53 protein-coding genes and 1 tRNA gene (1 of these 54 running past the window's edge) are annotated in these 57,671 nt (G+C 36.6%); 19 read left to right on the forward strand and 35 right to left on the reverse strand.

Translation table 11 applies throughout. The annotated features are described in order from the left end of the window. The first annotated feature begins 287 nt into the window (after nt 1–287). Nucleotides 288–1,505: a site-specific integrase gene (locus J1905_RS00005; protein ID WP_214225039.1), complete on the forward strand. Its 1,218-nt coding sequence runs from the start codon at nt 288–290 to the stop codon at nt 1,503–1,505. A 198-nt stretch (nt 1,506–1,703) separates the two neighbouring features. Here J1905_RS00005 and J1905_RS00010 read toward each other — a convergent pair whose 3' ends face one another. Genes J1905_RS00010 through J1905_RS00020 form a run of 4 tightly spaced genes read right to left on the reverse strand, consistent with a single transcriptional unit; the run spans nt 1,704 to nt 2,962 of the window. Then, nucleotides 1,704–2,159: a hypothetical protein gene (locus J1905_RS00010; protein ID WP_214225040.1), complete on the reverse strand. Its 456-nt coding sequence runs from the start codon at nt 2,157–2,159 to the stop codon at nt 1,704–1,706. A 27-nt stretch (nt 2,160–2,186) separates the two neighbouring features. Further along, nucleotides 2,187–2,297: a helix-turn-helix domain-containing protein gene (locus J1905_RS23880; RefSeq protein ID WP_410522654.1), complete on the reverse strand. Its 111-nt coding sequence runs from the start codon at nt 2,295–2,297 to the stop codon at nt 2,187–2,189. After that, a complete protein-coding gene (locus J1905_RS00015) occupies nt 2,278–2,724 on the reverse strand; it encodes a ferredoxin (RefSeq protein WP_214225041.1) in 447 nt (148 codons plus the stop codon). The genes J1905_RS23880 and J1905_RS00015 overlap by 20 nt, the downstream gene beginning before the upstream one ends. Continuing rightward, complete coding sequence (locus J1905_RS00020; RefSeq protein WP_214225042.1) at nt 2,702–2,962, reverse strand: helix-turn-helix domain-containing protein; 261 nt, start codon at nt 2,960–2,962, stop codon at nt 2,702–2,704. The genes J1905_RS00015 and J1905_RS00020 overlap by 23 nt, the downstream gene beginning before the upstream one ends. A gap of 347 nt (nt 2,963–3,309) precedes the next feature. Here J1905_RS00020 and J1905_RS00025 point away from each other — a divergent pair, with 347 nt between their 5' ends. Then, nucleotides 3,310–3,909, forward strand: a complete 600-nt coding sequence (locus tag J1905_RS00025) for a hypothetical protein (RefSeq protein WP_214225043.1) — start codon at nt 3,310–3,312, stop codon at nt 3,907–3,909. Between the two features lie 27 nt (nt 3,910–3,936). Then, nucleotides 3,937–4,203, forward strand: a complete 267-nt coding sequence (locus J1905_RS00030; protein ID WP_073235979.1) for a hypothetical protein — start codon at nt 3,937–3,939, stop codon at nt 4,201–4,203. A gap of 143 nt (nt 4,204–4,346) precedes the next feature. On the opposite strand, the gene J1905_RS00035 is transcribed toward J1905_RS00030, so the two are convergent. From J1905_RS00035 to hsdR, 9 genes are all read right to left on the reverse strand, one after another. Then, nucleotides 4,347–5,339, reverse strand: coding sequence for a DUF5712 family protein (locus J1905_RS00035; protein ID WP_214225044.1), 993 nt, complete (start codon nt 5,337–5,339; stop codon nt 4,347–4,349). A gap of 1 nt (nt 5,340) precedes the next feature. Continuing rightward, nucleotides 5,341–5,889 carry a BfmA/BtgA family mobilization protein gene (locus tag J1905_RS00040; protein ID WP_214225045.1) on the reverse strand — a complete coding sequence of 183 codons (549 nt, stop codon included), beginning with the start codon at nt 5,887–5,889 and terminating at the stop codon, nt 5,341–5,343. 228 nt (nt 5,890–6,117) lie between these two features. Continuing rightward, nucleotides 6,118–6,423, reverse strand: coding sequence for a hypothetical protein (locus J1905_RS00045; RefSeq protein ID WP_214225046.1), 306 nt, complete (start codon nt 6,421–6,423; stop codon nt 6,118–6,120). Then, nucleotides 6,420–6,686, reverse strand: coding sequence for a helix-turn-helix domain-containing protein (locus J1905_RS00050; protein WP_214225047.1), 267 nt, complete (start codon nt 6,684–6,686; stop codon nt 6,420–6,422). Before J1905_RS00050 ends, J1905_RS00045 begins: the two co-directional genes overlap by 4 nt. A gap of 98 nt (nt 6,687–6,784) precedes the next feature. Then, nucleotides 6,785–7,543, reverse strand: coding sequence for a hypothetical protein (locus J1905_RS00055; RefSeq protein WP_214225048.1), 759 nt, complete (start codon nt 7,541–7,543; stop codon nt 6,785–6,787). A 301-nt stretch (nt 7,544–7,844) separates the two neighbouring features. Next, complete coding sequence (locus tag J1905_RS00060) at nt 7,845–9,743, reverse strand: restriction endonuclease subunit S (RefSeq protein ID WP_214225049.1); 1,899 nt, start codon at nt 9,741–9,743, stop codon at nt 7,845–7,847. Beyond that, nucleotides 9,743–11,167, reverse strand: a complete 1,425-nt coding sequence (locus J1905_RS00065) for a class I SAM-dependent DNA methyltransferase (protein ID WP_214225050.1) — start codon at nt 11,165–11,167, stop codon at nt 9,743–9,745. Before J1905_RS00065 ends, J1905_RS00060 begins: the two co-directional genes overlap by 1 nt. After that, complete coding sequence (locus J1905_RS00070) at nt 11,168–12,781, reverse strand: HNH endonuclease domain-containing protein (protein ID WP_214225051.1); 1,614 nt, start codon at nt 12,779–12,781, stop codon at nt 11,168–11,170. It lies immediately after the preceding gene. Nucleotide 12,782: 1 nt separating this feature from the next. Next, entirely contained in the window at nt 12,783–15,176 is a 2,394-nt protein-coding gene (gene hsdR, locus J1905_RS00075; RefSeq protein WP_214225052.1) for an EcoAI/FtnUII family type I restriction enzme subunit R, read from the reverse strand. Nucleotides 15,177–15,244: 68 nt separating this feature from the next. Here hsdR and J1905_RS00080 point away from each other — a divergent pair, with 68 nt between their 5' ends. The 3 genes from J1905_RS00080 to J1905_RS23885 all read left to right on the forward strand — a co-directional run bounded on the left by J1905_RS00080 (nt 15,245) and on the right by J1905_RS23885 (nt 17,117). After that, nucleotides 15,245–15,508: a hypothetical protein gene (locus tag J1905_RS00080; RefSeq protein WP_214225053.1), complete on the forward strand. Its 264-nt coding sequence runs from the start codon at nt 15,245–15,247 to the stop codon at nt 15,506–15,508. Nucleotides 15,509–15,619: 111 nt separating this feature from the next. Continuing rightward, the gene (locus J1905_RS00085; protein WP_214225054.1) at nt 15,620–16,960 is read left to right on the forward strand and encodes a hypothetical protein; all 1,341 of its coding nucleotides are present in this window, start codon (nt 15,620–15,622) and stop codon (nt 16,958–16,960) included. A 25-nt stretch (nt 16,961–16,985) separates the two neighbouring features. Next, complete coding sequence (locus J1905_RS23885) at nt 16,986–17,117, forward strand: YopA family protein (protein ID WP_502928695.1); 132 nt, start codon at nt 16,986–16,988, stop codon at nt 17,115–17,117. A gap of 436 nt (nt 17,118–17,553) precedes the next feature. Here J1905_RS23885 and J1905_RS00090 read toward each other — a convergent pair whose 3' ends face one another. From J1905_RS00090 to J1905_RS00110, 5 genes are all read right to left on the reverse strand, one after another. After that, on the reverse strand, nt 17,554–19,227 hold the full coding sequence (locus tag J1905_RS00090) for a hypothetical protein (protein ID WP_214225055.1): 1,674 nt from the start codon (nt 19,225–19,227) through the stop codon (nt 17,554–17,556). A gap of 533 nt (nt 19,228–19,760) precedes the next feature. After that, entirely contained in the window at nt 19,761–20,027 is a 267-nt protein-coding gene (locus tag J1905_RS00095; RefSeq protein WP_214225056.1) for a hypothetical protein, read from the reverse strand. Nucleotides 20,028–20,069: 42 nt separating this feature from the next. Continuing rightward, on the reverse strand, nt 20,070–20,351 hold the full coding sequence (locus tag J1905_RS00100; RefSeq protein WP_214225057.1) for a DUF1360 domain-containing protein: 282 nt from the start codon (nt 20,349–20,351) through the stop codon (nt 20,070–20,072). Between the two features lie 10 nt (nt 20,352–20,361). Beyond that, entirely contained in the window at nt 20,362–22,671 is a 2,310-nt protein-coding gene (locus J1905_RS00105) for a hypothetical protein (protein ID WP_214225058.1), read from the reverse strand. A gap of 165 nt (nt 22,672–22,836) precedes the next feature. Next, nucleotides 22,837–23,973 carry a hypothetical protein gene (locus tag J1905_RS00110; RefSeq protein ID WP_214225059.1) on the reverse strand — a complete coding sequence of 379 codons (1,137 nt, stop codon included), beginning with the start codon at nt 23,971–23,973 and terminating at the stop codon, nt 22,837–22,839. Nucleotides 23,974–24,283: 310 nt separating this feature from the next. Here J1905_RS00110 and J1905_RS00115 point away from each other — a divergent pair, with 310 nt between their 5' ends. From J1905_RS00115 to J1905_RS00135, 5 genes are all read left to right on the forward strand, one after another. Next, the gene (locus J1905_RS00115; protein WP_214225060.1) at nt 24,284–24,757 is read left to right on the forward strand and encodes a hypothetical protein; all 474 of its coding nucleotides are present in this window, start codon (nt 24,284–24,286) and stop codon (nt 24,755–24,757) included. 12 nt (nt 24,758–24,769) lie between these two features. Then, the gene (locus tag J1905_RS00120; protein WP_214225061.1) at nt 24,770–25,432 is read left to right on the forward strand and encodes a hypothetical protein; all 663 of its coding nucleotides are present in this window, start codon (nt 24,770–24,772) and stop codon (nt 25,430–25,432) included. A gap of 83 nt (nt 25,433–25,515) precedes the next feature. Then, a complete protein-coding gene (locus J1905_RS00125) occupies nt 25,516–26,205 on the forward strand; it encodes a sensor histidine kinase (RefSeq protein WP_214225062.1) in 690 nt (229 codons plus the stop codon). A gap of 24 nt (nt 26,206–26,229) precedes the next feature. Then, nucleotides 26,230–26,883, forward strand: a complete 654-nt coding sequence (locus tag J1905_RS00130; protein ID WP_214225063.1) for a response regulator transcription factor — start codon at nt 26,230–26,232, stop codon at nt 26,881–26,883. A 310-nt stretch (nt 26,884–27,193) separates the two neighbouring features. Then, nucleotides 27,194–29,458, forward strand: coding sequence for a glycoside hydrolase family 20 protein (locus J1905_RS00135; RefSeq protein WP_214225064.1), 2,265 nt, complete (start codon nt 27,194–27,196; stop codon nt 29,456–29,458). Nucleotides 29,459–29,568: 110 nt separating this feature from the next. Here J1905_RS00135 and eptA read toward each other — a convergent pair whose 3' ends face one another. The 3 genes from eptA to J1905_RS00150 form a co-directional block, all read right to left on the reverse strand. Further along, entirely contained in the window at nt 29,569–31,089 is a 1,521-nt protein-coding gene (eptA, locus tag J1905_RS00140; RefSeq protein ID WP_214225065.1) for a phosphoethanolamine--lipid A transferase EptA, read from the reverse strand. Beyond that, the gene (locus J1905_RS00145; RefSeq protein ID WP_250317942.1) at nt 31,076–31,906 is read right to left on the reverse strand and encodes a phosphatase PAP2 family protein; all 831 of its coding nucleotides are present in this window, start codon (nt 31,904–31,906) and stop codon (nt 31,076–31,078) included. The genes eptA and J1905_RS00145 overlap by 14 nt, the downstream gene beginning before the upstream one ends. 142 nt (nt 31,907–32,048) lie before the next feature. Beyond that, the gene (locus tag J1905_RS00150) at nt 32,049–32,936 is read right to left on the reverse strand and encodes a winged helix-turn-helix domain-containing protein (protein ID WP_214225066.1); all 888 of its coding nucleotides are present in this window, start codon (nt 32,934–32,936) and stop codon (nt 32,049–32,051) included. A 96-nt stretch (nt 32,937–33,032) separates the two neighbouring features. Between J1905_RS00150 and J1905_RS00155 the strand changes: the two genes are divergently transcribed. The 3 genes from J1905_RS00155 (at nt 33,033) to J1905_RS00165 (ending at nt 35,773) form a co-directional block, all read left to right on the forward strand. Continuing rightward, a complete protein-coding gene (locus tag J1905_RS00155) occupies nt 33,033–33,452 on the forward strand; it encodes a DoxX family protein (RefSeq protein ID WP_214225067.1) in 420 nt (139 codons plus the stop codon). 11 nt (nt 33,453–33,463) lie between these two features. Beyond that, nucleotides 33,464–35,629 (forward strand): outer membrane beta-barrel protein, encoded by a 2,166-nt coding sequence (locus J1905_RS00160; RefSeq protein WP_214225068.1) that lies wholly within the window; start codon nt 33,464–33,466, stop codon nt 35,627–35,629. A 71-nt stretch (nt 35,630–35,700) separates the two neighbouring features. After that, nucleotides 35,701–35,773: transfer RNA gene (locus J1905_RS00165), tRNA-Thr, on the forward strand. A 75-nt stretch (nt 35,774–35,848) separates the two neighbouring features. Here J1905_RS00165 and J1905_RS00170 read toward each other — a convergent pair. Continuing rightward, nucleotides 35,849–36,541 carry a hypothetical protein gene (locus J1905_RS00170; protein ID WP_214225069.1) on the reverse strand — a complete coding sequence of 231 codons (693 nt, stop codon included), beginning with the start codon at nt 36,539–36,541 and terminating at the stop codon, nt 35,849–35,851. A gap of 35 nt (nt 36,542–36,576) precedes the next feature. Here J1905_RS00170 and J1905_RS00175 point away from each other — a divergent pair, with 35 nt between their 5' ends. After that, nucleotides 36,577–37,449 (forward strand): hypothetical protein, encoded by an 873-nt coding sequence (locus tag J1905_RS00175; RefSeq protein ID WP_214225070.1) that lies wholly within the window; start codon nt 36,577–36,579, stop codon nt 37,447–37,449. Between the two features lie 47 nt (nt 37,450–37,496). On the opposite strand, the gene J1905_RS00180 is transcribed toward J1905_RS00175, so the two are convergent. After that, complete coding sequence (locus tag J1905_RS00180; RefSeq protein WP_214225071.1) at nt 37,497–40,172, reverse strand: c-type cytochrome; 2,676 nt, start codon at nt 40,170–40,172, stop codon at nt 37,497–37,499. Between the two features lie 238 nt (nt 40,173–40,410). Here J1905_RS00180 and J1905_RS00185 point away from each other — a divergent pair, with 238 nt between their 5' ends. Continuing rightward, nucleotides 40,411–41,289 (forward strand): AraC family transcriptional regulator, encoded by an 879-nt coding sequence (locus J1905_RS00185; protein WP_214225072.1) that lies wholly within the window; start codon nt 40,411–40,413, stop codon nt 41,287–41,289. On the opposite strand, the gene J1905_RS00190 is transcribed toward J1905_RS00185, so the two are convergent. Beyond that, complete coding sequence (locus J1905_RS00190) at nt 41,284–42,102, reverse strand: phytanoyl-CoA dioxygenase family protein (protein ID WP_214225073.1); 819 nt, start codon at nt 42,100–42,102, stop codon at nt 41,284–41,286. The two genes, J1905_RS00185 and J1905_RS00190, sit on opposite strands and share 6 nt — an antisense overlap. A 51-nt stretch (nt 42,103–42,153) precedes the next feature. Next, nucleotides 42,154–44,637, reverse strand: coding sequence for an alpha-L-rhamnosidase C-terminal domain-containing protein (locus tag J1905_RS00195; protein WP_214225074.1), 2,484 nt, complete (start codon nt 44,635–44,637; stop codon nt 42,154–42,156). A gap of 374 nt (nt 44,638–45,011) precedes the next feature. On the opposite strand from J1905_RS00195, the gene J1905_RS00200 reads away from it, so the two are divergent. After that, nucleotides 45,012–45,470, forward strand: a complete 459-nt coding sequence (locus J1905_RS00200) for a cupin domain-containing protein (RefSeq protein ID WP_214225075.1) — start codon at nt 45,012–45,014, stop codon at nt 45,468–45,470. An 82-nt stretch (nt 45,471–45,552) separates the two neighbouring features. Here J1905_RS00200 and metQ read toward each other — a convergent pair whose 3' ends face one another. The 8 genes from metQ to J1905_RS00240 form a co-directional block, all read right to left on the reverse strand. Continuing rightward, on the reverse strand, nt 45,553–46,371 hold the full coding sequence (gene metQ, locus J1905_RS00205) for a methionine ABC transporter substrate-binding lipoprotein MetQ (protein WP_214225076.1): 819 nt from the start codon (nt 46,369–46,371) through the stop codon (nt 45,553–45,555). A 17-nt stretch (nt 46,372–46,388) separates the two neighbouring features. Then, complete coding sequence (locus J1905_RS00210) at nt 46,389–47,024, reverse strand: methionine ABC transporter permease MetI (RefSeq protein WP_502928683.1); 636 nt, start codon at nt 47,022–47,024, stop codon at nt 46,389–46,391. A 13-nt stretch (nt 47,025–47,037) separates the two neighbouring features. Continuing rightward, complete coding sequence (gene metN, locus J1905_RS00215) at nt 47,038–48,069, reverse strand: methionine ABC transporter ATP-binding protein MetN (RefSeq protein WP_214225078.1); 1,032 nt, start codon at nt 48,067–48,069, stop codon at nt 47,038–47,040. A 120-nt stretch (nt 48,070–48,189) separates the two neighbouring features. Beyond that, nucleotides 48,190–49,098 carry an NAD(P)/FAD-dependent oxidoreductase gene (locus J1905_RS00220; RefSeq protein ID WP_214225079.1) on the reverse strand — a complete coding sequence of 303 codons (909 nt, stop codon included), beginning with the start codon at nt 49,096–49,098 and terminating at the stop codon, nt 48,190–48,192. Between the two features lie 127 nt (nt 49,099–49,225). Further along, on the reverse strand, nt 49,226–50,245 hold the full coding sequence (locus J1905_RS00225; protein WP_214225080.1) for a lipid A deacylase: 1,020 nt from the start codon (nt 50,243–50,245) through the stop codon (nt 49,226–49,228). A 64-nt stretch (nt 50,246–50,309) separates the two neighbouring features. Continuing rightward, nucleotides 50,310–51,551 carry an MFS transporter gene (locus J1905_RS00230; protein WP_214225081.1) on the reverse strand — a complete coding sequence of 414 codons (1,242 nt, stop codon included), beginning with the start codon at nt 51,549–51,551 and terminating at the stop codon, nt 50,310–50,312. Nucleotides 51,552–51,563: 12 nt separating this feature from the next. Beyond that, a complete protein-coding gene (locus J1905_RS00235) occupies nt 51,564–51,788 on the reverse strand; it encodes a hypothetical protein (RefSeq protein ID WP_214225082.1) in 225 nt (74 codons plus the stop codon). Nucleotides 51,789–51,795: 7 nt separating this feature from the next. Further along, nucleotides 51,796–52,428, reverse strand: a complete 633-nt coding sequence (locus J1905_RS00240; protein WP_250317943.1) for a TetR/AcrR family transcriptional regulator — start codon at nt 52,426–52,428, stop codon at nt 51,796–51,798. Between the two features lie 115 nt (nt 52,429–52,543). Between J1905_RS00240 and J1905_RS00245 the strand changes: the two genes are divergently transcribed. Next, a complete protein-coding gene (locus J1905_RS00245; RefSeq protein ID WP_214225083.1) occupies nt 52,544–54,484 on the forward strand; it encodes a PAS domain-containing sensor histidine kinase in 1,941 nt (646 codons plus the stop codon). A 79-nt stretch (nt 54,485–54,563) separates the two neighbouring features. Continuing rightward, on the forward strand, nt 54,564–55,136 hold the full coding sequence (locus tag J1905_RS00250) for a DUF4142 domain-containing protein (RefSeq protein WP_214225084.1): 573 nt from the start codon (nt 54,564–54,566) through the stop codon (nt 55,134–55,136). A gap of 63 nt (nt 55,137–55,199) precedes the next feature. On the opposite strand, the gene J1905_RS00255 is transcribed toward J1905_RS00250, so the two are convergent. Continuing rightward, complete coding sequence (locus J1905_RS00255) at nt 55,200–57,356, reverse strand: c-type cytochrome domain-containing protein (protein ID WP_214225085.1); 2,157 nt, start codon at nt 57,354–57,356, stop codon at nt 55,200–55,202. A gap of 6 nt (nt 57,357–57,362) precedes the next feature. Next, nucleotides 57,363–57,671, reverse strand: partial view of an NHL repeat-containing protein gene (locus J1905_RS00260; RefSeq protein WP_214225086.1) — the end only. 717 nt of this gene lie beyond the right edge of the window; the window shows 309 of its 1,026 coding nt (coding positions 718–1,026); its start codon lies off the right edge, out of view; its stop codon occupies nt 57,363–57,365.

Consider the following 57,671-nt stretch of genomic DNA (forward strand, 5'->3'; position numbering starts at 1 on the left):
TGTCAAAGGGTCCGCGGGTTCGAATCCCCCACTCTCCGCCACTATGGTATCAAAACCAAGAAAAAGCCTGCAAATCGTAAGATAGCAGGCTTTTTCATTTTAGTAGTAACCCAAAACTCTCATTAATTCCCATAAGATTGGTGAGTGATTCGGTGAGTAAATTTTGAACAGATAAAGACTCACCAGATTTTCAATATCAATTTGATAATGAACCGGTTACTACTCTAAACATCTTGATTTCAACTAACTGCAAAGCTAGATTTGTTTACTTTTTAATGTTTAACATTATGAAAATCAATTTCAGCTTGCTCTTCTATATGAAGAAGCCAAAAAATTATCAAAGAGGCGTTGCCCCTATCTATCTTCGCATTACGGTGAATGGTAACAGATCAGAAGTGACCACCGGACGTAGTTGTGAACCCTCCAGATGGAATGCTCGTGTAGGCAGGGCAAATGGTAGTAAAGAAGAAATCAAGACACTGAATACCTTCTTAGATCATTTACAGATCAAAGTTTATGAAGCCCACGGTCTTTTAATGGAAGCGGATGAAATGATTACTGCCGAAACGCTGCGTAATAAATTCCAGGGTAAAACAGAGAAGTGTATGACCTTAATTGAAGTCTTTAAAGATCATAACCTGAAAATGGAATCATTGATTGGAAGTGAATTTAAGAAAGGAACGGCGGAGCGTTACCGCACTTCATTAAAACACACAATAGATTTCTTAACGTGGAAATACGACCTCATAGATATTGAAATCAAAAAAGTAGACTATACTTTCATTTCTGAGTATGACTATTACCTGCGTTCTGTCCGTAAATGCGCAAACAACTCTGCTGTAAAGTACCTGAAGAACTTTGGCAAGATTATCCGAATTTGCCTTTCCAATGGCTGGTTAAACATTGATCCGTTCTTAAACTACAAACCTAAAATCAAAAAAGTAGATCGGGTTTATCTCAATACTGAAGAGATTTTGTTGATGACCAATAAAAAGATGGCAACTGAAAGGCTTACCCATGTAAGAGATATCTTTTTGTTTTGCTGTTATACTGGACTATCATATATAGATGTTAAAAATCTAAGGGGGATAGACATTGTAAATGGCATAGATGGCGAGAAGTGGATTTCCATAAAAAGAGAGAAAACCAACACCCCTGCACGCATCCCTTTATTACCAATGGCCTCTGCCCTATTAAATCGGTATCAGGAAAACCGGATCTGCTTAAATACCGGAATGTTGTTTCCTGTTTTAAGCAATCAGAAGATGAACAGTTATCTAAAGGAAATAGCTGACTTCTGCGGTATAGACAAACCCATAACCTTTCATATTGCTCGGCATACATTTGCAACAACCGTTACTCTATTGAATGGGATTCCTATAGAAAGTGTTTCAAAAATGCTCGGACATACAAATATCCAGACTACTCAACACTATGCAAAAATCCTGGATATTAAGGTTGGTGCTGATATGGCGCTGCTGAAAAAGAAATATGCAGCGATTTAATCTGTTAGGCTACACAATATTTAAGGCTTCTTAACGTCTTTATATATGAGAGCGTTAATTTATAAAGCGGGAATGGTCGGAGATCATTTCCGCTTTGTTATTTTACCTGCATAGATTGTAGGTTTCTATTTTAAGAATGGATGATATTTCAATTGTTCATCATAATCATTCTGGTTGAGAAATGGCCAAATATCAAAATTACCAAGGTTTTGAAATTCCAAGAAATGCTTTTTCTTGTTGTTTCCTTATGTCTCGGTAGTACTGACCAAGAGAAAGAATAGTCAAGAGAACTTCCCCCAATGAAAATTTGAATAAGGGACTGTTAGTGTCAAAATATGGCCATTCATATTCTTTATCACCCCGAAGGAACAATATACAACGGGCGATTACTTTCAAGCTCTGTTCTGGTAATTTGTCCGCCCCTCTTAATCTATGATTTCTCGTATCATCGTATAATCCCCAGCAGAGTTCAAGCATAGGTTGAATTATTTTATCGTCAAATTTGGCCTCTTTCGATTTATAGTATTGCTCCGGCAGCCAGCCATTCGTAACGTCATCCATAAGATTATCTTCAAAATCATCATTTGAAATAAGCCCAACGGAGAGATGTCGTAAATGAAGGGCGAGCTTTCTTCTTCTTTCTATGTCAAGCATAATAGATTAATTATACAAATGGCTAAGCTAAGGACTGATCAGTAAAAAATCTTTCATGGAGCACCTCAGAATCTCAGCGATCTTGTTTAAATGGTTCAGATATAATTTATCAAGTGTTTTATTTAATGCCTTTAACACGTTTATAAAGCCATGAAGCCAAACGTTTGAATGGCTTCTCCATTGTTTCTTGATATTGAAATACAACTTTATTTCTAACAACCATTTTGTATTTGCCAATAGGTTTGTGATCACACTCATCTTCTAACCCCATTTCATAGAGCCGCTTCAAGATTACCTCATCTTTTCCCCCATATCTGATTCCTGAAATACAGGAAACTGACAGGGCATTTATGGCTCTGTCAAGTTCTTCCGGTGTTTGGGGTTGCTTCTTAAAATAGCAATGTCCATACTCAAGCTTTGAATGCTCAATTAAGTCCGGAGCTTCTGCCTCTGGAGCTCCGCATGCAGTACAAACTTGATTCTCAACGTAAAAGTCTCCATAGGAGTTCTCTGGATATCTGTTCAACTGCCCTAAACTACAATTATTCGTTACCGAGGTCTTCATAATCCTCATTGAAAAACTCACTCAGGCTCACACCGAAGCAATTTAAAATATTGATCAATGTGCCAATAGTTATATTGGCGCTTCCAGCCTCATACTTACCATACTGAGAACGATTCAAGTTATTTTCATAAGAAAACGTATCTGGACTTGTGTAACCTTTGGATTTACGAAGGCTTTTAAGCCTTAAGCCTATTTTCTTTAGCTCTTTTTCACTTGTTAAAAGATTCTTGTTTGCCATGAAATAAAGTAAAGAAAATACTCCATTTTAATACACTCCATAAAAAGAGTATTTTTATTTGGAGTATACACGTTATATCCTTATCTTAGAGTATTAAATAATTATATATGCGATAATAAACAGTTATTAAGACATTAAGGGTCTTGCGGTTGCATTTCTGAAGCCGTAACGCAAGACAGCAGAATACCAAGCCTATTTACTAATATGCTATATTTGCATATTCCTAAAATAGGTGCGGGACTGCTGTACACTCGTGTTACGTAAGGCTTCAGAAACTTTTATGCAACCACGAGATGCAGTTCCGCACCTATTTCTGCATCTCCAGGGCTCAGTTAATTTTCAAAATTATGAGCAACAAAAGAAACCTTCGGTACAATCAGCTTACTGATAAGCAGATCTTAAACCCTCACACCTTCATTGCGGACTTTTGCAGATATGAAATTGACATAGAAGCCTTCCGCACACAAATCCACGACCTGATTCGCTCTGCGTGCAGCACCCTACAACACGGTAAAAGCGAAGAGTATTTTTATAATTACAGATGTTTACTTAAACTTTTAGAAGCCGGACACATCTTCTTTTGTAAGGGTACAAAGTTCTCACTTCACTGTGCTTCTTCCAATGCCTCACCTTGTGCAAAAGACCTCACTCGCTATTACAACGTATTAATAAGTACCCATTTTAAAAGTCTTTCTCAGGAAGAGATTAAAAACACTCATTGCTTTTTTAAAGATTTTTTCAGTTTTCTAAGCCTGAACGAATGGCGGTTAATGTTGAGCCGGATTGTAGAATATGCCTATCGTCAGACGACCATTGATGAAGTCATTGAGGATGGAAGTGCTTTGGTACTTGTTAAAGAATATCTGGAAAAGCTGATAGAGGTCATTTATCTGATTGACATTACGCAAACAGTACTCTATGTAAGCAATACCACCACCGTAAACTAAAGTCTTTTACACCCTTAAACTAATGTTATGAACGAACAGATTAGCAAATACAGGATCAATGAATATTTGTACAACCTAAACGTATGGCAATACCGCAAAGCAATACAACTTCTTCCAAAACTATTGGGTGTTTCCTTAAACACATTTCACAATTACCGGAAAATCCTGATAAATGATGTTCAGGATATTCCTTACGAAAAAGTAGTCATCATGGAACAATTATTTGACTTTGAGCCGGGAACACTGGCGAGCCAAAATCCGGAAGCCCGAAGTTTAAAAGAACTCCTCCATTGAGTGTTAAGCTTCCTACCGCCTGTTAGAGCAGAGGCCTTTTCCGTAAACACCAGAGCAAAATCCCAATTGGGCAATGAGCGTAAGGGATTTTGCAGGCCGAAAATGCGCGTGGGGCAAAACTGCCCTTGTAAAATCCACTACCATTACCGACTAAGCCCTTGGTCTTGGCCGTGATCCTGATTTCGACCTTTCCGTTTTTTTCTTCTTCTTTTTTCGGCTTCCTCCACCGGGTTTATGTCTAATCCGGGACTATACACTGGCTCCATCAGAATCTCAAAGAAATCGGAAGCTGTCCTACCTATGCTTTGAAACATATCGGCTGTAGAATGGAAAAGACCTGCTGCCACCTCTTTTGCAAAATCATTCGCGATGGATTTGGAGTGATAATTTCGTTCTGCACCAAATTCCAATGCACACAACTGCTCTTTTTGTTTTAGATCTCCATTCTTATGGATATTGGCATAAGCCATGGTATCTTTTAGTTGTCTGTCGAAATGAAAGAATTGATCAAAAACAGTTTCACCGGATTGCTTAAAAGCTACACGGTGAAATTGTCCTAGTTTTTTGGAATGTCCTTCGTTCTTTCCTTTAGAATTGTTCATGGGACTCAGTTTAATCTTATTGGTAGCATCCTTACGGCTTACTATAATCTGGATGTGCATCTGCTCACCTTCTTTACGTTCTCCACGCTTTTTAACGCCCTCTAAGACTTCTTTATCTTTATAACCATAGTAACGGTAATTTTCTACCTTACCGAACCACATGAGATCTTTAGCGCTGTCAATTCCCGTACGTTTAAAATTCCGGGCATATTCATCCATTACTTTTTCTGCGTACCTTTTCAATTGATCCTTAACACCTACTGCTCCAAACCGCTCTTTCAGGAAGTTTAGTTCCTTTTGACTTGGGCTGATATTGATCAGAAAGAATTTAGCATCAGTTTTACAGAGCCTGGCAATATTACCATCAATAGCCCTCCTGACTTCAAAAGATTCAATATGCTGGCTGTTGTGATTAAACCAGTACTCAGGTTCTTGCTTATTGTACAGCCTGTTTTCTTTTTCAAGATAACTGACAAGTTCACTACTGCCACCTTTATTATTTGCGGTTTCACTATCGGTAATATTAATATACATATTACAGCCTAGCAATTTGTTTCCGGGTATTATCAATCAGCACCTCTTTATCTTTGCCGGAAGTCATCAACCCGAATGACTCCCTTAGTTTAATATAAGTATCCAGAATACTCAGAAACTTTACTTTTAGTTTTTCCTTCTCATCCATCCTATCACTAATCCCTTTAATAAATTCCTGAATTCTGGCTAGACTTAATCCTTGCTGATTCTGATTTTTTAGTACGTCATTGTTGTATTGCAATACTTGACTGTTGAAACAGCTTACTATTGTCTTTTGAGACTCTACAACTCTGGCTACATCCCGTTTAATGGGAATGAGCAGTTCTGCTTCCTGGGTTCTAATAAACCCGATGTACTCTTTCTGTCCTTTTAATATGGAGTTTTTCAAAAGCTCGTCGTTTAGGTCTGTAGGATCTTTCTTGCTTCGATAGAAATAATCAACCATCTGCGTAAAGACCAAACGCTTAGACCTGCCTAGTTTCAAGGCAACCTTTTCAAACTTGATGGCATCTGATGCCGAATATTTTACTGTTCTTAAACTCTCCTGCATATCAGTATATCTTTATAGCTATATCATTGTATAGCTGTATAATCAGTTATATTGCACCGTCCTTGGGGATCGATTTTCTTTTCCTAAAGTACTTTCAGCACACTAAAGAACCCCTGGAGGGTTCTTTAAACACCGTTTGCAATGCATACGGCAAGCAAGTAGGGCCACTGCCCAACTTCCGCTTGCTCCTTTTCCCGAAGAAGGAAAAGGACATAACCTGCAAGAAGCTTACCCTTCATGATCAAGATCATTTAACAAAGTGATCTGACTGGCCAAAGTTGGATGATAAGATGGCCGGTAATCTATGTAACCATTACTAACCAGGTCTTTCAAGCACCTGTGGTAAGTAGCAAAAGAATGAATCGCTGAGTGCTTCATTAATTCCTTTCTTGAAACCCGGAAAGGATTTTGACAGAGACCTTTAGTATAGCACATGAGTATGGCAGAATAAAGGCTAAAGTGTGATTGATGGAAACGATTGTTTTTACTGGCCAGCTTTAGAAAACTGGTGAGTTGTTTTCCTGTATCCATCATGAGTTCCCGATTTCGCCTAACAACTGAACAATATCCGTGTACGCATAATAGAATATACCACCCACCTTTTCATACCGCAGTATTCCTTTAATGCGCAAGTTTTGAAGTGTGCCGGATGAAATCTTTAGCAGATCTCTGACTTCGGAACTGCGAAGCCATTGTTTGGGTTGCACATCCTCTGATTTGATGGCTTGTTTAATTTCCTGAATAAGTTCGGTCTTGAACTTTAACAGTTCTTCTCTTGTTAGAATCTCGATTTGCATATTACCTCCGTATTAAGTTTACGAAGCAAATGTGGAGTATAAAGTATCCGAAACCATGACCACAGGTTTAGCATGGTCATGTGCAAAGCTTGAACCGGTTATTTTTTTATTCCTTTTACAGGTACAATTTTGAAAAGCTTACGCTCTAATTGAATGGAAGTTCCTTTTACAGGCTCATCGCCTTTTTTTCTCACGTAATAATTACGCAAAGTTTCAACGGGTATTTCATTACCTCCATGAGAGAAATACTTACTGATCATTCTGGGATAAGCAACTTGGTGATCGTATTTTAAAAGATTTCCACCATCGGGCACTTCCAATTTTTCTACTTGTTTGAATAGATCAATTAACGTAGCTAGATAACCTTCCTTAATCCAGATCTTCTGAGAGACTTCATATATCTTAATTTTATCCCATCGGGCTTGAAGCTCTTCAATCTCCTTCTTTTGCTTTCGGATAATTTCTTCCTTTTCTGAAATAACAAGATGAGCTGGTCTGGCATTCCATTCATCTATGCTATTTAGATATTTTTGAAATTTCTGTAATTTTTCAATCCTAAATATATGTCTATCGTGATAACTTGAAAAAGGATCTTCCGCTTTCAGTTTTCTAATTCTATTCTCAACAATCCCCCATACTTTACATAAGAAAGCCTCTTCACTACATCTCCTATTCTCTAGTGCATAAACCAGATGATATTTATAGAACTTTTCAAAATGATCTTCATCTATCTCAACCAATTTGTTCAAAAAATGATTATCCTCATATTTCTGCCATGATCCAATCGCATGACCAATATCATAATGATGAGGTGACAAATCTAATCGCTTTCTGGCTTTAAAGTAATTCACTATCATATCACAATAAAAATACTACTAATTATGCAACAAAAAAGACATCATTTTTTACATTTTAATGATTTTATGTTAAAAATAAAAAATTTACGCCATTAAAAGATATTAGAAAGTCGTTCATTTATAAATTTCAAAAAAAGGCAATGTTGTTATATTTTTTTTTCAATAACATCCATAACATCATACAGTTTTTCATAATCAGTATTCCTTGGTACTCGACCATCCTCATGAACACCAATAAAACCTAATGCTTTCCAGACTTTATCGTATAGTTTATTGTTTTAAATGGCTTGCTATAATACAATTATTTTTCAGGTTTCCCAATATATTTACCCCAGCCATTTGGCACTATATTCTCTTTACGCATCCATATCAAAGCATTGTCCAATCTGTCTGTATATTTTGCTTTTTGACAATCCCAGTCTAAGAAATCTTGTTTCAAATCTTCATCTGTAAAGCTTAGTTTATTTATTAACCGATTGTTCCAAACTGCATATAGAGTGGAAATTATTTCACAGTGATCAAGGGATGCTCTTTCAAACTTTGACAAAAGACTATTAACACGAATTACTTCTTCTTTAAAATTGATATTAAATGTTTGATTCAATTCAGTCGCTGAACTTAGGGGGATGTATGAAACTTTGTGATTATCAGTTGATGATTGTTTGATTTGATAAAACCTAAAACGTTTCAAATCAGTTTCTATGGTTTTAATCAAATATTCATCATGTGGACCAGCAACCTTTTGGATAAAGTTTGAACCTAAATCTATTTTACAATGGTATTCTGTTAAATGAAGTAATTTTTGAAACTTAACCCGCCCAAAATATTCATCATTATTTTTATTGATGATATAACCGGCTAAAATCGTCTTTTCAGGATTATTGCAATATTTAGTTTTAATCTCGGCATTCTCAGCTTTTGATACCAAAGCCTCTTTTAAAACCTGCTGTAATAATTGCTTATTCTCTAGTTGGCTTTGTTTAATACTGGCCTCTAAATCATCACAAGTCTTCAATAGCTTATCAAGATTTTCAACGATTTTGCGTTGAGTCGATAAAGGTGGTAAAGGCAACTTTATATTTTGGGCCTGAGTTACCGATATATTTGCCTGTCCGGCTACTCCTTTGGTATCTATTGAGTTTATAGCACTCATTTCATTTAAATACCAAAAAATAAACCAGTTCATTTCTTTGTACAAGGGCCTTATCAATACCGCAGCTTGATTAAAATTACATTCACCTAAGTCTTTTGGTATAACCGCTATTTTTCCTAGCGGTGGTCCAACAATGTTCATAATCACATCACCAGGAAATGCTCTACATCTTTTAAGCTGTCCATTATGTACTTCTTCTTTAATGTACTGTGGCTTAAATAAAAAATCGATCTTTTGATTTCTCAAATTATACATTTTCAGATATGGTATGCCACTTTCTACAAACGCATCTTTTGATGGAGTACTACCACTAGTTATATATGCTACCTCTCCCAGTCTACACCATATCCAATTCGCTGGTATTTCAAATGGTATTTCTTCTTGTTTTATTGTTGGCAGCTCTTTTTCTTTCTTTGATTTCTTATCCCTTATTAACTGTACTTTTTCATTTTTTATTCTTTCTAGAAATTGTTGCCCTGTTTCTTTGTCCTTGAAAAGCTCAGGCTCACAAAGCTTACCTTGCATGGCTTCAGATAAAAAAGCCTGGCGAAGTTGTTTAATGACATATAGTTGGGACGATAATTCTAAATCTAGATCAACGCTATATGATTGTAGCTCAATAAACTTATTTTTAATCTCTACCTGTTTATCAATATCAAAATATGGAAGTTTGTAATTTCCAAATGATTTTAAGCCAATAGCCTCTTTTGATGTTCCAGCTTTAGTATTTTTGACTATATCATCTTTAAGCTGATTGAATATCAAATGATAAAATTTCAAATCGACCGGAAAGTTTATTGGATTTTTTGGTGTAAGGATAAAACATAAATCACTCGAAATAAATCTACCATCCACATAATGTGTCCTACCAAGAGACCCAGAAGCTGCTGCTGCAAAAATCAATGCCTCACAATCATGAGTATATTCATTGTGGGTCTTCCAGATGGCAGAAGCAGTTATGAAATCAAATTTACCATCGGTACTTTTGGAGCTTTGTAATATTCCTTTTTCAACTACGAATAATTCTTGAATTTTTAGTAAACTCATTATTTAACTACCTCCCTCAAAACCTTTAACAAAGCGTTACTTTTCTCAAAAGAATGATTTAGCATCTCGATCAATTCATCACTGCCATAATTATGACTTTCTTTTACTTTAGTTGGATTCTTAATATCCAAATCATAATTACGCTCTATGATAGTCCTAACATTCACCTTCCAAGCGATTTCATTTTCTTCACGATTGCTCCACCAAGTTTTAATAGGGTCAAATTCTTTAATTTGTATGGCTTTGGTTTTGCTGTAAGATTTTTGTCCTTCAGGTAATCGATGTTCATAATACCAAACTTCTTTAGTTGGTGTACCTTTATCAAAAAACAATAAGTTGGTCGCTACAGTTGCATACGGCTGAAAAACAGAGTTAGGCAAACGAATAATGGTATGTAAATTACATTCTTCTAACAACTTTTTCCGCACTCGCTGCTTTACTCCATCTCCTGTCAAAGAACCATCTGGCAACACAATACCAGCTCTCCCGTTTTGTTTCAGCAAGTGAATCATTAAAATCAAAAACAAATCAGCGCTTTCTTTTGTACGGAAATTCTGTGGAAAATTATTTTCATTATTATTGGCGACAATACCCCCAAAAGGCGGATTTGCCAAAATTACATTTATTCGATCTTTCTCCTTGTATTCGCTTAAAGGTCGGTCTAGACTATCACGATAGGTAATATTGGGTAATTCTATATCATGTAATATCAAATTGGTGGTGGCCAATAAATATGGCAAGGGCTTATATTCCCAACCTATAACGTTTTCCTGTATTTGATTACGTTCTTCTACATTATTAACTTGTTTGGTTAAATGCTCAATGGCACAAGTTAGATAGCCCGCAGTGCCACATGCTGGGTCTAGAATTTTCTCGCCTAGCTTAGGGTCTATTATGTCTGTAATAAACTGGGTAATTGCTCTAGGTGTATAAAACTCACCACTTTTACCTGCGCTTTGCAGTTCTTTTAAAATACTTTCATAAATATCTCCAAAGGCATGACGGTCTTTAGCTTTGTTAAAGTCTATTTCATTAAGTTTATTCAGTACCTTACGTATATTGGTACCACTCTTCATGTAATTATTATTGCCATCAAAGACTTCACGTACCAAAATAGATCGCTTATTTCCTGTGCTGATATCGATATTTCGTAACGCAGTAAATAACTGCCGATCAACAAACTCCTGCAGCTCTTCTCCTGTAATACCCTCGTCATTTGCAGCCCAATTATCCCAATGGTATTGTTCTGGAATCGGGGAAATATAGCCATCGCTCAGTAATTGTAATTCTTTATCCTTATCACAAAATATTTTAAGAAATAGCATCCACCCCAACTGCTCTACTCTTTGTGCATCGCCATTAAGCCCATTATCTTGCCACATTATCTGACGTATGCTACTTATTACTCCTGAAATATTATTCATTTATTGTTGTTGTAATTTCATTAAATTAATTGGTTCAGCTAAAACCTTTACACCTTGAGTTGAATTACCTGTTGTGAATATGCTATGCCAATATTGGTAATTTTGTTTCCCACCAAAAACAGAAACTGCAAGTGAGTTATTTTTCCATAAGGGCAGATTACTTAAATTCACTATTGAATTGGTTATTATTTGCCACAACACATCGCTAAATTCATTTTGAAATAACTTCTTATCGTCTATTGGAATACCTAATGAAATAAAGTGATTTTGAATTATTTGACCAATAAATTTTAACCAGTTATGCAAAATTTCTTCCTTAACCATCCTATATGCCCTGACATGATCTAATGGAAGATTTTCTCCATTCTGAATTCTATTCTCTATTTTAAATGTTCCTAATTCAAGATCAAATTTCCCAATAAACAACTCTTCAGCAATTATGCTCATCAAACGTACTATTTGCTCTGTTTCTAAACTTCTTGGGTTTTTCCCATCCTCCAATTTATACGATATAGGTGTATCTAATAAATCTTGATAAATAAAAAACGGGTAGAATGTTTTCTCAATTGTACTATAAGATAATGGCTTTTCTTTTGCTCTGCCACCCATGTCTACAAATTCAATAAGTTTATTTTCGGCATGTCTTGTTATTGCATCCCTTACTGAATCTAGAATATAACGTTTTAATTCTCTTGATTCACCTTTAAAATAACTTACCAATTGCCTCTCAGAAAAATCAAAATTATCCTTTTCTAATTTTAGCTCTTCCTGATAACGAGTCACTCTATCCCAATACAAGGTATTTCCTAAATGTCGTTGAACTGACTTATCAAATGCGACCTGTCTTAAAGTTGTACCAGCTCTAAAATTTGTGAGTATTAGTTTGTCTCTGTCAGGATTTATAAAGACCCTAACAGGTATATTTAGTGTATTTAATAAGATTTGAGCAGCAGCCTTATGTTGTCCATCAAATATTTTTATTTCTGCTTCATTCTCCTCCTCAATATCAACCCATCCTAAAGAAACGTGTAATTGCGGATTACCGGAGTAAAACTCATCTACAAGCTTATTAATATTTGATCCTATTGCTCTAGGATTTATAATGTTATCGTGATGTAAATATTGAATGGGGAAAACTGCAAAGAAATATTTTAAACCGCTTAATTTATCAATATAGACATCTTGTGAAATTATTTCAGTTCTTCCAAGTGAAGAAAATGAATAACTTACCTTATCTTCTTTTAACTTGAATCTAATTTTATAGACTGCGCCTCCCTGTAACTTTAGTATATCATCTAAATTTGGACTTCGGTCTTCTTTCTTTTTAAGATTCTCCTGTATTTTACTGAACGCATGGAGTATGCGTGCCAAATTCAAATCCGAAGCCTGCTTAGACCTATTAGCACTTGAAAAAGTAAGTGCAAAATTTGAGGGGTCATCCTTTCCATCCAATTTTGACGGTATTACATGATCAATATCTAGGTCTGAAATATGCAATTGTAAATCAATTGGCTCATTTGTTATGAAACATTTACCTTGCTGAATATCCCAAAGCTTTTCAACCAAAGCTATTCTTTCTGACGGATTGAGATTGTTTAAATAGATTGATGACATCCTATGCTATCTGATATAATTTACTTTCTAATTCTTTTACGGCTCTGAGGTAGTTTGTCTTACCTCCAAAACTTTCGATAATTTCAATTGCCGATCCAAAAGAGGCAACGGGATTTACTTTTAACACCTCCATGGTTTCTATGTTCTCTATTCCCTCATCTGCATACTTATCTAAAAGTGCATCCAGCACTTTTTTTGCTTGCTCACCATATTTAGTAAAGTAATTTCTCTTTTTCACGTTTTTAGCTCTCTCTTTCCGAGATAAAGGTATTTGATCAAATGCCACATGACATATAATGTCAAAAAGATCACAATCTCTATTCACAGCATCTACCAAAGCGTCAACTGGTATACCTTGTTCATCAAGTTCCTTTATTAATGCTTGTTTTTTATCTGCAGAATTCCAAACGCTTAAAAAATCTTCTAAACTAGGAAACTTATTTTTAATTAACTCTCTAGAATAATCTTGCAAATTTACAATAATTGGCTTACCATCTTTATTAAAATGCAACTCTCTTGAAATTAACACAGAAACATCAACACCGTTAATAACTATTTTTTCCAACCTATTTTTATCAAAAACGGTATCTGCTTTTCTTAATTCATCCTTTTCAATAGCAGTTAACTGATCAGTTATATCTTCACCTGTAACATCATCAATGATAGCTTTCTCATCTTTTTCTTCTTCATCGATAATGTCGGTTAAATCTTCATCTTGTGGCAAAGGTTTAACACGAATTGGATCACCATCAAAATCCTTGTCGGCAAATTTATCTGTTGCATTTCTGAAGTCAATAATAGTGAAATAAAGTTTACCATGATCTTCATCAATTCTAGTACCTCTTCCTATGATCTGTTTGAATTTGGTCATTGAGCCAATCTCGGTATCCAAAACGATAACCTTACAGGTTTTGGCATCGACACCAGTTGTCATTAATTCAGATGTAGTTGCGATAACCGGATAGATAGATTCGGGGTCAATGAAATTATCTAATTCTCTTTTACCCTCATCGTTGTCGCCAGTTATCCTCATAATGTATTTATGATTCTTAGCGACGAAATCACTATTCTTATTTGCTAAAGCAGACCGCATTCGTTCAGCATGATCTATATCTCTACAAAAAACGATAGTTTTAGCAAAACGATCGTATCCCTTTAGAAATTCAGTTATTTTAGTTGCTACAACATCTGTACGCTCTTGTATAACCATTGTTCTATCGAAATCTTTTCTATTATATATTCTATCTTCAATTTCGTTACCATAAACATCTCGCTTCCCTAATTCAGGCCTATATCCTTCTAAATCAATATTTAAACCAACCCTTACAACTCTATAAGGTGCCAAAAAACCATCATCTATACCTTGTTTCAGACTATAAGTATAAATAGGTTCATTAAAGTATTCACTGTTACTCACCGTATCACTTTCTTTCGGTGTGGCAGTTAGCCCAATTTGAGTTGCCTTATTAAAATATTTTAACACCTCTCGCCAAGCACTGTCTTCTCTAGCACTACCACGATGACATTCATCAATTATAATTAAATCAAAAAACTCATGGGTAAACTGTTTGAAAATATTTTTCTCTTCCTCCGTCCCTGTTATTCCTTGATAGATGGCTAAATAGATTTCATAGCTTTTATCAACTTGGCGTTTTTGGATAACAGTCATTTTATCTTTGAAATGCTTAAAATCCCCCCTTTTCGTTTGGTCTATTAAAGAATTCCGATCTGCCAAGAAAAGAATTCGCTTTTTCGTTTTAGACTTCCACAAACGATAAGCTATTTGAAATGCTGTATAGGTTTTCCCAGTGCCAGTAGCCATCACTAAAAGAATACGGTCTTTACCCGCAGCAATAGCTTCTAGAGTTCTGTTTACAGCATTTTGCTGATAATATCTTGGTCTCCTCCCGGAACCGTCAAAGAAATAATCTTGCTCGATGATTTGTTCGGCTCTTTCTGTAATTATCCCTTTATATTCTTTGTATTTCTGCCACAATTCTTCAGGAGAAGGAAATTCATCTAGTGATAGTTCACTCTCTATCAGAGCAATACTTGTTTTATCATGAAATAAAAAACCATCACCATTTGAGCTAAATACGAAAGGAATATCTAAAATCTGCGCATAATCCAACGCTTGTTGCATCCCAGAACCAACAGAATGTTTGTTATCCTTAGCTTCAATAATTGCAATAGGAATATTAGGTTTGTAATAAAGAATGTAATCAGCACGCTTACGAATACCACGAGTTGTTAATCTACCTTTTACATATATTTTTCCATCAGTGAACGAAACTTCTTCCAAATACTGGGTAAGCTTATTCCATCCTGCATTTTCTAAAGCTGGCGAAATAAACTTTGTGCAAATATCACGTTCTGAGAGCGTTTTCTTGTTCATTACTAAAAGTTACCGCCCTAAAATAGGAAATAATTATCGTTGCAACATACAACTCAATAAATTGAACATTGATTAAATTCGTTGGTTCAATACTTAATCCACTGAAAGCGTTGGCATTAGAGGTGAACTATATTGGTAATAACAGCATTTATATCAGTCGAAAATTAAACGAAAAGAAAAAATGCCCGCTAAGTGGGCATACGTTAGCTTTGTCGCCCCAAAGAACAACTTCACTCAAACTGGCTGATGCTCAAAAAATATTTATTAAAGCCAAAGGACTAAAGCAGAACAATGTTTTATGCCAATATGCCAGTTATTCTGGCCCATTTTAAACAAAAGCTGAAGTTCTTTAATGCATTAAAGACGATTTGGCAACATATTCACGATAATATAATTCGGCACTGATTCTGTAGGATACACTCTTTTAAAGAAATAGTTATTTTATGAAGGAAATTATCGAAGAAGTTAAGCAAATAATTAAATTTATCAGATCGTATGGAACTGATACATATTTTAGTAAACATGCGGATCACGACGAAGTACAAAATTTGGAAGAATTCCTTGGGTATTCAAACGAAGGAATGAAAAGAGCCCAGGATATTATTTTGGTAAAACTGACCAGCCTGTCCGAAGAATCAGTTTTATTAAATCAGAAGCTAAAATCGCTTCGAAACACCAGACCTATCGACAGTGTAGAAGTTGAGAAGGTAAAAATGGAATTGAAGGCAAACGGTTTTTTTGAAAGAATATACCGTAAACTTGCTGATGCTATGGTATGGCAGATTTTTGGAGGTCGACGTGAATTGATCGCAAGACATTATCTTGAAGAAGAAGGCGGTAAGTCTTTTAGTGATAACGGATTTAAAGCAAGTCTTTCAGCAGCCAGAGAAATAAACAAAGACCCTTTGAAGTTCGCTTTGTTAACGGATTTAACCAGTAATATACAGGTTGGTGACCTCCTGGTGTGGGGCATGGGAGGAATAGAAATCCACGAAATAAAAACTGGTAACGTCAACAAAACTGCCTTAGATCTGTTCCATTTTTATGATGTTAATGAACTTGATCCGATAGAACGAATAGATGCTATGCCAGAAGGGCATTTCAAAAAGCAAATGAAGCGAATGTTGAAACAGAAGGAAACGAACATCAAAACTGCAAAAATTCTTCAAAATGACACGGGCGAGTATCAAAAAGATTCCAAAACCAGAATAAACTTAAAGGATTCGCATATACCTCAAAAAACGTATCATAAGGAACTTTTGAAGTTAATACAAGAATCTGAAGTCAAAAAGTGGGCATGTACAAGTATTGAAGGCATAATAAGTGTTGGCGTGTATAGGGAAGAATGGAGAGAAGGTATTGGTGAAACCGGATTAAAGAATATGAACAAAGGATATCCTGTTTACGACCTAAGGGGTACTTTGGATGTGAAGATCTGCGAGAGCATTTTCTCTAAGCCATTTTCAGAGGAATTAATAGCTGATATTGCTTTCGGTAAAATTCAGGTTTTAATTGGCATTGACTACGATGCTTTGATAGATCGGGCAAAAGATATCGGTTTACCATTGCGATGGTCAACCTCCAAAGAATTAGCGGAAGTTAGGCAAGCATCGCCCCTGAATCCCAATGAAATCCTGTCAATCGGAAATAAAGGCCTTGTAATCGACGATGGCAAAAAGAAAGCTTTTGTTGGCGCTGGCTTTATGATCAGATTGGTGTTTGATCATCTGACTCCAACCATTGAACTTGCAAACAGATTGGCTATCTTAGACAGCAATAAATAAGGGGGGGGGGGTAGTCGAGTTCAACATATCCGAAGCGCAGAACTGGTACGACTGTTTTCATCAATTTTTGTATTTTTTGAATGGAAGAAGAGTTGCCCCAATGTTTTATACTGGCACTTTTGAGGATGAAAAACTATGGACTCATTACTTGGGGTAAGCTCTATACACCTATAATTATGTTGTTTGTTGGATATAGGCAGCTACTTGATCAGTTATATCGTTTTACAGATAAAAAGCTAAATTTGTCGCTCATCTAGGATGTTGGGCTTACTATATTAAGGGTCGATATGACTGAAGTTCTAAATCCACCGGAATTGAACAGGATTTGGCAAATGATAAACGCTATTAGAGAGGATATAGAAAATTCAGATGACGAAGGTTTATTTTCAATACTAATTTCAATATATAATGGCAAACGAGATTGTAGCTATTAGGAAAAAATTTGATGCTTTGCTTGGGAAGGGCTTGTCGTTAAATATCCCGCCTTTCAGGTCTGTTTTAACAGAGATACTTTTCATGGCTCTTCAAATTTATTGAGGACAATCTGCCTAGCCTCAAAGAAGAAACTTCAGTAACCTTTGGAAGAGGGGATGTTATTCTTCGGCTTCAGGATTAAATACTAAGTAATTAGGTTTACGGAAGTATGGGTATTTAATTTGCAACAAAGTTTGTTTTTCCTCATCGTCGATTAATAATTGAAAGACCGTATCTTTAAATGTTCCCGTTAAAAATTCCTTGAAACTTTTAATCGTATATATCCGATATTCATTATTGTACATTATAAACGTTGGAGTGTTCACAACAAACAATCCCTCGACAGTTTCAAAATTGATCCTAAGATTTCTATCCTTTTTTACGACTTGAAAATGTTCTTCAACCTGATTTGCATTTGCTTTCAGAAATGCTATCTTTCTTTCCATGGTTTTGTTATAAGCTTTTTTTGACGTTTCAAATGCTGCATAATCATTTCTAAAGTTATTCATGTCATACCTTGAAATTAGATGCTTGCTGTCACAGATATACAGTTTGTTGTTCAGTAAAAATAAAAAGTCAATCTCACCACATTTCTCATTATGGATATTCATATTTTGATTATTCCATTTTTTTAGGCTTTTGACATTTCGGTCATACAACGTTCCCTGTTCATTTAGCTTTGCTTCTGCTACATCTTCCAAAATCTTATCGTTGACTTCAACTTTTGATTGTATGTGGATCTTGAAACTATCATTACCCCATTCCGATGGATATTTGTTCCAGCCAAATGCGTTGCTATAAAGCGACCCTACAGCTTCATTAAATATGTATTCACCAACAATTGCCCTATCTACCCCTTTGACATTCCAGACCAGAATTGGTCGGTACAAGTATTTATTGATATGGTAAGGCTTGAAAATTGCGTCCTTCAAAGACATCTTATTGTCTTTTGTTAAGGTGAGTCCTCCAAATATTTCTTTAGATTTATCATAAGGAATATCAAATAATAGCTCCAGATTCCTAGGGTATGCATACCATTCTTCCATTGCCATTTTGCCGCCTTGTTTTTCGTTCCTTTGATGCATCAAAATGATTGTGCTAATAATTTGTTCATATGTTACCCCATGACACTGCTCTAAAGCAGTTTTAAAGTCTTCAAAATCATCCTTTCCTAATACAGCTTCATCAAGATGGGTATTTATTTCCTTTAAAGTCTCTTCAATGACAAACCCATAATGATGCTTATAGGTAAAGTAAAATAGATCATTATTCGTGAACAGCAGATCGACACAATCCTCAATCATGTGCTGTTGGGCAAGTAGATCAGAAAATTCGTAAAGAAAATCTCCGAGATACATAAGGTCTTCGATGACTAATTCCTTACTCTTTAAGAATTCTGGTGTTGGAAATGGGATATTCCTTACCAGCTGAATATCACACGCCTGCTCTAAACATAATTTCAATATCCTGCGGTATAACGCAAAGTCCTGATCGTTCATTTGTGGAACTGGTGATTTATTAGGGTTTTCCTGATGGGATTTAGAGGCGAATTCATGCAAGCCAAACAATGCCTGATAAAAAGAAACCTCATTTTGCTCATTCAGAATTCTTAAAAATTCTGTACTGTACCAATCAAAAGCATAAAATAATGATTCTTTAATCTCTTGGATGGTGAAGGGCCCTTTTCCAAATTTTTCAATCAATAATTTTGATATTACTGGTCGAAACTTTAATTTGGGTTTATCATGGTAATAGGCAAATAACCTCCCATTTGGCAAATAATATATCGGCATTTCCATCGATTTTAAATTACATAAAGATAGTATTTTGTTTTGCCTACTGATGACATCAGATTTGACACCTGTTGATAGATGGCAAAAGTATTGCGTTAATTTAAATTGCGAGATCTATATCTCAGTAGCATAACTAAAACTATGGCATTTTCAAAATAAATCACTAGTCTCATTAGCCACTAGTCTCATTAGCAATCATTCGCCTTTAAATATATCTCCTTTATGTACGCAATTACATACCTAAATGATAATAATTCGCTCTTTTTTTTAAGCCACATACTATATTTATGTAACATATAGCTTAAAACTTTGATTTTAATTGATTTGTTCCTAAATTTAATTTATAGCATTTGCAGCTACAAAGAAATTAAAAAAGGTGAGTGATTCGGTGAGTCGCCAATCACAAACCTCCATGACACCATATTAAAGCGGGATTTTAACCCGGGGTACAGTTCCCCCACTCTCCGCCAAGGTATCAAAGCCTACAAAAAGCCTGGAATCGTAAGATCTCAGGCTTTTCTGTTTTAATGAGTTTATTCTTTTATCTCCGTTAAATTGCTATACCCCCTTATTACCGAAACGTCCTCCGAGTGTACCAGCAATTGACGCCTTTGTGCAGAAAACGTATACGTTATGTCAAAGAGCCCTTTCACCCGCAATTCGTTATTGCCGGTATACCGAAAATAGACGGGTCTTTGATCTATTGTAGTCAGATTATTTTCGGCTTCTGTTTCATGTACAGAGGCATCAGTAGCAGAAGTAAATTGTAGATCTTGCCTTTTTTGTCCGCAGCAGTTCATGGTTTTAGTTTTTAAGGGTAATTAAATTATTTTGATATATGGCTAATTCCTTTTCATAAATATTTGCTCTAACAATATTGCAGCAGCCGAAAATGAGAAAACTAATAATACTTTTTCTACCCAATTGTTGCCGAAATAAATTCCGATTGGTAGTGCTACCCAAATAGATAAACAGAAGAAACAGTCCATTAATGACCCAAAAAAACTTTTACCTGCAAGTTTTCTTAGTTTATAAATCACATCAAAAGGGCCATCCTCAGCCTGAATTAAATGAGTAACACGCCAAACCGAAAGAACAGAAATTAGAAACAAATAAGCTGTCATTGCCTTGTGCTTATGGTAAACGTTCGATGGCTACACCAGCACTTACAACATAGTTACCGGCATTTGCGCCTGCTCCATAACCATTGGTTGTTCTTTTTGATGCCGATAAGCCAATAGAAACCGTTGCATAACTTTCAGTAGGTTCTAGCCATTTTCCTGTTGGAACAGGTAAGGGTACAAAAGTAATTTGGTGTGCATTCGAATCTCCAAATTTGCTTACATCTGCTGTACCGCGATAGCCCGGACAATTATTAGCCTCATTGTTCGCTGGGTTGTCACCATGCAAAATGCTTAATTCAGGTATTGAGCTTCCCAATCGCTTTACTTCAAAACCTGCAGAGGTACCACATTTTCCGATTGATAGGTCGTAATGATCCTGAAATACAGAATTAGGGTGGGTTTCGCAAGCTTTAAATGTAACGTTTAATGGGGTGTTTAAATAAGCCTCTTTAATACGGTATAAATTACATTCTGCTTTTACAATGTTTACACCATCGGCATCAAACCAAACATTATCAAGGCTAAAGCCCAGGTAATTATTATCTATAAACATAGCAATCATATCTGTAGCGCCTGGTATATGGTTTCCGGCAGCATCGTAACCATCCATACGGAAATAAACTGTTCCTGGCATGCCCCCCTGATAAATTGCAGTATTTAATTGGATTAAGCGGTTTTTATCATAAGGTATCCATGGTACGCCTGCTTCAATTTGAGCTTCTACGTTTAAATAATAAGGGACTTTAATTGCCGGCCCACCATCAACTTTTAGTGGTATAGTGTCGTACGAGCCAATCAATTTAGGCAATAAATCCAAACCGAAACCTTGAAATAAATAACCCAGATAAGATTCAGCCACGTAATTCCAGGTACTGAAAGGATCCGACAAGTTCTTGCTATATCTAATGGTATAAAAGGCAATTATTGGGTCCTTAGGTTTCCTTTGTGTATCATACAAACACCCCTTTACATCCACTGTACCTGCCCAAGCAGCACAATCTATATTCAAACCAGCCAAAACATTATGGCTGCTAATGCGGCCGTCGGCATGTAAATGGTTTTGTAAGGTAGCAGAATTTCTATCCATAGCAGCAAAACTTGCAGTACTATTTTGGTTGCCACCTATAATTACATTACCTAAAGCACCAATCATATTGCCGTTAAAACAATTGAAAGGTTTAGGTACAACCGATGCCGGGATACAAATATCAATGCGTTTAATTCGGCTTACATTAAAGTAGCAAGCACTTTCATACAAAACAGGCGCCCCAACAGTAGATCCAGGGATACTTACAATCAGATCTGGCAACACTTGAGCTGCCAAATTTTCGTCAGCGGCATAGTCAAAAAATTCATCGAATACATCAATAAGTGTATGCCGATAATGGAAAATATAGTTACCATTCATATCAGTAATGGCAAAACCTAAATTTCTTCGCTCTCCACTACCGGTGTAAGGATTTCCAGCTTTTTCGGCAGCAGTGCGGTCGTATTCTTCAAAATTTAAACTGATGTTTTTACCATCAGAAACGCTACATCCAAAACGGGCGTTATCAAAAACACCAACAATGTCGCGACGAGCCAAATTCAGAACATTACTAGCACTGGTGTCTAATTGTATGGTTTTAGTATATTTCAATGTTCCCTGGAACGAAATATTTTCAGTGCCTTTTAAGCTAGTTGCTCTTGTATCGACAGCTTTTTCTTCGTATTCGATGCTGAATAAATCGGCCACACGATTGGGCGTTTGCCTATCATCCGTTAAATTAATCATAATGGGCTTAAACGGTCCCGGATCTGGCGGATTTGGATTTACAATAACCGGAGGAATACGTTCAGGATAATATTTCTCTATCACTTCGCGTATTCTGGGGTTTTTTAAGGCTTTTTGGAAAGCATCAATATTATCAATAACGAAATGACTGCGGTAACACGGATTATAAAGACAAAGACCACTGTAAGTACTTACATGACCATAGGCTAAATAATCCTGATAGCCAGCTGGTGTAAAGCAGGTAAGCACCAGATCATCAAAATCTTGATCAGCTCCCGCATCATTAGATTGAATTTGAAACTGATAATTACCTCCCACTTTAGTTGGAAATTTAATTCGGGCATCAGAATTTTGAAAACCCGTACCCGGATTATGTTGGATATTAAGAGTCCACATGGCACCAGTAACGATCACATCGGCTGCGCCGATGGTACCAGGATAAATACCATTTCCACTTGTAGCCCCTTGTATTACAAACTGTTGGTTAAAGGCTGCATTTTTGGCCGTAACACGTATGGTCCAATTGCCTTGCATAGAGATGTACATAGTTTTGAAATTTTGATAGCCTACTCTTTCATCGGATTTTCGGCTGACTCCGCTATTTGATTGTAGATAAATTGTCTGCGACTTTACTCAGGATGATACAGAACACTCAGACTTATAACCTTCACCTTAGCTTTGGTATGCTAAGTGCTCTTTTGAGCGCACTTCTTAAATATCTTCTTCCTCTGCGCCACAATCTTTAGGGCAACAGCGATATTCTTGCGATTTTTCGAGTAGTTCTATTTGTTTTCGTAACAGTTCATTTTGTAAATGGATGCGTTCTCTTGCCGCAGGCTCGCAGGTGTTGCATTCATCCAAACATCCCTTAACAATGATGCCGGCAGTTGGCAAAGAGAATTCCATCGAAAATTCGAATTTCTTGCGGTAAGCAGCTGATATTTCGCCTTTATCATCTAAAATCCCTGCCGCAATTAAATCTTTGTTTAGTTCTTTTAATGCCTCTTCACGCATAGCAGGTGTTATGGTTGGATTTACAAAAGCAAAATTTGTAAATCCTGAAACACTAATTAGTTTTTCTATGCTTACCAATTCAAATGTTACCATTTGCTTTTTGTTCATCCGATAAAAAAAGTAAGAGATGGCATGGCAGCCATTAGGGTTTGAAAACTCTCGTGAAGAAGATTCGAAATGATCTTCTGATTGGCCTTCGGCATGTACTTTGGTAGCTACCTCACCTATTGAAATAGCATGCGCTTTATGCGTAGCATTTACTGCCTGGCTTGCTGAAGCCCGCATGTGGCTGCTTTGACTGTTTAAATAATCGAGTGTAGAAGAACCGTTATGATTTTTGGTAGAGTTGCTATTAGAATCTAAACCAGGACTGAATGGATTAATATCTATACTACTGCTGGAACCACCACTAAAATCCCAATGGTCTTTACTTTCGCTAATTTGATTTCCTGATTGGTTATTTTCCATATCAGAAAAATAGCTTTGCGATGCCCTCATAAAGTACTGTTCTTCGGATATTTGTTCAGATCGGTAACTTAACTGAGTGTTGGCATCATAAGTAAATTTGCTTCTTCTGTCAGTTGTAACCAAGCGCACTTTTTCGCCAGGTAATAAGGTGGTTGTATAAACCGGATCGCCCAGCACATTACCTATGGTGCATCGGCTTAATTTAAAGCTGATTAATAATTGGGCAATTAAGGCAGTTTGCCTATCCTGCCCCTTTATAGCTAATGGATAATTTAATGTGCGTGTAAAAACAAATACATCGCAATTGCTGTCTTTTAACAATTCCGGGCAGCAGGGAATTTCTGAGGATTCATGTTTATTTTCCATTTTATTTTAAAATCTATTCCTTACTCAATAAGGATTTTTTGTAACCTGATTATTTCATTTTATCAAAATCTATTGGCAGCTACTTGATCTTAAGAGCACCTTTAGATTTATTTATTTTGATAGACTAAAGTTCTAATGAATACCAGCGATGGACAAGGTAGCCTCCACGGTTTTTGCATGCGTATTAACACGCATGTACCATGTGGCTTTTACGCAATTATTTAAAAAAGCCCACTTATCGACACTAAACACCTGAAATACAGTTAATAATATTTAATTTTAGTAAACCACATTAAAAGAATTTTATAAAATGGAAACTCAAAACAGACAACACCCGATTGATGGTACCGAAGGCGATCCAATTGACCTAAAGATTGCCGCCACCTGGACAAAGAATTATCGTATCATGAACCCAAATGAAACGATATCCCATTTTTTTGGCAACCAGATTTTACAGCAAATCCTTAATCAGCCCGATTGCTTAGGCATCCGTATCTATTACGCCAATGAAATAAGGTTAAATTGGATTCAGCGTATTTTTATTGCCATAAGCAATTTTTTGCGTTGGATTGTTGGTGCATATGGCGTAAAGCACCTGATTTTGGTAGGAAGTGATAAAGATGGTATAGATCAACTCCCTGAGCAGGCGCCAACAATAGCTCCATCAGATCCACAAAAAGTAACAATGGCCATGTCTTTTAAAGCATCAGCACGCATTATAGGCGAACAAGCTTCTCCATGTCCGGGAGGTGCGGGTTGTCCGCAGAATGAATTGACCAGATAAACAGAATTTATAATGTCACCGTTCCTCCTTTTACAAAATTTATCGAGCTTATCAGCCCTTTTGCCCATAGCAGCGGCAATACTTAATCATAAGCACTTAAATAAGGTGCAAAAAATTGCCGCTGTTTTCTTTACAATTTCAGGTCTGTTCGATTTTAGTTTGATTTTGGTGAGGCACTTCAATATCACATTAATTACCAATGGAGGAAAGGCCAATAATGCACCTTTAATTCATTTATTTATATTGGTAAGCATTTTGTTTTATGCGTTAATATACTTCCATGCATTTAATAAATTGGCTTTAAAAAAGCTCTCAGTAGCTTTTGCCGGGATAGCCGGAGTTCTAATTTTTATCAATGCATTTTTTATAGAAGGTTTATCAAAATTTCCTTCTATTGGAAATACAATATTAAGCGTAACCTTAATTTTATTCTCCTTGTTGTATTATTGGCAACTACTTGATCAGGTTGAAATTGTTCGTCTCGAAAAACAACCCATGTTTTGGATAAGTGCAGGGGTTTTATCCTATTGTAGTATCAATATTTTTTTATTTATGCTCATGAGGTCTTTAGGATCACTATCTCCAAATTTTTGGACCATTCACTCAATCATTAATATAATTGCTAACTTTCTATTCGCAATTGCCCTATTTTGCAAACCAAAGAAAACGATATAACCGAAGTACTCATTATTGGTACGCTTGTCGTAGTTTTACTACTGGTATTCTTGTTTTTCTTTGTAATTCTTTACCAACGAAAAATGTTAAAGTACCAGGAGGAAAAACGTAAAATGCAAGCCGAAACACAAAACAGTTTCTTGCAAGCAGTTTTTGAAACACAAGAAAGCGAGCGTAAACGTCTGGCAGTTGATTTACACGATAGCGTTGGGCAGGTGCTATCTGCCATTAAATTGAACTTGCACCGCATTGATAAATTATCTGGCAATGCTGAAAATGCATCAACCTTGCTGGCCAGTACCCGTAAATTAACAGACGAATGTATACAGGAAATACGCAACATCATTCATAATGTTTTGCCGGCGGTTCTAATCGATTTTGGACTAGCCGATGGCCTAAAAGACCTGTGTAATTATGTGCAGCAAAACACGGGCATAGAGGTAAACTATAGCCAAAATTTAAATGGAGCACGCTTTAAACCTGAAATTGAAATTACACTTTACCGTATGATTCAAGAATTGTTTGGCAATGCCATAAAACATGCACAAGCTTCAGTAATTGACATTTCGTTAAGCAAAGAAGCTGAATTGATCCATGTAAACTTTAAAGATAACGGGATTGGTTTTAATAAAGAAAGCATTATACATGGTTTCGGTTTGAAAAATTTGCAAAGCCGATCTCAATTAATTAAAGCCGATATTAAAATTCATTCCATAATTGAAAAAGGGACACAAACCACTATTACATTAAACATTAATGAACTTGACAATTAACTTATTCCCCCTTACCTTTAACTTATGGCCTTAATAAATTTAGCTATCGCTGATGATCATAAAATTTTCCGTGAAGGTCTAAAATTCACTTTAGAAGATTACACCGGACTAAATTTAATTATAGAAGCAGCAAACGGCAAAGATTTAATTGCTCAAATTACAAATAATGAACCTGACGTAATTTTAATGGATATTAAAATGCCCGAAATGGATGGCATGCAGGCTACAGCCTATATTCATCAACACTTTCCAGACATTAAAATATTGGTACTTTCTATGCACAATGAGGATAAATATATTTTAGATGTTATGCGTTTGGGCGCTTCCGGCTATCTTTTAAAAAATGCCGAACCCGAAGAAATACTAGAGGCTATTGTAACCGTACACACTAAAGGCTTTTATTTTAACGATAACCTGTCGATAACCATGGCTAAAGAGCTCTTGGGTGTAAATTTCATGCATCGTTTGCATGAAAAAGATGCCAAGCTAAACGAACGTGAGATCGAAGTACTTAAACTCATTTGCGAAGAATGCAGCAATACCGAGATAGCAGATAAATTGTTTTTAAGTGTACGTACAGTTGAGGGTTATCGCACCAGGTTATTCGAAAAAATAGGCTCTAAAAATATTGCGGGATTGGTTATTTACGCAGTAAAGAATGGAATAATAACGGTATAATATAACGACAGATAAAATTGGAGATTTCGGGCCACTAACCGCCTCATTCCGAAATGTCTTGATTAGTTATTCTGTGAAAATTTGACCTCTAATAAATTACCTTTAAAGCATTAGTAATCCCGATTATCCTGTAATTCAGCTATCCCACAGAGTTGGTTAAAATGGCACGAAATCCAATGGTCTGAACTAACGGAATCTCCACATTCAATTAAGCTGCAATCTCTATATATAGAATTTGTAATTATTTAATTGAAGTCTCTTCTCCTTATAATTCGTAAATTTGAAATACACAAACCCGAAACCAAAAATCATGAAGATTACTAAATGGGTCGCAGCCCTTTCTTTTGCTACAGCATTATATTTAACACCGCAAATTACTGTTGCACAGGATTCTTTATTTATCATCCCAAAACCACTGATTCAAGTTGCTAAAACAGGACACTACCTATATACTCCAATAACTGAAGTTTTTGCCAGTGCCGATTTTAAGGACGCAGCAACGCTGCTTCAGGAGCATCCTTACTTGAAATTCAATCAGGTAAAGACTTTAAAAAACATCAAACATCCGCCAAAACAAGGCATCGTCTTGGCTAAGGCTTCTAAAGAAGATACACTTGCCCAAAATGCCTATCGTCTGGAAATCACGAAAGACAGAATCATGATTACTGCACATCAGCCACAGGCCCTGCTTCTTGGTATCTCTACGTTACGTCAAATCGCCTATACGAGGAAAGACACCAAATCGATACCTGCTGTATGGATCGAAGATCATCCGGCGTTTGGCTACCGAGGATTGATGCTAGATGTATCACGTCACTTTTTACCCCTTACTTTTCTAAAAAAATACATCGATCTTTTATCATTATACAAGCTAAACACCTTCCACTGGCACCTTACCGATGGTGCAGGATGGCGCTTAGAAATTAAGAAATACCCTGAGCTTACTCAGTTTGCAGCTTGGAGATCTGATGCAAACTGGAAAAACTGGTGGAGCAATGGCCGGAAATATGCGGAAATGGGCAGTCCAGCTGCATTTGGTGGCTTCTACACTGCCGAGCAAGCGAAAGAACTGATCAGCTACGCCGCTAAAAGAGGCATCACCGTGATTCCTGAAATTGAGATGCCCGCACATAGTGAAGAAGTCCTTGCAGCCTACCCAAATTTATCATGTTATGGCCTGCCTTACAAGAATTCGGAATTCTGCATTGGCAATGAAGACACATTTACCTTTCTTCAAAATGTGCTGGATGAGGTATTGGAGATCTTTCCTTCCAAATACATCCATATTGGGGGTGATGAGGCCGACAAAACAGCCTGGAAACAATGTCCGAAATGCCAAAAGGTAATTAAAGATCATGACCTGAAGGACGAACATGGTTTACAAAGTTACGCGATCAAGAGAATCGAAGCTTTCCTAACCAGTAGAGGTAGAAAAATGATTGGCTGGGACGAGATTTTAGAGGGCGGATTGGCCCCAGATGCAACGGTAATGAGCTGGCGTGGTGAAAAAGGAGGAATTGAAGCGGCCAACTCCGGACATGATGTAATCATGACACCAGGCTCACACCTTTATCTGGATTCCTACCAAACGAACCCCATCGGACAGCCGGAAGCTATTGGTGGCTACCTTCCTTTGAAAAAAGTATATCGCTACCAACCAATTCCTACTGAAATTGAACCTGCAAATCGAAAACATGTACTAGGCGTTCAAGCCAACGTATGGGCAGAATACATGCCTACCTCTAATCAGGTTGATTATATGGTTTTCCCGAGGGCAATTGCTGTTTCAGAAGTTGCATGGACACCAGCATCCATGAAAAATTGGGATGATTTTCAATCCCGCCTGCAAAAGCACTACCAGTTGTTACAGCAATTTAATGTAAATTATTATCCGCCATCAAGCGAGCTGAGTATCATTTCTAAATTTGATATGACCAATAAAATTGCCCAGGTAACAATCAATTCAGAGCAATTCCAACCAGAAATCAGGTATACATTGGATGGAACTACACCAACAGTTAAGTCGTCATTGTATCAAAATGGGATTTCCTTAACGCAAACGGGAACAGTTAAGGCTGTAATTTTCAAAGATCAACTCCCTGCAGGAAAAGTACAGGAGCTGAAAATCGACCTGCATAAAGCAATTAGTAAAAAAGTAACCTATAATAATGAGTACAGTAGCAATTATCCGGCACAAAAAGAGTTGACACTAGTTAACGGCCAAACCGGTGACCTTACTTATGGAGACGGACAGTGGCAAGGTTTCCTTGGTGACCTAGATGTAACAATTGACATGGAAAATCAGCAAGCATTACAACAATTAAAAATGAGGTATATGCAACTAACCGGTCCGGGAGTATATATGCCAGCCAATGTTAAAGTTGCCCTTTCTACTGATGGAATCAATTTCAAAACTATACAACAGGTAGACAACGATGTGCCTTATACAGATGCTTCGTTAAGGTTTAAAACTTTCAGTTTTGATCTTAAGGGAAATGTGGCTCGTTATATTCGGATTACGGCAAAGAATGAGAAAAAAGGTTTTATGTTTAGTGATGAGGTAGTCGTTTATTAGCAACTACCTCATTTGTAATTTATCCTCTTAAACTTCTTTCCCCCTTTACCCGCCAAAATGGTATTAAAACAAAAATCCTGCAAATAGTAAAATAGCAGGATTTTTGCATTTTACTTAAAAATGTTCATTCCCTCATCATAAATTGGGCTCTGTATGCTTAAAAAGTTTAAAACACTATGAAACACATGGTTCTGAGACAATACTTTATTAGGCTTAACTTGTTTTGAACCATCAGATACCCAAACTATAAAAGGAATCTCATACTGTTCTTTAGGAGCAATACTTATAGGTACCCCATGCATATATAGATTTTTTTCTCCCAATGACTCACCATGGTCTGATACAAAAATCATAGTACTCTTAAACTCGTTTAATTGCTTTAAATCTTCAATTACTTTAGATAAAATATAATCAGTGTAAACAATCGTATTGTCATAAGCATTGATTAGTTCTGTTTGAGAACAATTCCCTAATTCAACACTATTACATACAGGTTTAAAAGTCTCAAATTGAGCTGGATATTTCTTACTATATGTAGGACCATGACTTGTACTTGTGTGCAATACTGTAAATATTTTATTCTTCTTACTGGCTAATATTTGGTCTTTTAGTCCAGTTAAAAGAATTTCATCGTAATTACATCCTTCGCCTTTGCAATTAGGCATTAAAGTTTCTTTATTTTGATAATTATTTATATGAACTGGCGGCTCACCCCAGTTTGTGGTCTTCCAAATAACCTCTACGTTATTTCGATATAAATAATTGGGCAAAATTTCATACAACTTATCAGTATTTGTATGTTCTAAAATACATTTTACACCTGCCGTAGTGTAAGTGGCACACGAGGTAGCATCAAAATGAAATAAATTAGCCATTTTAGAAAGCAGTGGATTCGTGTTTTTCTTGTAGCCATATAAAGAAAAGTTTTGGCTTCTTGCAGATTCCCCTATTACTAAGACTACAACCGATTTCTGGTTATCTTTTATTGTAGCATCAGGTAGTAAAATTTCTTTCTCATTACTTTTGAATTTGTCTTTATAAAACAGATAAGTATTTGCAACATATGACCAGGGCATTGGCAACGCACCTATTACTTTTGCATTTTTATCAATCCACAACCAATTGCTTGCATTAGCAAAAACTAAAGTCAGAATAAACAATAAGGTAAGCGATGAAGTGATTCCAAATCTCTTCCATGTTTCATTTATTATTTTGACTTTAATAATGTAAACGCTAGGAAGAACACCAAACACAACTATGTATATTATTAATTTTATTGAAAAAAAATTGCTAGACTCGGCATAATTAGTATTGAGTATATTGCCGATCATGCTTTTATCTATTAAAACCCCGTAAGTATTAATAAAGTAGACTGCAACTGCGCTGATAATAAAGAATAAGACCAATAAAAATTTCCCAACATAACGCGACAAAAAACAAATCAGGTAAAAAATAAAAGCATTTACAACCAAAACTATAATCATCATACTAATGATGAGAAAAACACCATTCAAACTTTTATAATCAACATTCTTGAAGACATAACTGAAAAAAGGAAAGTGGAAGAATAAAAAATTAAGAAAACTCATTAACAAAGCGAAATGAGTAGTTTTCACATTATTTTTTAACATAAACAGTAACGATTTTATATAGTGAAATGACTACAGTGATTAATGATAAATAGAATATGATCAAATTATCATCCAACAACCTACTCACTAACGAAACACAACAAAACAGAAAGAAGAAAATAATAATTGGATAGTATTTTTTGTTGTTTATCCAAGTCCAAATTTTATATTTTTCATTAATAAAAATACCTAAAAGCCCCGAAACATATCCAATAGTTCCACCTATGATGACATCAAGCGGATGGTGCGCTCCTACACCTATCCTTGTAAACACAAGAATTAATCCTACAAGGGTTATAAAAACAATCCATAAAACTTTATAGTTTAACCTTTGGGGCATAAATGCGAACAACAGGACTGTAAGTACTGTAAAAACTGTAATTGAATGTCCCGAAGGTAAACTATTATGTCCAGTTAGTGCTTTTCCAACGATTACAAAACTATTCTTATCAAATACCGCAGCAGGCCTTGGTACTGCAAATATTTCTTTTAGTGAAGTACAAATTATACATGAAACAAGTGAAGCTGATATTAAACACTCCCAAATTTTAGGTGCATAAATAATAAAAACACTTATGAAGGATAAAAAAACTATTGCGTCTCCAAACTGGGTAAGGTTAAAAACTGTTTTCGGAAATTGAGATAATTCTGAATTCAAAAAAAAGAAATAATTCTTTTGAATCTGTATACATTTATCAGTAGATAAAGCATCCTGTCTATAAAGAAGCAAAACAATTAGGAGTAAAAAAAAAGCAGGGAATATAAATAAAGATAGTTTGAGTTTTGAATAGTTTTCAATGACATTTGTATTCATCATATTATTTGCTGACAGATTTACCTTGATAAATTTCTTTAAACTACACTGAAAATAATATGCGGCTATTTGGTTTTTTAACGATTTTACAAGATAAAATATCGTACAACTTACTTATACTTCTCACAAAACGCAACTAATATAACTAAATCATATTAACTTTAATACTTCCTTCTATATTCAAGCTATATCCCTTGCCGTGAATATTTTTAAAACATACGGCGTCATCCTGAGAAAATTTCTTACGAAGTTTGGATACGTACATATCAAGGCTTCTACCTGTAATTACCCCTTCATCTTCCCAGCCCAGCTTCAAAAGCAGATTGCGGTCGATTACTTCATTTGGTTTTTCTAGAAAAATCTTTAGTAGCGATTGCTCTTTAGGGGTCAATACGATTTCTTCTTGCTCATAAGTCAGAATTTGTTTGGCAGGATCATATGCATATTTACCTATTGCAATGGAAGCAGAGGTGCTTTTTTTCAATAATCGCTTCTTATAAATACCAAAACCAGCAGCTGATATGGCTGCAATAAATAAGAAGAAAAGTATTCCTTGATTTAGAGATAATATTTGCCTTCCAGAAGCCACTGCAACATCAGAAACTTGAATATGAATTTCATATTTGTCGGTGGGTAGTGCCCTCCCCATACAGGGAGCTGTTCCTTTAGAAATATCCTCACTGGTAAACCCGTAAAGGAGCTGATCACCACCTTTTCTGTAAACAGCAAGGGTATAATTTCTTTGTAAATCGTTACTAGATGTTAATCTGGTTGCAATAGCTGCAAGAGTATCGGGTATCAAGGCAAAAGGCTTCTCAAAAGAGATCCTATAACTACCCTCCTTCTCTTCCTCAACAGAAAGTATCCTCGAGGTACTATCGCCTGCAGATAGCAGCAATTGATGACCTAACTTTCGAAACGAGATAATTTGTCTTGTACCCGATTCCTGTTTTGCAAAAGCAACACCTGTCTGAAGAAGCAGAAAAGACAACATTAAAGCTCCAACAATCCTGTTTACAAGTGTGATTACCATATTTTACAATTCATTTTACACTTTTTTACAACTGTTTACACGCCCCATCCTACCCTCTGGTTTAGCTTTGACCAAGTTACATTTAATTTGAAATTTATGCTAAAAACACTATTGACCTCACAGGCTCTCTTTGAAAACTGGCTGGTTCTGATACGAGTGATCAGCGGCCTTCTAATTTTTGTCCACGGATTGGGCACCTTCAGCAAAGGACATATGGATGGGAATGTTGCCTGGCTTACAGACATTCATTTCCCAGCTCCCATATTAATGGCCTACATTGGAAAAGGCGCTGAATTAATAGGTGGCATTTTATTAATGCTCGGATTATTTACCAGAATTTCTGCATTGATACTGATCATCGATATGCTGGTAATCACAACTGTACTTGGTAATGGCAAAATATTTACCGATGATCAACATCCCTTTTTATTACTCCTGCTGTTTGTTTATCTGTTTTTCATTGGCTCAGGTAAAATCAGTCTGGATCACCTGCTATTTAATAAAACTAAAAACTAAGATTGAAATTCATGTTTAAGCGCCTCATTTCTCCATCTAGCATTCTTCTATTTTACCTTTTAGTTTATCCTAATCAGGGTTTTACCCAGGCGGTAAACGCCAAAGACCAAAAAACAGATACCACAAGCCGACAATTAAAAGAAATCCAAATCAAAAAAACCAGATCATTGGTACGCCAGGAAATAGACCGTTTAAGTTATGATGTACAGGGAGATCCTGAACGCAATATTTTAAATGGTCTGGATCTGATGCGTAAGGTACCCATGCTTTCTGTAAATGCAGCTGGCCAGCTCAGCCTGAGAGGAAGCACAAACTATCGTATTTTGATTAATGGTAAGGAATCCGGAATGATGGTAGCGAACCCAAGAGATGTCCTCCGCAACCTGCCTGCCTCGGCAATCAAGCGTATTGAAATCATCACTACCCCTTCTTCAAAATACGATGGAGAAGGACCCTCAGGATTCATCAATATCATATTAATGCGTAGAGCGTCGGATGGTTACAATGGGAATGTAAGGCTTGCTCATGAACTTCCTACTGGTGGGCCGTCATTAGGAGGCAGCCTCACCCTAAAATCAGGAAAGTTCGCAATTGCAATAAACGGGGGTGCTGATCGTACAAGCACTCCCGAAACCGCAGAACGTTATTACAGACAAACTTTCGGCTCCATACCGGAACAAATGGAAAACAACAGTACCAAAAAGAACAATAGCAGATCAATTTTTGGAGGCGCAGAATTGAGCTTCGAACCCGACACCTTAAATTTACTTACAGCAGAATTTAGTCCATACAGTGGCTACAATAGGGTATACAATTCCCGATTGTTTGAGCTTAACGAAGGAAACCCAGACTTTTCAAAATACCATCTCGATGCCAGGAACAAATACAGTTGGAATGGAATGACAGCAGGCCTGAGTTTTCAAGGGAGTTTTAGCCATAGGCCTGGGCAACTGCTAACCTTCGCTTACAGGTATGTGAGTAATGATAACCCTCAGGTAAACCACATCGACATTTCCCAGCAAATCAATAGCCATTTAGCCTCTTTTCTACAACAAAGCGCCAGCGGCTACAAGGAACACATTTTTCAGGGAGATTATGTAAGGCCCCTTAAATTTTTAACCATAGAAGCTGGCATTAAAACAATACTGCGATACAATTCAAGTGATTATAAACTGAACCAATCAGACACCGCTTTAGTCAATAACTTTAAGAACAGCTCGCCCGTTTTCGGGGCATACAACAGTTATCATTACCGTATTGGTGCCTGGGGTATTAAAGCTGGCTACCGATTAGAATATACGACTATGCAGGGTCAATACAAATCAGCATCCAAGATTCCTCAAACTAATTATTTCAACCTGATTCCTGCATTATCCCTAATGTACAACATCAACACGGGCAGTAGCCTAACAATGGGTTATACCAACCGGATAGAGCGCCCCAGGTTTTATCAGCTCGATCCTTTTGCAGATAGATCCATCACCAATATACTTTCTTATGGAAATCCCAATCTAAAACCAGCATTAAGTCATCATCTAGAATTGAATTATAGTCAGGATAGCAAAACCACCTTCTCTGCAAACTTAAGCTATACTCTATCCAATAACTTAATACAACAGATTTCACAATATGATTCCACAGCGAATGCAACCATCACCACTTATGCGAACACAGGTTATGACAGGCAGCTTAAGCTGTACCTGAGTGCCGGAGGAAAGCTAGCAGAGAAACTCGGCTGGTCAGCCAATGGGTTAATTTCACGAGTTTGGTTAAAAGGAACAATAGAAGGAAGGCACCTGGAAAACTCAGGCTATAATGCCAAAATGAGTGCAAATGCAACCTATACGCTGAGTGATTTATGGAAAGCCTCCGGCTCCTTTAATATAGATGCCCCAGAAACTTTTCTACAGGAAAAAACAAACCTTCAATTTTACCAATCGCTAAGGGTATATGGCGATTTAGTAAAAGATAAGCTGAACCTTTCTCTTACCATTAACAACCCGTTCACTAAGTTTCGTTACTACGAACGGAATCTTACAGGATTTGATTTTAAACAATACTACAGATTTCAGAGCTATAACAGATCATTTGGCCTAAGCCTGAGCTGGCAATTCGGGCATTTAGAAAATGGAGTTCAAAAAAGCAAACGAAAGATTACCGTAGATGATGGACGGTAAAACATATGTTAAATCCATTTTTTTATTTTGTTCTTAGATATTTTTTTCTAGTTTTGCAGACCGTTAAAAAAGCCTCCTTAGCTCAGCTGGTAGAGCAACTGACTTGTAATCAGTAGGTCATTGGTTCGATTCCGATAGGAGGCTCTTTAAAAACCTAAACCAACCTTACTTTTCCTAAAGGTAAACTACCTACAAATAGCCGACTGCCTTATACTAAGACTACAATGCTGGAAACATCTTATTTACTTTCCGGATTACCTTTTCAACTCTTGCTCGTTTGCTTTCTTTCTCAATCCCTTTAATTCTTGAGAGCAACGTATTTACGAAAACAATATTATTTTTGGCATTTATAACTGGTAATGCATTTTCAGCATACATAGGCAATTGATTATCTGGGCTTTTCAGCAAGCGTTCATTCAACAATAAAAACACATCATCGCTATATTCTTTGATGGCACAGAGTTTTATCATTATACCCACACAATGGTCGTTAGTGATAACTGAACCTTTATCTGCAACGTCTATTATTTTAGGTAATGCCTCGTAAATTACTTTAGATTTAACGGCTACAATCGTATTTAAAGCCATCATTGTACCCCATTGCAAGCGGTTATTCTTATGGTCCAGCAAAGTGGTTAGCTCGTTACTAAAGTCTGCTATCAACTCCGGCTTTACTGTTCCAATTTCATAGATTACCTTTATACAGTCGCTCTGAATATCCTTGTTTTTATGATAAAGGTTTTCGATCAACTCTTCAACTGCTTTACTATCGTTGGCTTGCACAATAGCATTGGCCAGTTCCTGATTAGGGATTTCATCCCGTCGCCCTAATGAATGCGCTAGTTTATCTATTATACCCATATATTGAGATGGTCTTCCTGCTAATGTCGAGATAATATCGACTCCGGTCAAGTTTTAAATAACGTATTTTTTTGTTTCTTTGCCAGATGTTTAAACAAGTGTTTGTTGTATTGCTAATCGTTTTTTCGATTAGTGTTCGAGCACAAGAGCGTGCCGCTGCTTATGCCGTAGATGAAGAATTTAACATCTGGAATAAAAAATTAAATGATACTGCCTGCGTTTTTGCTGATATAGCCTACATACGTGATTATCCAAGTTTAACCGGAGTTCTTTTAGACTCTCTGAGTGCCGGAACTAAGGTGATCATCAAAAGTGAAGCCTATAACAATACATTAATCAAAGATTTTTATGCACCATGGCATAAAGTAGAATACATGATCGGAACACAAAAACGAGCTGGATTTATCTGGCTTGGGCTGCTGGCTCTTGGATCAAATATCGACAAAGAGGGAAAGCTATGGATGTACGGATTCAACAAATACCTTAACAGATCAAATGATGAGGCACACCTATCTCTATGTGAAGTAAAGGTTTTAGATGCCTCTCTTCATATCATTAATCGGACATCTATATTGATCACAAAAGGTGAACAAACTTATACCGAAGGTAAAGTACTGGATAATATGGGACTAGCAGGCTTACAAGCAATTTACAGGATCGGATTTTTTAGTGAATCGTGCGGTGTACCAACTGATCATCACTACATTGGATGGACAGGCACCGAGTTCCTGGATCTACCGGGAAAAAGTAATATTAGCGATGCAGGTATTTTTTATCATGAAGAAAAACTGCTATTTCCTTCTGAACATAAGCTTGGCTCTTCTTTAATTATTAAAGATATCAACGAAGGAGAAGTAATAGATCCTGATCAGAAAGAATTAACTTATAAAGAGCGCAAAGAACGAGTGAAATACTCTTGGGATGGTAAAATTGCCAGTCAAATAATTGAGATGAAATAAAAAATGCCGCTTAAGAGCGGCATTTTTTATAATTAAGTATAAAAATACTATTTGCTTACTGGTTGAAACACCTTATTATCCTTATTTCCACCGGAAATTAAGTAAGCCATTAGGTCTTTTAGCTCTTCTTTATTTAAGCTGTTTATCATACCTGGCATCATCACAGACAATTCAGATACTGAAGTTTTAACTATATCACTTTTCTTAATCTCACGAAGTGTTTGAGGAGAAAAAGGATTTTGAGAAACATAAATTTTGTCTTTAGTTTCTTTCTTAAATCTTCCAACAATAGAGCTGCCGTCTTTTAAATTGTAAATTTTTGCAGCGTATTGGTCTGAAATAACTTTGCTTGGTGATATAATAGATTCAAGAATATCTTTCTCAGAAAATCTAGTACCTAAATGCGTAAGATCAGGTCCTACAGAACCACCCTCCCCGCCTGTAGCATGACAAGAACTACACAATGTTGCGGCGAACATCATCTTTCCATTGGCATAATTTCTTCCAATCAAACTGTCTTTTACAACAGCCAATGCATCATCCAGTTTCCAGTCTTTCCCTGGTCCTTTTGGTTGTACTATGTCAACTAATTTAAGTTGTTTATTATCTACTAAGCCATCGCCAGAAAGCTTATTATAATTAGCAAATTGCTCTTTTGGAACATTGGCCAGTGCTTTTTTCCTTGCATCATCAATAAAGCCGATATAACTGTTACCTCCCTTATACCCAAAGGCTTTGTAAAACCATTTAAAGTATTTAGTGCGCAATGCTGGTGTCCATCCTTTCTTCGCTTCACTTAATGCCACAGCATAATAAATTTGCTGAGCAGGAGGTGTTTTAGCTAGCATTTTAGCGATATCTAATCCGTACTGAGGGTTTTTTAAAATTAGATCTGAAGAGCTTGTAAATTCTTTTTGATCTAAAGTCTCATCCTTAGCTGCATCAATTATGGCCATAGTTTTTGACACCACTTGCTCATCGCCAATGTATACCAGAATTTTGGTCATGAAACGATTGATTTCGTTACTCTTAGCGGGGAATTGTGCATTCAGATACTTGCTTAACTTCACACGATCAGCTGGTTGTGGTTTACCGGTACGTAGTACAGTTAACTCAATGGTTCTTAACAAGTCCATTTTCTGAGCTTCATTTAAAGATAAATAATTGATTCCCATCAAATTATTCAGCATTTTACTGTTTAACTCTTTACCACCATTTCTGGCTAAAGCAACCGTTGCTTGTATCAATGTGATTGGATCTTTTTCGTTTAATGCTCTGTCTTGCCATTCAGCAATTGGCTGATGTTCTACTGCAATTCTTGCTGCATAACGTATAAAACGATCATTGTTTTTTAAATTTGGCCAGGCTAATTTCAGTGCATCTGGATTTGGCGCTCCTTGAAACTCTTCTAGTTGCTTTCTTAAATTACGCGCTTCAATATTGCCTACAGATGAAGTGCTAGCCAACGGATCCTTTGGCAACGAGTTATCGCCATAATAAACACGATAAAGATCTGATTCTAAACCACGACCACCGGTTAAAAAGTATAGTGCTCCATCTGGGCCAATTAAACCATCGGTAAGTGGCAAAGGCTGACCAGATAAAAACTCTTCGGCTACAGTTTTATAGGAAGATCCATCAGGAATAAGTTGAACTGAATAAACGATACCAAAGGTCCAATCGAAAGCCAATAAACCACGACGATATTTCTCCGGGAAGCGTGCGTTGTAGCTACTAACAAGGTTCGTTGGAGATCCTTGTCCGATGTTTAAGATTGCTGGCAGGTTATCTACATAACTTGGTGACCAGTTGGTGTTTCCAGAGCGCCAGCCGAATTCACTTCCACTTGTAGAATGTGAAATTCTGGTTGGTTTGTACCATGGCATTCCGAAATCCCATTCCATATCTCCATCATATACAAACATTTCGCCATCTTCATTAAAGGCAAAGTCGAAGGGATTTCTGTATCCACCGCTTATTAACTCCCATTTCTTTCCTTCAGGATCGGTCTTCATTACAAAAGCTCCCGGAGCGAAACGATCAGTAGCGTGTCCATTTGGATCTTTTAATGTAGCCAGTGCGTTATCTTCTTGCCAGGTTTTAGGCAATCGGTAATTGTCCATTTCCGGTATATCTGTGTAATTTCCGGCTAACATGTAGATTGACTTTTTATCAGGAGATAACACAATGCTATGCGGGCCGTGCTCACCTTCTCCGGTTAACCCTTTTAGCAAGGTAACTTTATCAAATTGGTCGTCGCCATCCGTATCCTGTAATCTGTAAAGACCGCTTCCGCTTTTAAATTTGTCATCACTATTGTGATTAACCATTACATATAAGCTGTTAAAAGCGTACAGTAGACCATGGGCATACCCCATTCCTACTTTAGATACTGTCGAGTCTCCTACAATCAGCTTTTCTACTTTAACTTTTACTTTAGTGGTATCAGAACCAATTGGAGGGATTTCAAGACGATATAAAAACCCGTATTGATCGGAAGTGATGATACGTCCTTTATCGTCAAAAGCCATAGATACCCATGAGCCGGTTTTACTTGCAGATGGACTGTACAGGTGTTCTGCTTTAAAGTTTGGTAAAAGTTTTAACTTCTCGACCTTAGGGCCGGGGTTGTACTTTTGAAATGTGGTGAAGGAAACACCTATTAAAATGAGCAGTAATAATGATACAGACAATTTAACAGATCTATTTCTGTTTGATTTCATACGTAAAAAAAGCTTATTTGGTTATTTGTGTATAGCAATTATATAATAAAAACTTCATATCGGCAACCTGTGCTGTCCTGTATGGTTACAAGATTAGGATTTTTTATATTTTTTGACATCAAAACCCATCCTCAAACCTACGACAAGACTTTCATATAGCATACAAAGCATATAATAGAATTAATATTTGCACTTTTTGATAAAACAACTAGCTTTATGAAAGTAACCAAATATCCACATGAAGAATTACTGCAAATACCTTAACATAAGTGAATTTGAAAAAAACTGGGGTTTTTACGTCAACACTGTGGGCTCTGCCAGAGTAGAGCCTAATAAAAACTACCCAAACAACCGACAGCATCCAATAGACCATTCCTTTACCTGGGACAAAGGAAGAATACTTGATGGCTATTACATCGTTTTCATTACGAAAGGAGAAGGTTTGCTTGAATCGGCAAAAACCAAAGCGTACAACATTAAAGCAGGAACCTGTTTTCTTTTATTCCCCGGTATATGGCACAGATACAAACCGCACCCGCAGCATGGATGGGAAGAATATTGGGTTGGATTTAATGGAACTTACCCTGATGAATTGATGAAAAAGGGAATATTTACTGCCGATAATCCATTTATAGATGTCGGCCATAATGAGGATTTACTTCAGCTTTTTCATACACTAATTAAAACCGTTTCTGCGGCTGAGATTGGCTATCGTCAAATTGTTTCGGGCATTACTTTACAGATTTTGGGCTTGATAAATGCGGTATCGAAATATCAAACACCAGATGCAGGAAACCAGTCGAAACTAATATCAAAAGCTAAATTCTTACTGCAGGAGTCTATTGAAAATCCGGTGAATTTAGAAGAGATGGTTAAAGAATTGCCGATGGGATATTCGAGGTTCAGAAAGGTTTTTAAGGAAATGACGGGACAATCGCCAAATCAATATCACCTCAATTTACGATTAGACAGAGCAAGAGACCTACTGACCTCTACTACCCTAACCATTAACGAAATAGCTTACCAAACTGGCTTTGATTCTATATTTTACTTTTCCCGTTTGTTTAAGAAAAAGAATGGATTGCCCCCAAAGGAATATAGACAAAGTAAGCTATAATCTGGAGTAGATCAGTGGATTTTGCTGATTATCATTTAGCGGATCTCCTATTTTCAATTTTGCTACCTGCTCATCAGATAAAATGTTCTGATTTCCATTAAAAAGAGCTCCGTCTGGCATATAGGCACAAGTCATTGCCCTGCGATAACCACTTGTCATGTTGGCTCCTGCCCCATGTATGGTTAAACCATTATGAAAAGAGCAGCTTCCAGCTTTCATAGGAACGGACACAGCATTTGTGGTTAGAAATTGTGGATAAAACTTAAAAACCTCATCCATATTTTTCCCTATTCCGGGGTTCTCAAATGTGGTAGTATGGTAAGAGCCGGGTATAAAATACAAGCAACCATTTTCAGGAGTAGCATCATCTAAAGCAATCCAGATGGATAAAGCCCTACGATCTGAAAAAGACCAAAACGGGGTATCTAAATGCCATGACGTAGGATTAGCCCAGGGTCGTTTTACTAAAGCTTGATCGTGCCATATTCTTACACCATCACAACCTGCTAAATCCGAAACCATTTTCCCCAGGCTTTGGTTGAGCATCAACTCCTTTATTTTCTCATTGGTTTGCCATAGGTTAAGCATTTGATCAAATACCTTTCCGAAATAGTCGGCGTCTTTGTTAATCCCATCCTCCTCTCCTGTCTTTGTTTCTTTTCCCGGAAGCTTTCTTCCACCACGCTGTTCTAATGCCTCAGTCACAGCTTCACGCCAAAGCGCTAGTTCTTCCTTATCCAAAAAATCTTCGATGAGCAGAAAACCATGCTCACGGTAATCGTCAATCTGTTGTTGTGTGATTTGTGTTTTCATTTATTTTGGAGTCTATATTTTATTAGTTTTCGTTAATGGTGTTGGTTAGGGCTAATTATCTTGATCAAAAAACACCCCGCTAACCGCAGCATTTTCACCCCTTACATGATTTACCCGGATTCTTATACTCCCTTTATAGTTAAATACCAGATACTTTCCTTTTTGGTAGTTTTTTATCAGCTGTACAGGAGCTATTAGATTGAGTGTTTTTGCATCAAACACCTCAACCGCCGATCGTCTTTCTTTATTATTCCAGTCCAAAAAATACAGCGCTACCTGATGCAGCTGGTCATCTTTTGCCTCAATATCCATTGTTATGGTTTGTTGCGTTGGATTAGGATCTTTGGTAACTATAGCCCCTAGATTTTGGTTTGCGTTTAAAGAATCACTCAATACGCTGTTATTAGCGGAAACCTCCAAATGAACATTTGCTTCGTTTCTTAAAGTTACTGATGAGATGTATGCGGGTAGTTTTTGTAAATGCTTTCCATTTCCAAGTTGATTAAACAACATAAACCCATCTTTCCCGTAGCTGTCCCTCCATTTTCCTGAAGTTAAACTATCCTGTTTAAAGGTATTAACAGGGTAATTCCATGGTAAATCATTACTTGCTTTAGGTTCTTTAACTTTATCATAAACAACTTTGTACTCGTATTTACCAGGCAGCAGATCACTTACATTTAAGTAGCCATTTTTGATTTGAATTGTTTTTGAAGAAGAGCTCGCTTTTACATTCCAGATAAGCTTTCCGTTCAGGTAAAGCGATTTTACTGTACTCCCGCCCAATGGAATTGCAAGCCGTTTGGCCTTTGTACCTTTAGGTATGGTAAGTTTAGTTAATCCGGTTTTAAGGTTAAAATTGGCAGAGATTATGCCTTGTAACGTTGGCGTACTTCCACTAACAAAAGAGATGGTATCGCCTAAATGTGGAATAATTTCGAACTCTTTAAATCCTGGCGCTAATGGCTTAATCCCCAACATTTCTTCAGACAACCATTTAACTACTCCGCTACTCCATGGGTGCGTTAAACTGGTATATCCACATTGATTATTAGGTGGGGCGTCATTTTGCTCAAGTATTGAATTCCAGCTTGGACGGTACACTTCAAAAAATGTGGTGCCTCCATACTTAATCTGGCCTCCCCAACAATCTTTAATTGAGCTTATTGCATCATTGTACTTTTGCATTTTTGCCATTGCCCCGATAATGAAATACTGGTTAAATGGAGAGTAAGACAAACGACTTACCCTATCGGTATAATTACTGTTATAAAACACCTCATTTTCTTTGGCTGTGGTAAATCCGGTATTGATGGCATCAGCCGATGCATGAAGTCCGAATTCATTAAGCCAGTTTTTACGTTTTCTTTGCTCATCGATTTTTTGAAGAGCATAATCCGTATATTTCTTTGCCAGATCTACTCTACCAATCTGATTCATTAAGCTTCCAAATTCAATCCATGAACGTATGCTAAGCATAGAATAAGCACGCTGTGATTCGGCAGTATTTGGGTTTTCGAAACCTGCGCCCAAACGCTCATCCCAACCAAAGAAACCCAACTTGGGCGATTGCCCATAATGCTGAAAAGCCAAGTCTAGTTTCTTACTGGCATTATCAATATATTTCTGGGCAAATTCAACATCACCTGTGTAATTTATATAGTCGACAAGGCTTAAAACCCAGTATAAAGAATAGCTAAAAATACCATTATTTAGATCAGCTGTATTTACAATATTGGCTTTTACAAAATCGTAATTTCCAAAAGCGACCATAGATGCCGCCTGCGATGGATAAGCATCTCCTGTCCAGGAATGGCGATCGCTTCGCTCCATTAATATCGCCCCAAAATAGTCCTTTTGAAGATTTAATTTAACGTTATACGCACCGGTATACCATATTTTGGTAAGTTCAGGATCGCTGCACGAAAAGCTTCCCTTGTAGTTTACAGGTTTAACCTGACAAACCAAACGAAGATTCTTTATATGCCATGCTCGTTGATGAGAAAGCACATTTATCCAACCAAATCTTACCCCTTCATAAAGCTCAGGGTTTAATTCCAATCGATATGTTTGGCCATGCTTAACAGGTTTTAGTGTTTTAACCGGATGCACCGCCCCACTATTTACAATTGATGGTTCATTGTATTCACTGATACTCATGGTTATACTGTCAATTAAATCTTCCGATTCAAATTCAAGCCAACCAGCATTCGTTTGTCCGAAATCGAAACGGATAGCTCCTATTCCATTTACCACAATGACATCATTTTGTTTAAACTCCTTCATATCGAAACTACCGGGAGCTGATGTTGTCCAGCTTAGGGGTTTTAGGTTATAGCTTTCCAGTCCATCAGACGCCTTAGGATTATCCCAACTGTAATTGAAAATAGGATCTGGAGAAAGTGGATTTAATGCTCCCCTCTTTGTTGCCGTAATTGGTGGGTAAATACTATTTTGTGCTAACACATATTGCCCAAAACTCTGGCAAAGCATCAAAAAAGCAACTGTAAAAAATACACGCGCAAAATAAATCATAGGAAGCAAGCCTCTTTAATTTGGTGAAATCTAATTTGGTTTGAAAACGAAGTTACACCTCATGGTTTAGAATATTATTGCCATTAACTAGCTATTCTTTACACTTTTTGGCATTGCCTAAAAATCCAGCAATAGATTATTTCGAGTATCGTAAAATTCACTTTATAAATCTGACAAAGAAATGTCCACAAAACACCTTTCTAACTAAAGATCAACAACTTATACTTTAAAAAACAACTATTTAAATACATTTGCTAAAATTCTGTTTGGAGATACGATGAAAGAGAGCATCTAACCTGGACAAACTTAGAACTTACTCAAAATAAAGAAAACAAGACATAAATTTTGAACAATTAAATAAACTAAAAAACACTATGAAAGTAGAATCAGCTATAAATTTTAGAGCTTACCAAGGAGGATTTTTCAAGACACTAATATCACCTACACAAACAGATGGCGATATGGCATTAATAGAAATGACCTTACCTCAAGGGGTAGAGCCGCCAAAACATAAACATACAAAAGAAGATGAAACCTTTTATCTGCTTGATGGAGAGATGACTTTTCAAATTGGAGATAAAGTAATCCATGCGCAACAAGGAGAAGCGATTTTTGCTCCTAGAATGGTTCCTCACCATTTTGTGATTAACACGAAATCTGCAAGATTTCTTACACTGATTACGCCAGGATATTTACACAACTATTTTTTAGAGTTCAGTCAACCACAAGAAGGAGAACCAACAATAGCTCGCCCTGAGGGCCCACCTCCTGCTCACTTAATCGCAAAAATGACAGAGCAACTTACTGAAAAATACAAGATCTCCTTTGCATAACGAGGTTTAGTAAACAACCACAAAAATGTATTGGAAAAGTTTAAAAGATAGTGTCCGAAAAGATTTGGACACTATCTCTTAATTACCATCCTTTAACAGCGCCGCCTTTAAATTCTTTTTCCGCAGCCTGAGCCACTTCATCAGACTGATACGCCTTTACAAAATTCTGTATCTCTGCTCTGTTTTTATCTTCTTCTCTAGTTACAATAATATTTACGTATGGAGATTTTTTATCTTCTACAAAAAGTCCATCACGTTCTGCAACTAATCCAACCGGGGTAGCAAAAGTGTTGTTGATAACTGCAATAGTAACATTCTGATCATCTAATGCTCTTGGCAATTGAGGCGCTTCTAGTTCAACAATTTTAAGCTGTTTTGGATTCCCTACTATATCATTTACTGTAGGCAATAAACCAACTCCATCTTTTAATTTCAACAGGTTAGCACTTTGCAACAACAACAGTGCTCTTCCACCATTTGTAGGATCATTAGGAATGATAATAGTACTACCATCCTTAAGCTCTTCGATCTTTTTAATCTTTCTTGAATAACCTGCAAGAGGGTATACAAAAGTGTTACCTACTATGGCAAATTTATAACCACGCTGCTTTGCCTGAACTTCTAAATAAGGGCCGGTCTGAAATGCATTTGCATCAATATCTCCCTGATGAAGCGCCTCATTAGGCATCACGTAATCATTAAACCTGATCAGCTCTACTTCTAATCCGAATTTCTCTTTAGCTACTTTTTGCGCAACCTGAGCAACAACGTATTCCGGGCCAGATTCAACTCCTACTTTAATATGATTTGGTATAGTTTTTTTTGAATTACCCCCGCAGCCAAATAAACTAACAGTGGCTATAATTGTAACTAATGCAAGTGCTTTAATTTCTATTTTCATAAGTTATTTTTAATAAGTTATTTTCTATGATCCACTTTTTTAGCGATAAAATCGCCGATAAACTGTATAAAGAATACCAGCGCTACAAGTGAAACCAATACGGTATTCATTACCGTTACATCATACCCTACATATCCGTATTGATATCCTATTTGGCCTAATCCACCGGCTCCAACAGCTCCTCCCATTGCCGAGTAACCAACAAGAGTAATCAAGGTAATAGAAGCCGTATTAATTAAAGATGGAAGTGCTTCTGGAAGCAAAACTTTGTAGACAATTTGAAAGGGAGTTGCACCCATAGCTCTTGCTGCCTCCACTAAGCCATGTGGAACCTCAATTAAGCTGTTCTCTACCATACGCGCAATAAACGGTGCAGCGCCAATACTTAATGGAACTAAAGCTGCTTCCACCCCTATTGAAGTACCAACCAGCATCCTGGTAAATGGGATCATCCAAACAATGAGTATAATAAATGGAATAGACCGGAAAACATTTACAGCAACTGACAACGTATTATTAAGTCCTCTGTTCTCTAACACCTGGCCTTTTCTGGTCAAAAATAGCATTACACCTGTTGGCAATCCAATCACAAAACCGAAAAAACCAGACACAAAGGTCATGATAATTGTTTCCCAAGCACCCTTAAATAGCATCAAAATCATAGACTCAGACATACCCCAACTCCTCCACTCTTATTTGTTTGTTATTATAAAATGCTAATGCCTTTTGATGATTTTCTTCTGTGCCCGAAACCTCAACTACCATTGCACCAAATTTAACGCCACCCGCATATTCAATTTGAGCATAAATAATATTGTTGTCGAGCTCGAATAAACGACTTACCTCAGATAAAACTGGGTCATCTGCAGATTGTCCTGTAAATTCTAATTTCAATAGAGGCTTTTTGTTTGCTTCTCTCTTTGCTGTTAGTCTTTCCAGATATTCTTCCGGAATATTAATCTTTAAAGATGATGCTATAAATTCTTTAGTAAGATCTGTTTTTGGGTGAGCAAAAATCTCACTCACGGATCCTTGTTCTATCAGTTCACCATCGCTAATAACTGCAACCTGATCGCAGATGTTCTTTACAACATCCATTTCATGCGTAATTAGCAAAATGGTGATGTTTAGCCGCTTATTAATATCCTTTAACAAATTAAGAATAGACTTAGTAGTCGCAGGATCAAGTGCACTGGTAGCCTCATCGCACAAAAGCACTTTAGGGTTACTGGCCAAAGTACGTGCAATAGCTACGCGTTGTTTTTGTCCGCCCGACAAATTTGCCGGATAATCATTATGCTTTTCTTCCAGGCCAACTAGTGCCAGCAACTCAGAAACTCTATTCTTAATTTCTTGCTTTGGTAATTTATCCAACTCCAAAGGGAAAGCTATATTCTCGGAAACTGTCCTAGAAGATAAAAGATTAAAATGCTGAAAAATCATTCCAATCTGTCTTCTTTCCTTAGCCAAATCAGTTGCTGACAAACCCATAAGATTCTGTCCATCAACAATAACTTCACCTGAAGTTGGTCTTTCCAACAGATTAACACAACGAATTAACGTGCTTTTACCGGCTCCTGAAGCCCCTATTACCCCAAATATCTTCCCTTTAGGCACGGTTAGTGACACCTTTGACAAGGCAATAATTTCCCTGTTTTTCTGGTGAAACTTCTTAGTTATATTTTTTAATTCAATCATTAAACTTCTCGCAGTTTAGAACTACCTTATTTAAACAAAATAAAGTTTGCTGCAAAAGTAAGAATAATCATTAATAGTCTAGTACGTTAATAGACTTTTACATTTAACACACCAATTCCATTAGAATGTTTCATCAATTAATTCTTTGTTTATGAAGGATCCAGATTTTGTACCAGCTGCAATTGCAACAGACACCGCACGAGCCATTGTCGTATTGTCTCCTGCTGCATAAATCCCCGGGATTGTAGTCCTTTGCAGATCATCAACCTGAATAAAGCCTTGTTCATTAATCTCACAACCAAGTTGCTCAGGTAATTCAGAATGCTGCTTAAATGTTATTTTAGCAAAAATTGCACTAACCTTTTGCTTACTCCCATCTTTAAAAACTATGTTCGTAACATAGCCCTCATGATGCTCAATTTCAGCAATCTGCGTTTCTATGATCTCGATATTGTGTTGCTTGATTTTATCTATTTGCTCTGGCTTTAGTGTAGATTTTCCGTTTGTAAACAGCGTAAGATCCTTAGTCCAGTTGCTAATTAATCGGGTAAATTCAAAAGCAATGTCCCCATTTACTATCAATCCAATTGACTCGTGCCTAACTTCGTATCCATGACAGTACGGACAGTGGAGAACAGAAATTCCCCAACATTCGGCAAAGCCTTTTATGTCTGGCATCTGATCACTTAAGCCTGTAGCAAACAACAATTTGCTTGCAGTAAATGATGCTCCACTTTGGGTGTTTATTACAAAACCGTTTTTTGTTTTTGAGCCACTAAGCACAACATCTTCGAGAAAAGATACCGTATTATACTTTAGTACCTGATCTTTTGCCGCCTCCGCTATCCGCTTAGGCGTTTGTCCATCTTGAGTTATAAAATTATGTGAATGTGGCGTTTGCCTATTGCACGGTTTTCCAGCATCGATAATTAAAACCTTCCTTAATGAGCGACCCAAAGCCATTCCGGCAGAAAGCCCTGCATAACTACCTCCAATTATGATTACATCAAATTCTTTATTGTCTTCCATCGTTGTTTATTTATGTATAAAAAATATACTGCTATTTATTGCAGACAAAATTAAACACAATACACAATAATGCAACACAGTTGCAAATAAAGAATGTTAGCGGAATCTCATTTTTTACCTAAGGTAATTAGTTTGAAGCGCTCTTTTTCAAAGACTTGCTTCCTAATATGTTATATCTGATAGCAAAAGCCTGCTGACTATCAATTACACCATCAACATAGTGGAAAGACAAAGTAAACTGCCCTTCAATACCCTTATATATTTTTGGTCTCCAGCTTAAATCTGTTCGGTTGTAGGTTTTAGCTGTATAAAATTGATCTCCAAGCATTATATGATGTCCTTCTCCCTTATAGAAAGAATTAGTGATACCAAACCTATGGTACTCAGCAAACATCTCTAACAACAATCCTTTTGGCGTTTTCCATCCACCTACACTGCGTTCACGCTCAAGTGACACTAAACCACCCGCGTTGATTGTTAATGAATCTAAGAACGTTTTATGACCAAAATCTAAACCTGCTTTAACTGTAATTGCGCCATTATCCTTGATGTGGTCACCAGGAATATCTATTGCAGGTCCGGCATCATGCAACATCATCGCATAATGAGAGATAAAGAACATGTCTTTTTTATATCTTCCAGATAATCCGAATATGAAATTTTCTCTGGCAGTTGCAGTCTGGCGGCTTGTCCAGTCAATAAATAATAACTGCTTCCAATTTTCATTTTCAAACTTAAGTAACATACCTTCTACGTTAGGCCTGTAGTAGCTTAAGGTGTCATTTAAAACGGCTCTCGGAAAATCAGAAAGTAATTCCCGTCTTGGAAACACCCCCATATTGAAGTTCCAATTTTGTTTAATGTACTGGTAATAAACTACGGGATCAATTTTATTGGTAAATTTTAAAGAACCGAATTCATGAAGCGCATTAAACCCCACTCTAATTCGATGAGTACTATCAAGTAACAATCCAATTTCAGGAGAAAATCTTACTCCAAATATAGTTTGAGAAAATCGGTTCGATCTGGCGTACTCTCTATTATCTGCAAAAGTGTGAATATTCAGATTACCTTCAACTTCTTGAGAATAAATGTTTGTTATTGCAGAGGTCAACAGAATAATAGTCAGTAGAATTTTAATTCTCATAGATTTGGGATATGGTTTTTAAAGTTTGTTTCAGTAACACCGGCAAATATTATATAAAATAGTCTTATTTTAAAACTTTCTTTTTTACCATAACACTAACGCGATAAACAAAGAAACAACAAACGGCAATTATTACTGAAACTACCAAACCTAGAATGCCATAATTTTCAAGCGGACTTGTACTACTTTTTTGAGTAACAATTAATCCGGCACATAAAGCGGCAATACCGCCAGCCATCTGTTGAAGCGAAGCATTTACACTCATAAAAGCACCCCTGTCTTTCATATCAGGTATACTCATTGTGAGTGTGGTTGCCGGAATCATTCTGCTCATAACCCCCATAAACAACACCATATTAATTACCACAACCTGCCAAAGTGGAATGGCTGCCAGGTTTGTATAAATCAAAATCATAACAATTGCCAGTGCAGATCCGGCCGTAAACAGCATAAACTTATCAACCTTATCACTTAGTTTTCCAATCAAAGGCATTACTATAATAGAAGCGATACCGGTAAACATGAATACCATTGGTAACTGATGTGGTGTAATTTTTATATTATTGATTAGAAATGCACTACTAAATGGCATCAACATAAAACCTCCTATGCTTAAAAAAGCGGTAGCGATGAAACCTGTTTGATAAGATTTGTTCGAAACCGCATGCCATAGATGCAAAAAAGCACTTTTATCAGATTGTAATGCAAGGTGCTTGTCTATTGGCTTAATCTTTACGATAATAAAGATTGCTACAATAACTGCCAAAGCAACTATCATTAAAAATGAAGAATGCCAGCCCCATAAATTGGCAAAATAAAGACCTACCGGAATACCTAAAACCTGACTTGCGGCAAAAGCCATCTGCACAAAGCCCATCACTCTGCCTCGCTGATTAAGCTCAAAAAGATCGGCCATAATTGTCATGGAAATTGCACCAATAACACCTCCAAATAATCCGGTTATTATTCTGGCTCCTAAGAGCATATAATAGCTGGTTGATAAGGCACAACCTAACGTACCTACAATAAATCCTATATAAAAGAACAGAAGTAGTTTCTTTCTATCAAACTTGTCTGCAAAACCAGCGGCCAGTATTCCTGATGCCCCTGCACTAAACGCATAAGATGAAACCACCAATCCAAAACCTTTTGGAGTGATTGCCAATGATTTCATTAAGTAGTCACCCAGAGGTGCAAGAACCATAAAATCAAGGACTATTGTAAATTGAAGTAAAGCCAATAAAGCAATTACTAATTTCTGGTAATTACTAAAGGGTAAAATTATATTGGTAGAGGGTTGTTCCATAAGTTTTTTTAATTAAATCAGTTCTTCGCATTGGTATCCATTTTTTGAAACCAGATGAATTACCTCTTCTAATTTCAATGCCGGAGAAACAATACGCAGCACGCAATCAACATCTTGTTGATCAATTGTCCATTGCTTGACGTTATGCTTTTCCATTACTTTGGCAATAAGACTTTTATCCTCAGCCGTCTGAATGTTTGTTTTAAAAAGCAGAATATCTTTAAAATCTGGTTCCATAGGTGTGTTATTTTTTCAGTGCCTTCAACACTAGCTCAAAAGTATCCCAAAGTACTTTATCTGTTAAAACGAAAGGTCTTCCGCCAATGCTTCTTCCATCAAAGTGAAACCTTACAAGATTATATAATGGAGCAAAAGCAATTGACCAATAAACTTCTAACTGCATCTCATTAATTTCGCCTTTCTTTATAGCATTATGCATGAATTTGCCAAGAGTTACTTTGAAATTACTCACTATTGTTCCATAAACTTCTTCCTGGTAAGTGGATGTTCTTAGCTGTTCAAGAAACTGAGAGGTTATTTTATTTTCGAGCATACATTTTGCTCTGTTTTTCCATTGTTGCTTTAAACCTATTTCAAAGGATACCTCCGGATCAAAATTCTCAAGCATAATATTACTCATTCGCTCGGCCTCTTCCTTTGCTATTTGCAAAATCAAGTCATCTTTATCTTTATAATAGATGTACAATGTAGCTACAGATATTTCGCACTCTTTAGCCAACTTATTCATCGTAAAACCCTCAAATCCTATCTTCACAAGCAGTTCCATTGCTTTCTGTTTCACCAGTTCTACTTTATTCAAATCTCTTGCTCTCATGCTGCTTTTCAATTTCAGGAACAAATATAAATGAATATTCATTTATTTATAAAATATATTTTAAAATACTGATATTACAGCATCCACTACTTTTAAAACATCCTATTTTAGCTTTTTTTAATATATTTAGAATCGATTTGGAAGATGCAGTAAAAATATGGACAAAGGGTTTTCTCGGAATGGCTACATAGAAATATTTAACAATAGTCCTCTGGCACAATTAATTATAAACACCGACAGCCCATCTTACACAATTCTGGAGGTAAATAAAGCGTACCTGCAATCAACAAATACCAAACGAGATGCATTAATTGGAAAATCTGTCTTTGCTGCGTTCCCTGCAAATCCTATTGACCATGAATCGAAAAATATAGAGCAAGCCATATTTTCTTTTAATGAGGCAATACGTACTAAAAAGCCTCATACGATAAGCAATTATCGTTATGACATTCCAATACCTGATACTACAAAGTTTGAAGAGCGCTACTGGACTACAGCCAACACCCCTATTTTGGATGATGATGGAAATGTGATGTTCCTAATTCATTCCCCAAGTAATGTTACAGAATTATTTAAGCTTCAGGAAAGAGAAAAAGCAGGAATCACCGATCAAGTCAACGCAAGACGCCAGCTAGAAGAAGCAGAAGAAAGGACCAGACTAGCTCTTGAGGCGGTCGATTTAGGCACATATGATCTTGATCTCATAAGTGGAGAAATGATTACCTCCATAAGATTTGCCAATATTTTTGGATTTGATCAGCCGGCTTGCCGAGCTGATTATGTTAAAGTTTTCCATCAGGACGATCTCAAAATAAGAACTGCAGGCCATAAAAAGGCACTCAAAAAAGGGATACTATTTTATGAAGCCAGGGTATTGTGGAAAGACCAATCAGTTCACTGGGTAAGAGTGGAGGGTAAAGTTTACTACAATACAAATGGAAATCCATACAGAATACTTGGCTCTTTGCTAGACATTACGGAAGAGAAAAAGAGTTTAGCGCAACAATTAAAATTAAAGAAAGCCCTTGCCGCTAGTGAGCATCTTTTAAAAAAGATTACTTCCGCCTCTCCTGCCTGTTTATTTATGTGCAATGAAAACGGAGCAATTACGTATGTTAATCAAACATGGGTAAACTGGACCGGTCTTTCTTATGATGAAAATATGCTTTCTGGATGGTTAGATGCAGTTTATATTGAAGATAGAAAAACAGCAATCACTCGATTTTTAGATACGCTTACAACCCACACACTTTATGGTATTGAATTCAGAATTAATCATGTAGACGGAACACTTCATTGGTGTGTAGCAAGCGGACAACCTCAATATCGAAGTGATGGAAGCTTTTCAGGTTACATAGGCTCATGCATTGATATCACTTTACAAAAGGAACTGCAACAACAAAAAGATGCATTTATTGGAATTGCAAGTCATGAATTAAAAACTCCTGTTACCAGTATAAAAGCCTACACGCAGGTAATGCAAAAGATGTTGCTAAAAAAAGGAGAAATGGTTGAGGCCAGGATGATGCGTAAAATGGACGGTCAGCTAGACCGCCTAACCAGTCTCATTAATGACCTTCTTGATGTTACAAAAATAAACTCAGGTAAATTACAGTTCAATGCCCAGGAGTTTAATCTTGAATTGTTAATCAGAGACCTAATTGAAGATCTTCAACGTACTACAGAAACTCATAGGCTTATTGAAAAATACAGTCCAACAGGAATAGTATTTGCCGACAAAGAAAGGATCGGACAGGTAGTTACAAACCTGATAACCAATGCCATTAAATATTCGCCAAATGCGAACGAAATCATAATATCAACCTCGTTAAAAGACCAAGAAGTAACTGTGCGTGTTGAAGATTTTGGAATAGGCATTTCAATAGATGATCAGAACAAAGTCTTCGAACAATTTTACAGGGCAAACGGTGAAATGCAACACACTTTTGCAGGGCTTGGTCTGGGGTTATATATTTCTTCTGAAATTATAAAGCGTGAAGGAGGAAAAATATGGGTAGAAAGCATTAAAGACAAAGGATCTACTTTCTGTTTCTGCATACCGGTTCAAAAAGAAGCTACTATAGATTCTCTTGAATAACAAACTATTTTAACAATTCAGAAACATTTTCAAGATTTAACTGTAGCTATATTAACTAACCAACTTAAACTCTGAAATCATGAAAACTAGAAATTTACTGCCTGCCATATTGCTCTGTGCACTTATTTTTAACGCATGCCGAAATACAGACAATAGCACCACTGATCCTTTAGCTGATTCCTCTATAGCACAAACAATGACTGATACAATGGCTGTAAACCGCGGTGAAGGAATGCAGTTCTTTTTAGAAAACGCAGCTATTAGAGGTAACATTGAGGTAGAAATGGGAAAACTAGCTGAATCAAAATCGACCAATCCCAGAGTTAAAAAATTTGCAGCCCGCATGGTTAAAGAACATACCAAAACAAACATTAATCTACAGAAACTGGCTGACAAGAAAAAAATAAAAATCCCTATTACTATTCCTATAGCAGATCAAAACCATCTAAATGAAATAGCAAAACTCCCAGGTGCTGAATTTGACAAACACTACATGGAAATGGTGGTAAAAGATCATGTAAAAACTCTTGATTTATTTAAATCGGCAACAACATCAGGAGATATAGATGTAAGAAGGTTTGCAGCCAAAACTCTTCGTATGGTAGAAAACCATTATAAAGTAGCAACAGATTTAAGTTTTGACTTAAACTAAAAATAGAGAGCTGCTGGCTCCCTATTTTTAGTTATCTTATTATCGAAGTGTATTAAAAACTACCTAGTTCAAGAATATCTCATCAATAAATAACCAGGCCGGCTCACCTTTGCCAGGATGCCATTGTGGTAGCTTCTTAAAGTTTTTACCCACTATTTTTACACAAGAAACATTGTGAGGTTCAAACTTTGCATCTAGCTTCATCAGTGCATTACCTTCATCTTTGGCTGGCATTTGATTCTTTATCACCTTCAATAAACGAAGACTTTTTTTATCTGCACCGCCCCAAATTTCTACTTCCTGAGGAAGCAAAACATAGGCAGGTACCTGCCTCATCACATTAAGGGTAACTGACTTTAAAGGTATTGGTTGGTTAAAGAACATGATGATCTCCATATTATTTTCTCTAAAACCAATCCATTTTCCAGTATTAACATCGTTATCACCAAGCTGATTATCTATCAACACCTTTGTTCCATTAGACTTATATTTCTCATTTGGCGGTAATAAAAAGGCCATGCTATCAGGCTTGTAATTACTTTGATAGAAATTATAACTGATTGCATCGCTGCTGTACCAGCCAACTTTATATGCTTTTGCTTTTAAAGTTGTAGTCTCTTTAATTATTATTTCCTTATTGTACAATGGAGATTTAAGACTATCGGGCTCCGAACCGTCGGTAGTATACCTGATTTGCACACCATTTACAGGATGCTTAACCTGAAGCGATAATGAACTTTTAAAAATAGAAACATCAGTACTTAAACGAGGCTGATTTAATTTAACAGGACTCTTTCCGTCGTCCTTAAATCCACCTATAACTACCAATCCTTTACCCATCTTTTGTAACTGAGCAATCTCAGCTACACTTAATCCCGTATTCCACAAGGTTAATTCCCTAAGGTTTTTCATACCTGCAAGTTGTTTAACCGAATTGAAATTGACCTTAGTTCCTGATAGCGATAACGCTTTTAAAAAGTTCAGAGATTTTAAATACTTAAGCCCATCGCCCTTAATATCTGTAAAGTTTAAGTTTAGTCTACGCAGATTTGCAAACTCCCCTATTGTCTTTAACTCTTCATCCTTAACAGGTAAATTATTTAGATTTAATGATACAATCTGCTTTTTAATAGGTGATAATTCTTTTATAGCTTCAGGTTTGTAAACACTTCTATTGTATATGTTTACTTCTAATGCCGGCGATATTTTATCTAAAGGATAAACAACACGATAATTGTTGTTTAATTTCTGAACCGTTGCTTCATCAGCAGATGAAAAATCATAGTTTTCCTCAGCAGACGCTACGGGGCCTAACAAACTAGCTGCAAGCACTCTTAGCGAATCGTTTGCCGGCAGATCTAAAACTTTCTTCTTTAAATCAGCATTACCTTTAATCCATAGTGCTAAAATAGCGGTTTCTTCATCAGTTAACTGAGATTTACTCTTAGGTGGCATGTGCTTTTTATCATCAACAGGAAGGTGTATTCTTTCCAATAGCAAGCTTATCTCCGGTTTTCCAGGTACAAATAATTTACCAGTCTTTCCTCCCTTAAGCATCGACTTAGCATCGGTCAGAATTAAGCTACCTTTTGCCTTATCCAAATTATGACAGCTTAAACACTTCTCATTAAATATGGGCATAATCACGTCATCAAAAACTATGGCCTTATCAACTGGTACTTTTTCTTTCGCAGGTGTAACTGCTGCCAGAACAAAATTATCTCCATGTGTTAATGAAGCTCCGTAATGACCAGTAAGAATTAAACATAAAACGGTAATAACAGCTCCAATTTTAGCAATTGGTGCTTTATACCACAAGGAATTTCTAGACCAATAGATAATTGAAGATATAAAAACGATGCTTACTCCAGTCCACTTATGCCATTCTAATGTACTACCACTATATCCTTCTTCTTTAGATAAAAACAGCCCCATAATAACCGTTACCGCAGATAATAAAACTCCAGTTAACAATAATCCGGTGGTGAAATTCTGATATAGCTTTTCTCCTGTATACGATTCCTTAAAACGAAAGAATTCGAGCAGCATGGCCAGCATTAACAATACAATTGGAAAATGCAGCACCATTGGATGCAACCGACCTAATGGCTGTAACCAATAGGGTACAGCAATCTTGTCGCCAAATACCAATAAAAAGACAATAAAAATGTTTAACGCAAATAATGCATTTTCTGTAAAACCCTTAAGCGTAATCTTCATAGAAACTTATACGCGGGTAAATTTATAAGGATAAACTTTTCCAGACGCCCACTGCGCCACATAAAGGTTCTCATCGTCATCTACGCATACATCATGCGGATTAAGGAAGATTTTCTCCGCTTGAGACATTGGCTGTAAAACACCATCAGTATAAACAGGCTTGCTACCTCCAATATTAGAAACCACTTTATTATTCTTATCTAAAATGGTAACAAAACCGCTACCCTCCTTATTCAAATCTGGTGAACGCAATACCGCAGCATATAAATAATCATTTTTAATCACCGGTCTACAAACACAAGCTCCCGGAAGCGC

Source organism: Pedobacter sp. B4-66 (assembly GCF_018492665.1).
Lineage (GTDB): Bacteria > Bacteroidota > Bacteroidia > Sphingobacteriales > Sphingobacteriaceae > Pedobacter.

What these genes read in the sequence shown, in the direction of transcription:
- eptA (WP_214225065.1), bottom strand. Translation starts at nt 31,089, where the DNA reads ATGTTAAAAAATAATGTGAAAACTACTCATTTCGCTTTGTTAATGAGT.
- J1905_RS00045 (WP_214225046.1), bottom strand. Translation starts at nt 6,423, where the DNA reads ATGATGGATACAGGAAAACAACTCACCAGTTTTCTAAAGCTGGCCAGT.
- J1905_RS00125 (WP_214225062.1), top strand. Translation starts at nt 25,516, where the DNA reads ATGTTAAAGTACCAGGAGGAAAAACGTAAAATGCAAGCCGAAACACAA.
- J1905_RS00015 (WP_214225041.1), bottom strand. Translation starts at nt 2,724, where the DNA reads ATGAAGACCTCGGTAACGAATAATTGTAGTTTAGGGCAGTTGAACAGA.
- J1905_RS00085 (WP_214225054.1), top strand. Translation starts at nt 15,620, where the DNA reads ATGAAGGAAATTATCGAAGAAGTTAAGCAAATAATTAAATTTATCAGA.
- J1905_RS00115 (WP_214225060.1), top strand. Translation starts at nt 24,284, where the DNA reads ATGGAAACTCAAAACAGACAACACCCGATTGATGGTACCGAAGGCGAT.
- J1905_RS00090 (WP_214225055.1), bottom strand. Translation starts at nt 19,227, where the DNA reads ATGCCGATATATTATTTGCCAAATGGGAGGTTATTTGCCTATTACCAT.
- J1905_RS00030 (WP_073235979.1), top strand. Translation starts at nt 3,937, where the DNA reads ATGAACGAACAGATTAGCAAATACAGGATCAATGAATATTTGTACAAC.
- J1905_RS00185 (WP_214225072.1), top strand. Translation starts at nt 40,411, where the DNA reads ATGAAGAATTACTGCAAATACCTTAACATAAGTGAATTTGAAAAAAAC.
- J1905_RS00100 (WP_214225057.1), bottom strand. Translation starts at nt 20,351, where the DNA reads ATGACAGCTTATTTGTTTCTAATTTCTGTTCTTTCGGTTTGGCGTGTT.
- J1905_RS00065 (WP_214225050.1), bottom strand. Translation starts at nt 11,167, where the DNA reads ATGAATAATATTTCAGGAGTAATAAGTAGCATACGTCAGATAATGTGG.
- J1905_RS00135 (WP_214225064.1), top strand. Translation starts at nt 27,194, where the DNA reads ATGAAGATTACTAAATGGGTCGCAGCCCTTTCTTTTGCTACAGCATTA.
- J1905_RS00145 (WP_250317942.1), bottom strand. Translation starts at nt 31,906, where the DNA reads ATGATGAATACAAATGTCATTGAAAACTATTCAAAACTCAAACTATCT.
- J1905_RS00020 (WP_214225042.1), bottom strand. Translation starts at nt 2,962, where the DNA reads ATGGCAAACAAGAATCTTTTAACAAGTGAAAAAGAGCTAAAGAAAATA.
- metQ (WP_214225076.1), bottom strand. Translation starts at nt 46,371, where the DNA reads ATGAAAATAGAAATTAAAGCACTTGCATTAGTTACAATTATAGCCACT.
- J1905_RS00195 (WP_214225074.1), bottom strand. Translation starts at nt 44,637, where the DNA reads ATGATTTATTTTGCGCGTGTATTTTTTACAGTTGCTTTTTTGATGCTT.
- J1905_RS00230 (WP_214225081.1), bottom strand. Translation starts at nt 51,551, where the DNA reads ATGGAACAACCCTCTACCAATATAATTTTACCCTTTAGTAATTACCAG.
- J1905_RS00255 (WP_214225085.1), bottom strand. Translation starts at nt 57,356, where the DNA reads ATGAAGATTACGCTTAAGGGTTTTACAGAAAATGCATTATTTGCGTTA.
- J1905_RS00025 (WP_214225043.1), top strand. Translation starts at nt 3,310, where the DNA reads ATGAGCAACAAAAGAAACCTTCGGTACAATCAGCTTACTGATAAGCAG.
- J1905_RS00190 (WP_214225073.1), bottom strand. Translation starts at nt 42,102, where the DNA reads ATGAAAACACAAATCACACAACAACAGATTGACGATTACCGTGAGCAT.
- J1905_RS00180 (WP_214225071.1), bottom strand. Translation starts at nt 40,172, where the DNA reads ATGAAATCAAACAGAAATAGATCTGTTAAATTGTCTGTATCATTATTA.
- J1905_RS00150 (WP_214225066.1), bottom strand. Translation starts at nt 32,936, where the DNA reads ATGGTAATCACACTTGTAAACAGGATTGTTGGAGCTTTAATGTTGTCT.
- J1905_RS00110 (WP_214225059.1), bottom strand. Translation starts at nt 23,973, where the DNA reads ATGGAAAATAAACATGAATCCTCAGAAATTCCCTGCTGCCCGGAATTG.
- J1905_RS00210 (WP_502928683.1), bottom strand. Translation starts at nt 47,024, where the DNA reads ATGCTATTTAAGGGTGCTTGGGAAACAATTATCATGACCTTTGTGTCT.
- J1905_RS00130 (WP_214225063.1), top strand. Translation starts at nt 26,230, where the DNA reads ATGGCCTTAATAAATTTAGCTATCGCTGATGATCATAAAATTTTCCGT.
- J1905_RS00175 (WP_214225070.1), top strand. Translation starts at nt 36,577, where the DNA reads ATGTTTAAACAAGTGTTTGTTGTATTGCTAATCGTTTTTTCGATTAGT.
- J1905_RS00200 (WP_214225075.1), top strand. Translation starts at nt 45,012, where the DNA reads ATGAAAGTAGAATCAGCTATAAATTTTAGAGCTTACCAAGGAGGATTT.
- J1905_RS00070 (WP_214225051.1), bottom strand. Translation starts at nt 12,781, where the DNA reads ATGTCATCAATCTATTTAAACAATCTCAATCCGTCAGAAAGAATAGCT.
- J1905_RS00250 (WP_214225084.1), top strand. Translation starts at nt 54,564, where the DNA reads ATGAAAACTAGAAATTTACTGCCTGCCATATTGCTCTGTGCACTTATT.
- J1905_RS00055 (WP_214225048.1), bottom strand. Translation starts at nt 7,543, where the DNA reads ATGATAGTGAATTACTTTAAAGCCAGAAAGCGATTAGATTTGTCACCT.
- J1905_RS00155 (WP_214225067.1), top strand. Translation starts at nt 33,033, where the DNA reads ATGCTAAAAACACTATTGACCTCACAGGCTCTCTTTGAAAACTGGCTG.
- J1905_RS00220 (WP_214225079.1), bottom strand. Translation starts at nt 49,098, where the DNA reads ATGGAAGACAATAAAGAATTTGATGTAATCATAATTGGAGGTAGTTAT.
- J1905_RS00105 (WP_214225058.1), bottom strand. Translation starts at nt 22,671, where the DNA reads ATGTACATCTCTATGCAAGGCAATTGGACCATACGTGTTACGGCCAAA.
- J1905_RS00095 (WP_214225056.1), bottom strand. Translation starts at nt 20,027, where the DNA reads ATGAACTGCTGCGGACAAAAAAGGCAAGATCTACAATTTACTTCTGCT.
- J1905_RS00240 (WP_250317943.1), bottom strand. Translation starts at nt 52,428, where the DNA reads ATGAATATTCATTTATATTTGTTCCTGAAATTGAAAAGCAGCATGAGA.
- hsdR (WP_214225052.1), bottom strand. Translation starts at nt 15,176, where the DNA reads ATGAACAAGAAAACGCTCTCAGAACGTGATATTTGCACAAAGTTTATT.
- J1905_RS00160 (WP_214225068.1), top strand. Translation starts at nt 33,464, where the DNA reads ATGTTTAAGCGCCTCATTTCTCCATCTAGCATTCTTCTATTTTACCTT.
- J1905_RS00245 (WP_214225083.1), top strand. Translation starts at nt 52,544, where the DNA reads ATGGACAAAGGGTTTTCTCGGAATGGCTACATAGAAATATTTAACAAT.
- J1905_RS00060 (WP_214225049.1), bottom strand. Translation starts at nt 9,743, where the DNA reads ATGAGTTTACTAAAAATTCAAGAATTATTCGTAGTTGAAAAAGGAATA.
- J1905_RS00005 (WP_214225039.1), top strand. Translation starts at nt 288, where the DNA reads ATGAAAATCAATTTCAGCTTGCTCTTCTATATGAAGAAGCCAAAAAAT.
- J1905_RS00225 (WP_214225080.1), bottom strand. Translation starts at nt 50,245, where the DNA reads ATGAGAATTAAAATTCTACTGACTATTATTCTGTTGACCTCTGCAATA.
- J1905_RS00050 (WP_214225047.1), bottom strand. Translation starts at nt 6,686, where the DNA reads ATGCAAATCGAGATTCTAACAAGAGAAGAACTGTTAAAGTTCAAGACC.
- metN (WP_214225078.1), bottom strand. Translation starts at nt 48,069, where the DNA reads ATGATTGAATTAAAAAATATAACTAAGAAGTTTCACCAGAAAAACAGG.
- J1905_RS00035 (WP_214225044.1), bottom strand. Translation starts at nt 5,339, where the DNA reads ATGTATATTAATATTACCGATAGTGAAACCGCAAATAATAAAGGTGGC.
- J1905_RS00235 (WP_214225082.1), bottom strand. Translation starts at nt 51,788, where the DNA reads ATGGAACCAGATTTTAAAGATATTCTGCTTTTTAAAACAAACATTCAG.
- J1905_RS00040 (WP_214225045.1), bottom strand. Translation starts at nt 5,889, where the DNA reads ATGCAGGAGAGTTTAAGAACAGTAAAATATTCGGCATCAGATGCCATC.
- J1905_RS00010 (WP_214225040.1), bottom strand. Translation starts at nt 2,159, where the DNA reads ATGCTTGACATAGAAAGAAGAAGAAAGCTCGCCCTTCATTTACGACAT.
- J1905_RS00120 (WP_214225061.1), top strand. Translation starts at nt 24,770, where the DNA reads ATGTCACCGTTCCTCCTTTTACAAAATTTATCGAGCTTATCAGCCCTT.